57 protein-coding genes and 1 tRNA gene (2 of these 58 running past the window's edge) are annotated in these 54,018 nt (G+C 62.3%); 27 read left to right on the top strand and 31 right to left on the bottom strand.

Going from position 1 to position 54,018, the window contains the following annotated elements:
• A protein-coding gene (selD, locus tag FZX09_RS10015; RefSeq protein WP_226402425.1) for a selenide, water dikinase SelD crosses the window boundary here: on the bottom strand, positions 1 to 980 show its start. Its footprint begins 1,048 nt before the window's first position; only the first 980 of its 2,028 coding nucleotides appear in the window; the start codon lies at positions 978 to 980; its stop codon lies beyond the left edge, outside the window.
• Complete coding sequence (gene galE / locus FZX09_RS10010; RefSeq protein ID WP_226402423.1) at positions 977 to 2,038, bottom strand: UDP-glucose 4-epimerase GalE; 1,062 nt, start codon at positions 2,036 to 2,038, stop codon at positions 977 to 979. Before galE ends, selD begins: the two co-directional genes overlap by 4 nt.
• Before the next feature lie 84 nt (positions 2,039 to 2,122).
• Between galE and hisS the strand changes: the two genes are divergently transcribed.
• The 4 genes from hisS to FZX09_RS09990 are packed head-to-tail and all read left to right on the top strand — an operon-like array spanning position 2,123 to position 6,790.
• The gene (gene hisS, locus FZX09_RS10005) at positions 2,123 to 3,415 is read left to right on the top strand and encodes a histidine--tRNA ligase (RefSeq protein ID WP_226402421.1); all 1,293 of its coding nucleotides are present in this window, start codon (positions 2,123 to 2,125) and stop codon (positions 3,413 to 3,415) included.
• A 2-nt stretch (positions 3,416 to 3,417) separates the two neighbouring features.
• Positions 3,418 to 4,368 (top strand): UDP-glucuronic acid decarboxylase family protein, encoded by a 951-nt coding sequence (locus FZX09_RS10000; RefSeq protein ID WP_226402419.1) that lies wholly within the window; start codon positions 3,418 to 3,420, stop codon positions 4,366 to 4,368.
• Positions 4,365 to 5,768, top strand: coding sequence for a nucleotide sugar dehydrogenase (locus tag FZX09_RS09995; RefSeq protein ID WP_226402417.1), 1,404 nt, complete (start codon positions 4,365 to 4,367; stop codon positions 5,766 to 5,768). Before FZX09_RS10000 ends, FZX09_RS09995 begins: the two co-directional genes overlap by 4 nt.
• Positions 5,768 to 6,790, top strand: a complete 1,023-nt coding sequence (locus FZX09_RS09990) for an NAD-dependent epimerase (protein ID WP_226402415.1) — start codon at positions 5,768 to 5,770, stop codon at positions 6,788 to 6,790. The genes FZX09_RS09995 and FZX09_RS09990 overlap by 1 nt, the downstream gene beginning before the upstream one ends.
• Positions 6,791 to 6,881: 91 nt before the next feature.
• Here the strand turns inward: FZX09_RS09990 and FZX09_RS09985 are convergent, their stop codons facing one another.
• The 6 genes from FZX09_RS09985 to FZX09_RS09960 all read right to left on the bottom strand — a co-directional run bounded on the left by FZX09_RS09985 (position 6,882) and on the right by FZX09_RS09960 (position 9,094).
• The gene (locus FZX09_RS09985) at positions 6,882 to 7,082 is read right to left on the bottom strand and encodes a photosystem II reaction center protein J (protein WP_011363231.1); all 201 of its coding nucleotides are present in this window, start codon (positions 7,080 to 7,082) and stop codon (positions 6,882 to 6,884) included.
• A gap of 10 nt (positions 7,083 to 7,092) precedes the next feature.
• A complete protein-coding gene (locus tag FZX09_RS09980) occupies positions 7,093 to 7,212 on the bottom strand; it encodes a photosystem II reaction center protein L (RefSeq protein WP_006852026.1) in 120 nt (39 codons plus the stop codon).
• A gap of 8 nt (positions 7,213 to 7,220) precedes the next feature.
• Positions 7,221 to 7,361, bottom strand: coding sequence for a cytochrome b559 subunit beta (gene psbF / locus FZX09_RS09975; protein WP_166015669.1), 141 nt, complete (start codon positions 7,359 to 7,361; stop codon positions 7,221 to 7,223).
• Between the two features lie 3 nt (positions 7,362 to 7,364).
• Entirely contained in the window at positions 7,365 to 7,613 is a 249-nt protein-coding gene (psbE, locus tag FZX09_RS09970) for a cytochrome b559 subunit alpha (RefSeq protein WP_006850675.1), read from the bottom strand.
• Between the two features lie 71 nt (positions 7,614 to 7,684).
• Positions 7,685 to 8,686: a photosynthesis system II assembly factor Ycf48 gene (locus FZX09_RS09965; protein ID WP_226402413.1), complete on the bottom strand. Its 1,002-nt coding sequence runs from the start codon at positions 8,684 to 8,686 to the stop codon at positions 7,685 to 7,687.
• A gap of 9 nt (positions 8,687 to 8,695) precedes the next feature.
• Positions 8,696 to 9,094: a rubredoxin gene (locus FZX09_RS09960; protein WP_226402411.1), complete on the bottom strand. Its 399-nt coding sequence runs from the start codon at positions 9,092 to 9,094 to the stop codon at positions 8,696 to 8,698.
• 83 nt (positions 9,095 to 9,177) lie between these two features.
• On the opposite strand from FZX09_RS09960, the gene FZX09_RS09955 reads away from it, so the two are divergent.
• The 3 genes from FZX09_RS09955 to FZX09_RS09945 are packed head-to-tail and all read left to right on the top strand — an operon-like array spanning position 9,178 to position 10,846.
• On the top strand, positions 9,178 to 9,540 hold the full coding sequence (locus FZX09_RS09955) for an NAD(P)H-quinone oxidoreductase subunit 3 (protein ID WP_011363234.1): 363 nt from the start codon (positions 9,178 to 9,180) through the stop codon (positions 9,538 to 9,540).
• 2 nt (positions 9,541 to 9,542) lie between these two features.
• Entirely contained in the window at positions 9,543 to 10,283 is a 741-nt protein-coding gene (locus FZX09_RS09950) for an NADH dehydrogenase subunit K (protein ID WP_226402409.1), read from the top strand.
• Entirely contained in the window at positions 10,280 to 10,846 is a 567-nt protein-coding gene (locus tag FZX09_RS09945; protein ID WP_226402407.1) for an NAD(P)H-quinone oxidoreductase subunit J, read from the top strand. Before FZX09_RS09950 ends, FZX09_RS09945 begins: the two co-directional genes overlap by 4 nt.
• Before the next feature lie 5 nt (positions 10,847 to 10,851).
• On the opposite strand, the gene yvcK is transcribed toward FZX09_RS09945, so the two are convergent.
• On the bottom strand, positions 10,852 to 12,204 hold the full coding sequence (yvcK, locus tag FZX09_RS09940; protein ID WP_226402405.1) for a gluconeogenesis factor YvcK family protein: 1,353 nt from the start codon (positions 12,202 to 12,204) through the stop codon (positions 10,852 to 10,854).
• Between the two features lie 152 nt (positions 12,205 to 12,356).
• Between yvcK and FZX09_RS09935 the strand changes: the two genes are divergently transcribed.
• Together FZX09_RS09935 and FZX09_RS09930 are read left to right on the top strand one after the other, a co-directional pair.
• Complete coding sequence (locus FZX09_RS09935) at positions 12,357 to 13,115, top strand: ABC transporter ATP-binding protein (protein ID WP_226402403.1); 759 nt, start codon at positions 12,357 to 12,359, stop codon at positions 13,113 to 13,115.
• 5 nt (positions 13,116 to 13,120) lie between these two features.
• Positions 13,121 to 13,981, top strand: coding sequence for an MlaD family protein (locus FZX09_RS09930; protein ID WP_226402401.1), 861 nt, complete (start codon positions 13,121 to 13,123; stop codon positions 13,979 to 13,981).
• Between the two features lie 50 nt (positions 13,982 to 14,031).
• On the opposite strand, the gene FZX09_RS09925 is transcribed toward FZX09_RS09930, so the two are convergent.
• Positions 14,032 to 16,140 (bottom strand): putative cobaltochelatase, encoded by a 2,109-nt coding sequence (locus FZX09_RS09925; protein WP_226402399.1) that lies wholly within the window; start codon positions 16,138 to 16,140, stop codon positions 14,032 to 14,034.
• A 38-nt stretch (positions 16,141 to 16,178) separates the two neighbouring features.
• Between FZX09_RS09925 and folK the strand changes: the two genes are divergently transcribed.
• Positions 16,179 to 16,661 carry a 2-amino-4-hydroxy-6-hydroxymethyldihydropteridine diphosphokinase gene (folK, locus tag FZX09_RS09920; protein ID WP_226402397.1) on the top strand — a complete coding sequence of 161 codons (483 nt, stop codon included), beginning with the start codon at positions 16,179 to 16,181 and terminating at the stop codon, positions 16,659 to 16,661.
• Here the strand turns inward: folK and FZX09_RS09915 are convergent.
• Positions 16,603 to 18,321, bottom strand: a complete 1,719-nt coding sequence (locus tag FZX09_RS09915) for an ATP-binding cassette domain-containing protein (RefSeq protein WP_226402395.1) — start codon at positions 18,319 to 18,321, stop codon at positions 16,603 to 16,605. The two genes, folK and FZX09_RS09915, sit on opposite strands and share 59 nt — an antisense overlap.
• A 62-nt stretch (positions 18,322 to 18,383) precedes the next feature.
• On the opposite strand from FZX09_RS09915, the gene FZX09_RS09910 reads away from it, so the two are divergent.
• Positions 18,384 to 18,944, top strand: coding sequence for an NUDIX hydrolase (locus FZX09_RS09910; protein ID WP_226402393.1), 561 nt, complete (start codon positions 18,384 to 18,386; stop codon positions 18,942 to 18,944).
• Positions 18,944 to 20,377, top strand: coding sequence for a deoxyribodipyrimidine photo-lyase (locus FZX09_RS09905; protein ID WP_226402391.1), 1,434 nt, complete (start codon positions 18,944 to 18,946; stop codon positions 20,375 to 20,377). The genes FZX09_RS09910 and FZX09_RS09905 overlap by 1 nt, the downstream gene beginning before the upstream one ends.
• On the opposite strand, the gene FZX09_RS09900 is transcribed toward FZX09_RS09905, so the two are convergent.
• Complete coding sequence (locus FZX09_RS09900) at positions 20,356 to 21,597, bottom strand: DegT/DnrJ/EryC1/StrS aminotransferase family protein (protein WP_226402389.1); 1,242 nt, start codon at positions 21,595 to 21,597, stop codon at positions 20,356 to 20,358. The two genes, FZX09_RS09905 and FZX09_RS09900, sit on opposite strands and share 22 nt — an antisense overlap.
• A 19-nt stretch (positions 21,598 to 21,616) precedes the next feature.
• Complete coding sequence (locus FZX09_RS09895; protein WP_226402451.1) at positions 21,617 to 22,201, bottom strand: thioredoxin family protein; 585 nt, start codon at positions 22,199 to 22,201, stop codon at positions 21,617 to 21,619.
• Between the two features lie 57 nt (positions 22,202 to 22,258).
• On the opposite strand from FZX09_RS09895, the gene FZX09_RS09890 reads away from it, so the two are divergent.
• The gene (locus FZX09_RS09890; RefSeq protein WP_226402387.1) at positions 22,259 to 22,777 is read left to right on the top strand and encodes a hypothetical protein; all 519 of its coding nucleotides are present in this window, start codon (positions 22,259 to 22,261) and stop codon (positions 22,775 to 22,777) included.
• Here the strand turns inward: FZX09_RS09890 and FZX09_RS09885 are convergent.
• Complete coding sequence (locus tag FZX09_RS09885; protein WP_226402385.1) at positions 22,759 to 23,199, bottom strand: hypothetical protein; 441 nt, start codon at positions 23,197 to 23,199, stop codon at positions 22,759 to 22,761. The two genes, FZX09_RS09890 and FZX09_RS09885, sit on opposite strands and share 19 nt — an antisense overlap.
• A gap of 14 nt (positions 23,200 to 23,213) precedes the next feature.
• Positions 23,214 to 24,125 carry an FAD-binding domain-containing protein gene (locus FZX09_RS09880; RefSeq protein ID WP_226402383.1) on the bottom strand — a complete coding sequence of 304 codons (912 nt, stop codon included), beginning with the start codon at positions 24,123 to 24,125 and terminating at the stop codon, positions 23,214 to 23,216.
• A gap of 82 nt (positions 24,126 to 24,207) precedes the next feature.
• Here FZX09_RS09880 and fabI point away from each other — a divergent pair, with 82 nt between their 5' ends.
• From fabI to FZX09_RS09860, 4 genes are read left to right on the top strand one after another with little or no spacing between them, the layout of a single operon-like run.
• Positions 24,208 to 24,990, top strand: coding sequence for an enoyl-ACP reductase FabI (fabI, locus tag FZX09_RS09875; protein WP_186541725.1), 783 nt, complete (start codon positions 24,208 to 24,210; stop codon positions 24,988 to 24,990).
• 29 nt (positions 24,991 to 25,019) lie between these two features.
• A complete protein-coding gene (gene hisB, locus FZX09_RS09870) occupies positions 25,020 to 25,628 on the top strand; it encodes an imidazoleglycerol-phosphate dehydratase HisB (protein ID WP_226402381.1) in 609 nt (202 codons plus the stop codon).
• Positions 25,629 to 25,688: 60 nt separating this feature from the next.
• Positions 25,689 to 27,167 (top strand): carotenoid oxygenase family protein, encoded by a 1,479-nt coding sequence (locus FZX09_RS09865; RefSeq protein WP_226402379.1) that lies wholly within the window; start codon positions 25,689 to 25,691, stop codon positions 27,165 to 27,167.
• Positions 27,168 to 27,170: 3 nt separating this feature from the next.
• Positions 27,171 to 27,944: an SIMPL domain-containing protein gene (locus tag FZX09_RS09860; RefSeq protein WP_370624232.1), complete on the top strand. Its 774-nt coding sequence runs from the start codon at positions 27,171 to 27,173 to the stop codon at positions 27,942 to 27,944.
• A gap of 12 nt (positions 27,945 to 27,956) precedes the next feature.
• On the opposite strand, the gene FZX09_RS09855 is transcribed toward FZX09_RS09860, so the two are convergent.
• The 6 genes from FZX09_RS09855 to FZX09_RS09830 form a co-directional block, all read right to left on the bottom strand.
• Entirely contained in the window at positions 27,957 to 29,510 is a 1,554-nt protein-coding gene (locus FZX09_RS09855) for a BCCT family transporter (protein ID WP_226402377.1), read from the bottom strand.
• A gap of 18 nt (positions 29,511 to 29,528) precedes the next feature.
• Positions 29,529 to 30,719 (bottom strand): FAD-dependent oxidoreductase, encoded by a 1,191-nt coding sequence (locus FZX09_RS09850; protein WP_226402375.1) that lies wholly within the window; start codon positions 30,717 to 30,719, stop codon positions 29,529 to 29,531.
• Positions 30,716 to 31,771 carry a Glu/Leu/Phe/Val dehydrogenase dimerization domain-containing protein gene (locus tag FZX09_RS09845; protein WP_226402373.1) on the bottom strand — a complete coding sequence of 352 codons (1,056 nt, stop codon included), beginning with the start codon at positions 31,769 to 31,771 and terminating at the stop codon, positions 30,716 to 30,718. The genes FZX09_RS09850 and FZX09_RS09845 overlap by 4 nt, the downstream gene beginning before the upstream one ends.
• A complete protein-coding gene (locus FZX09_RS09840) occupies positions 31,771 to 32,808 on the bottom strand; it encodes a class I SAM-dependent methyltransferase (protein WP_226402371.1) in 1,038 nt (345 codons plus the stop codon). The genes FZX09_RS09845 and FZX09_RS09840 overlap by 1 nt, the downstream gene beginning before the upstream one ends.
• 69 nt (positions 32,809 to 32,877) lie before the next feature.
• Positions 32,878 to 33,459, bottom strand: coding sequence for an RdgB/HAM1 family non-canonical purine NTP pyrophosphatase (gene rdgB / locus FZX09_RS09835; protein ID WP_226402369.1), 582 nt, complete (start codon positions 33,457 to 33,459; stop codon positions 32,878 to 32,880).
• A complete protein-coding gene (locus FZX09_RS09830) occupies positions 33,456 to 34,919 on the bottom strand; it encodes a phosphoglucomutase/phosphomannomutase family protein (RefSeq protein ID WP_226402367.1) in 1,464 nt (487 codons plus the stop codon). The genes rdgB and FZX09_RS09830 overlap by 4 nt, the downstream gene beginning before the upstream one ends.
• 53 nt (positions 34,920 to 34,972) lie before the next feature.
• Here FZX09_RS09830 and FZX09_RS09825 point away from each other — a divergent pair, with 53 nt between their 5' ends.
• The gene (locus FZX09_RS09825; RefSeq protein WP_226402365.1) at positions 34,973 to 36,448 is read left to right on the top strand and encodes a TM0106 family RecB-like putative nuclease; all 1,476 of its coding nucleotides are present in this window, start codon (positions 34,973 to 34,975) and stop codon (positions 36,446 to 36,448) included.
• Here FZX09_RS09825 and FZX09_RS09820 read toward each other — a convergent pair.
• Together FZX09_RS09820 and pyrE are read right to left on the bottom strand one after the other, a co-directional pair.
• Entirely contained in the window at positions 36,430 to 37,224 is a 795-nt protein-coding gene (locus FZX09_RS09820; RefSeq protein WP_226402363.1) for a glycine cleavage T-protein, read from the bottom strand. The two genes, FZX09_RS09825 and FZX09_RS09820, sit on opposite strands and share 19 nt — an antisense overlap.
• The gene (gene pyrE / locus FZX09_RS09815; RefSeq protein WP_226402361.1) at positions 37,221 to 37,793 is read right to left on the bottom strand and encodes an orotate phosphoribosyltransferase; all 573 of its coding nucleotides are present in this window, start codon (positions 37,791 to 37,793) and stop codon (positions 37,221 to 37,223) included. The genes FZX09_RS09820 and pyrE overlap by 4 nt, the downstream gene beginning before the upstream one ends.
• A 110-nt stretch (positions 37,794 to 37,903) precedes the next feature.
• Here pyrE and FZX09_RS09810 point away from each other — a divergent pair, with 110 nt between their 5' ends.
• The 4 genes from FZX09_RS09810 to FZX09_RS09795 all read left to right on the top strand — a co-directional run bounded on the left by FZX09_RS09810 (position 37,904) and on the right by FZX09_RS09795 (position 40,773).
• Positions 37,904 to 38,347 carry a hypothetical protein gene (locus tag FZX09_RS09810; RefSeq protein WP_226402360.1) on the top strand — a complete coding sequence of 148 codons (444 nt, stop codon included), beginning with the start codon at positions 37,904 to 37,906 and terminating at the stop codon, positions 38,345 to 38,347.
• A gap of 11 nt (positions 38,348 to 38,358) precedes the next feature.
• Positions 38,359 to 38,431: transfer RNA gene (locus FZX09_RS09805), tRNA-Ile, on the top strand.
• Positions 38,432 to 38,444: 13 nt separating this feature from the next.
• Positions 38,445 to 39,728: a hemolysin family protein gene (locus FZX09_RS09800; protein ID WP_226402358.1), complete on the top strand. Its 1,284-nt coding sequence runs from the start codon at positions 38,445 to 38,447 to the stop codon at positions 39,726 to 39,728.
• Positions 39,729 to 39,765: 37 nt separating this feature from the next.
• Positions 39,766 to 40,773: a Gfo/Idh/MocA family protein gene (locus FZX09_RS09795; protein ID WP_226402356.1), complete on the top strand. Its 1,008-nt coding sequence runs from the start codon at positions 39,766 to 39,768 to the stop codon at positions 40,771 to 40,773.
• A 15-nt stretch (positions 40,774 to 40,788) separates the two neighbouring features.
• On the opposite strand, the gene FZX09_RS09790 is transcribed toward FZX09_RS09795, so the two are convergent.
• Positions 40,789 to 43,959: a glycoside hydrolase family 15 protein gene (locus FZX09_RS09790; protein ID WP_226402354.1), complete on the bottom strand. Its 3,171-nt coding sequence runs from the start codon at positions 43,957 to 43,959 to the stop codon at positions 40,789 to 40,791.
• 53 nt (positions 43,960 to 44,012) lie between these two features.
• Here FZX09_RS09790 and FZX09_RS09785 point away from each other — a divergent pair, with 53 nt between their 5' ends.
• Positions 44,013 to 44,747, top strand: a complete 735-nt coding sequence (locus FZX09_RS09785) for a WecB/TagA/CpsF family glycosyltransferase (RefSeq protein ID WP_226402352.1) — start codon at positions 44,013 to 44,015, stop codon at positions 44,745 to 44,747.
• A gap of 4 nt (positions 44,748 to 44,751) precedes the next feature.
• Here FZX09_RS09785 and FZX09_RS09780 read toward each other — a convergent pair whose 3' ends face one another.
• Both FZX09_RS09780 and tgt read right to left on the bottom strand, forming a co-directional pair.
• Entirely contained in the window at positions 44,752 to 44,895 is a 144-nt protein-coding gene (locus FZX09_RS09780) for a photosystem II reaction center protein K (RefSeq protein WP_025362038.1), read from the bottom strand.
• A gap of 31 nt (positions 44,896 to 44,926) precedes the next feature.
• Positions 44,927 to 46,045 (bottom strand): tRNA guanosine(34) transglycosylase Tgt, encoded by a 1,119-nt coding sequence (gene tgt / locus FZX09_RS09775; RefSeq protein ID WP_226402350.1) that lies wholly within the window; start codon positions 46,043 to 46,045, stop codon positions 44,927 to 44,929.
• A 29-nt stretch (positions 46,046 to 46,074) separates the two neighbouring features.
• Here tgt and cobS point away from each other — a divergent pair, with 29 nt between their 5' ends.
• Positions 46,075 to 46,845: an adenosylcobinamide-GDP ribazoletransferase gene (cobS, locus tag FZX09_RS09770; protein WP_226402348.1), complete on the top strand. Its 771-nt coding sequence runs from the start codon at positions 46,075 to 46,077 to the stop codon at positions 46,843 to 46,845.
• Here cobS and FZX09_RS09765 read toward each other — a convergent pair.
• Entirely contained in the window at positions 46,805 to 47,926 is a 1,122-nt protein-coding gene (locus FZX09_RS09765; protein ID WP_226402346.1) for a sensor histidine kinase KdpD, read from the bottom strand. The two genes, cobS and FZX09_RS09765, sit on opposite strands and share 41 nt — an antisense overlap.
• 342 nt (positions 47,927 to 48,268) lie before the next feature.
• On the opposite strand from FZX09_RS09765, the gene FZX09_RS09760 reads away from it, so the two are divergent.
• Positions 48,269 to 48,637, top strand: coding sequence for a DUF3155 domain-containing protein (locus tag FZX09_RS09760; protein WP_186494443.1), 369 nt, complete (start codon positions 48,269 to 48,271; stop codon positions 48,635 to 48,637).
• Here FZX09_RS09760 and FZX09_RS09755 read toward each other — a convergent pair whose 3' ends face one another.
• Complete coding sequence (locus FZX09_RS09755) at positions 48,638 to 49,210, bottom strand: alpha/beta hydrolase (RefSeq protein WP_226402344.1); 573 nt, start codon at positions 49,208 to 49,210, stop codon at positions 48,638 to 48,640.
• 56 nt (positions 49,211 to 49,266) lie between these two features.
• On the opposite strand from FZX09_RS09755, the gene purH reads away from it, so the two are divergent.
• Together purH and FZX09_RS09745 are read left to right on the top strand one after the other, a co-directional pair.
• The gene (purH, locus tag FZX09_RS09750) at positions 49,267 to 50,829 is read left to right on the top strand and encodes a bifunctional phosphoribosylaminoimidazolecarboxamide formyltransferase/IMP cyclohydrolase (RefSeq protein ID WP_226402342.1); all 1,563 of its coding nucleotides are present in this window, start codon (positions 49,267 to 49,269) and stop codon (positions 50,827 to 50,829) included.
• A gap of 54 nt (positions 50,830 to 50,883) precedes the next feature.
• Positions 50,884 to 51,342 carry a DUF4079 domain-containing protein gene (locus FZX09_RS09745; RefSeq protein ID WP_226402340.1) on the top strand — a complete coding sequence of 153 codons (459 nt, stop codon included), beginning with the start codon at positions 50,884 to 50,886 and terminating at the stop codon, positions 51,340 to 51,342.
• 7 nt (positions 51,343 to 51,349) lie between these two features.
• Here FZX09_RS09745 and FZX09_RS09740 read toward each other — a convergent pair whose 3' ends face one another.
• From FZX09_RS09740 to FZX09_RS09730, 3 genes are all read right to left on the bottom strand, one after another.
• Entirely contained in the window at positions 51,350 to 51,958 is a 609-nt protein-coding gene (locus tag FZX09_RS09740) for a DUF1997 domain-containing protein (protein ID WP_226402338.1), read from the bottom strand.
• 61 nt (positions 51,959 to 52,019) lie between these two features.
• Positions 52,020 to 53,219 (bottom strand): 4-hydroxy-3-methylbut-2-enyl diphosphate reductase, encoded by a 1,200-nt coding sequence (locus FZX09_RS09735; protein WP_226402336.1) that lies wholly within the window; start codon positions 53,217 to 53,219, stop codon positions 52,020 to 52,022.
• 110 nt (positions 53,220 to 53,329) lie between these two features.
• Positions 53,330 to 54,018, bottom strand: the final stretch of a protein-coding gene (locus FZX09_RS09730; protein WP_226402334.1) for an ammonium transporter. 784 nt of this gene lie beyond the right edge of the window; only the last 689 of its 1,473 coding nucleotides appear in the window; the start codon falls outside the window, past its right edge — the gene reads right to left on this strand; it ends in the stop codon at positions 53,330 to 53,332.

Here is a 54,018-nt window from a genome sequence, read left to right as displayed (position 1 = left end):
TCGATCCGTTGCTTCAGGTGCCAAAGCAGGCGGGATGGCCCCATTCGCCAGCCGCCCCAACGCGCCCAGGCGGCATCTTCATGACTGCCGATAAGTTGGAGGGCTTTGCGCTGAGGATGCCAGGGCCGTAGGGGTTTCCCCTGGCAGGCTGCTTCCAGATTGATGGCCAGGGGGCGTCCGGCGCGCACCGCCCACACCCCAGACGCTGGCCGGGGTGATGTGCTGATCACGGCACAGTCGCCGCTGGCGAAAAGGCATGGATGACCTTCGACCCTCAGGTGGCGATCGGTGCGGACCCGACCATCGGGAGCTAAAGGCAGACCAGCCGTCGCCAGCCAGGCGACCCCCTGGCTTCCCGTGCAGAGCAGGCTGGGTCCGTTGTGGTGGCTGTCGTCGTCGGTGACGGCGATATTGGCCTTTCGCAGCACGTTTTGGACGGCTGGATCCAGCTGTCCCCTGCGCTGTTGCAGCTGGAGCTCGCGTTGTGGCCAGCGACGGCGTAATGCCAGGACCACCTCCAGGCCGGCAGCTCCCGCTCCGATCACCCGCAGTGGATTGGGATCGCTTGGGTCTTCGCTTTCGAGAAAGGAAAGCGAGGCTTCCAACGGTTTGATGGGGACCCCTGCGGCGCTCGGTCGGCTCACCGCTCCCACATCCAGGCTGAGCCAATTGAAGTGGAGTGCAGGGCGGTCGCGGAGGTGCAGAAGGTTTTGCTTAGGATTCAATCCGGTGATTTCTGCTTCTACGAAAGCCACCCCGACTCGGTCACAAAGCTGACGCAGGTCGATAGCGAGCTCGTCGCGTTGATACAGCCCGGCGATCAACCCCGGCACCATGCCTGAATACAGGGCTGTGCTGCAGCGGTTGACCAGGGTGATGCTCTGTTGCGGGCGTCGCTCCGGCTGCATGGCCCAGCGTTTGAGCAGAAGTGCATGGCTGTGGCCGCCACCGGCTAGAAGCAGTCCACCAGGTCCAGTCATGGGTTCTGCCGATACCCCGCTGGATTGGCCTGCTGCCAGGACCAGCCATCGCGGCACATGTCGGTGAGCGTGCGTTTCGTACGCCAAAGGAGGGTGCTGGCGGCGCATGTGGGATCGGCCACGGTGATGGCGGCATCGCCAGGTCGCCGGTCGACGAGGGCGTAGGGGATGTCTTGTCCGCTGGCGGCGGAGAAGGCGTTGACCACGTCGAGAACACTGGCCCCATCGCCGCTGCCGAGGTTGCAGGTGAGGTGCTGTGGCCCTTGGCTCAGCAGCGTTTCGAGGGCGGCTTTGTGGCCTTCAGCAAGATCCATCACGTGGATGAAGTCGCGCACGCCGGTGCCATCATGGGTGGGCCAATCGCTGCCAAAAATTTTGAGTTCCTCGCGACGGCCGACAGCGACCTGGGAGAGGAAAGGAAAGAGGTTGTTGGGGATGCCCATGGGGTCTTCTCCGATGCGACCGCTGGGATGGGCACCCACGGGATTGAAGTAGCGGAGGGATGCGATGCGCCAAGTGTTGGGAGCGCTGTTGTTGAGATCCGCGAGCATCTGCTCAACAGCGGCTTTGGAAAAGCCGTAAGGGTTGATGGGTTGGATGGGTGCTGATTCAGGGATCGGAACGGTTTCGGGGTAGCCGTAGACGGTGGCGCTGCTGCTGAAGACAAGGGTGCGGCAGGCATGGGAATCCATGGCCGCGAGCAGAGTTCGTGAGCCCGCGACGTTGACATCCCAGTATAGAAGTGGCTTTTCAACGGATTCGCCGACCGCTTTGAGCCCGGCGAAATGGATGACGGCATCAAAGGGACGACCAGTGGCGGCAGCCGCCGAAAAGAGCTCATTGAGGGTGATGGGATCGCGGATGTCCCCTCGCTGGATCTGCAGCCGTTGGCTGTCGAGAGCAACGTTGGCGACAGCGGCCACCCTGGCAAGGGCTTCTGGAGAGCTGTTGGAAAAGTTGTCCAGGATCAGCAGGTCGTAACCGGACTCGAGCAGAACGAGGCAGGTGTGGCTGCCGATGAAACCGGCGCCGCCTGTGACCAAAACGCGGCTGCCCATCGTTCGCAGAGTTCACAACACGATCTGATTTTGAAGCAGCTGAGGCCACCCGGCAGACTGAGTTGCTGTACCTGAATCCCGTACGTGAGTCAGCTCCAGAGCCTCAGGGGCATGGTGGATCTGCTGCCGGAGGCGCTTCAGCGCTGGCAAGCGGTGGAGGCCATGGCGCGGGAGCATTTCCAGCGTTCTGGGTTTGGTGAGATTCGGACGCCACTTTTAGAGACGACGGACCTGTTCTGCCGTGGCATCGGTGAAGCCACCGATGTGGTGGGCAAGGAGATGTACAGCTTTCAGGATCGCGGCGATCGCTCCTGCACCTTGCGGCCGGAGGGCACCGCATCAGTGGTGCGTGCTGCCCTTCAGCACGGTTTGCTGAGTCAGGGCGCCCAGAAGCTTTGGTATGCGGGTCCGATGTTTCGCTATGAGCGCCCTCAGGCGGGCCGGCAGCGGCAGTTCCATCAGATCGGGGTGGAGTGGCTCGGGGCAGAGCGGGCTCGGAGCGATGTTGAGGTGATTGCTCTGGCCTGGGATCTGCTCGACAGCCTGGGTGTCGGTGGTTTGCAGTTGGAGCTGAACAGCCTTGGCACCGCTGAAGACCGTCAGGCCTACCGCAATGCCCTGGTGGCTTGGCTTGAGCAGCGGTCTGAGGCGCTCGATCCTGATTCTCAGGCGCGGTTGAGCACCAATCCCTTGCGCATCCTTGATTCCAAAAACGAAGCCACCCAGGCGCTGTTGGAGGAGGCTCCAACGCTGGCGGATGCGCTTTGTGAGGCCAGTTGTGAGCGTTTTGTAGACGTGCAGCGCGGGCTGACCTCCCTGGGCGTTTCTTTCCGGCTCAATCCGCGGCTGGTGCGGGGTTTGGACTACTACAGCCACACGGCCTTTGAGATCACAAGTGATCAACTCGGGGCTCAGGCCACCGTCTGCGGTGGTGGTCGTTATGACGGCTTGATCGGCCAGCTGGGAGGCGCCCCAACCCCCGCCATAGGTTGGGCTCTTGGCATGGAACGGTTGTTGCTGGTGCTGGAAGCAGCAGCCCAGGCGGATGCTCAGGGTATAGCTGCGAGGTTGACGGCGGCCGCAGCCCCTGATGTGTATGTGGTGAACCGTGGTGATGCGGCAGAGCGGGCTGCTCTTGTTTTGGCTCGGGACCTACGGGCTTCAGGGCTTCGGGTGGAGTTGGATGCGTCGGGCTCCGCTTTCGGCAAGCAGTTCAAGCGGGCCGATCGCAGCGGTGCGCGTTGGGCCTTGGTGATCGGTGATGACGAGGCTGAGCGCGGTGAGGTGCGCCTGAAGGCGTTGAACCAGCAGACTGAGGAATCCACCGTTGCACTCGCTCCTGTGTCCGCGATCGTGGAGAGACTGCTGACCCCCTGAGGATGCAGATCAACCTCGTCACTGGCGGTGCCGGCTTCCTTGGCTCCCACCTGATTGATCGCCTCATGGAGGCTGGCGATGAAGTGATCTGCCTGGACAATTACTTCACAGGACGCAAGGCCAACATTGCGCGTTGGATCGGCCATCCCCGTTTCGAACTCGTCCGCCACGACGTCACGGAACCGATCAAGATTGAGGTTGACCGAATCTGGCATCTTGCTTGCCCTGCCTCACCGATTCACTATCAGTTCAATCCGGTCAAGACGGCCAAAACCAGCTTCCTAGGCACTTACAACATGCTGGGACTGGCCCGGAGGGTGGGGGCACGGTTGCTGCTCGCCAGCACCAGCGAGGTTTACGGGGATCCTGAGGTGCACCCTCAGCCTGAGAGTTACTGGGGCTCCGTTAATCCGATTGGTGTGCGCAGTTGCTACGACGAGGGGAAGCGCATCGCAGAGACGCTCTGTTTCGACTACCAGCGCATGAATGGCGTTGAGGTGCGGGTGGCGCGCATCTTCAACACCTATGGACCACGCATGCTGCCGGACGACGGCCGGGTTGTGAGCAACTTCATTGTGCAAGCGCTGCGCGGCGAACCACTGACGCTCTATGGCAATGGCAGCCAGACCCGTTCTTTCTGCTACGTCAGTGATCTTGTTGAAGGCTTGATTCGCTTGATGAACGGCTCTCACATGGGCCCGATCAACCTCGGTAACCCCGATGAATTCACGATTCGACAGTTGGCCGATTTGGTGCGGAAGCAGGTCAACCCGGCTTTGCCATTGGTGGAAAAACTTCTCCCAAAGGATGACCCTCAGCAGCGGCAGCCGGCGATCGATCTCGCCCGCCAGCAGCTGAATTGGCTACCAACTGTGTCACTGGAGCAGGGTCTGTCGCCCACCATCGACTCGTTCCGTAATGTCCTGGAACTTGGCGAAGGCCGCGGAACGTGACCATTCAACGGATCTGCTGCATCGGTGCTGGGTATGTGGGCGGCCCGACCATGGCGGTGATTGCCGATCGCTGTCCGCAGGTTCAAGTGCAGGTGGTGGATATCAACCAGGCCCGTATTGATGCTTGGAATGATGCCGACCTCGGCAAGTTGCCGGTTTATGAACCAGGTCTCGACTCCGTTGTGGAGCGCGCACGGGGACGCAACCTTCATTTCTCCACCGATGTGGAGGCCTCGATCGCCGCTGCCGAGATGGTGTTCATCTCAGTGAACACCCCCACCAAGACCAAAGGCTTGGGGGCTGGTCAGGCCAGCGATCTCCGTTGGGTGGAAGCTTGTGCCCGCACCGTGGCGAAGGCCGCCTCGGGCCACACGATTGTTGTAGAGAAGAGCACCTTGCCCGTGCGTACGGCTGCTGCGATTCAAACCATCCTGGAAGCCGCCAGTGAGGGAGACGATCAGCGCACGTTCTCGGTGCTCTCCAATCCTGAGTTTCTGGCGGAAGGAACGGCCATCCGTGATCTGGAGACTCCCGATCGGGTGTTGATCGGTGGTGATGATCCGGCAGCTGTTGATGCCCTGGCAGAGATCTATGCCAATTGGGTGCCCCAGCAACAGATCCTGCGCACCAATCTTTGGAGCAGTGAGCTTTCCAAGCTCACGGCCAATGCCTTTTTGGCGCAACGGATCAGCTCGATCAACTCCATCGCGGCGTTTTGTGAAGCCAGTGGGGCGGATGTTCGCGAGGTGGCTCGGGCCATTGGCACAGACAGTCGGATTGGTCCGAAGTTCCTCAACGCAGGGCCCGGCTTCGGTGGCAGCTGTTTCCAGAAGGACATCCTCAACCTGGTGTATCTCTGCCGGCATTTCGGACTGCCGGAGGTGGCGGATTATTGGGAAAGTGTTGTGGCTTTGAACACCTGGCAACAGCACCGAATTGCCCGGTTGGTGGTGCAGAAGCTGTTCGGCACCGTCACGGGAAAGCGGCTCGCCATCCTTGGCTTTGCCTTTAAAGCCGACACCAACGACACCCGCGAATCTCCGGCAATTCGCATCTGCCGTGATCTACTCGAGGAAGGTGCTCAGCTGGCCATTCACGATCCCAAGGTGACGGCTCAACAAATCGCCCGCGACCTCCAACAGGAGGCAGCACCCCAGCCGGATGCTCTCAGTGGAACCGGCAGTTGGTCTGAGGCCGGTAGCGTTGAGGACGCTGTAACCGGGGCCGACGCCGTGCTGGTGCTCACCGAATGGCAGCACTACAGGGTTCTTAATTGGATGGCTCTGGCCGCACTGATGCGCAAGCCAGCATGGCTCTTTGATTCGAGGGCTGTGACCGATCCCGAACAGGTCAGAGCGGCGGGTCTGACTCTGTGGCGTGTCGGAGACGGAGAGGGTTGATGTCGCGAACTGTTCTGATTACCGGTGCGGCGGGCTTCATCGGTGCAGCCCTCTCAACACGACTGCTGCAGCGCGGAGAACGTGTTATAGGCCTCGATAGCCTGAATGATTACTACGACCCCAGCCTGAAGCAGGCAAGGTTGCGGCAGATCGAAGCGATCGCCTCTGAAGATGCCTGGCGCTTCGCAGACATGGCTCTGGAGGACGGTGATGCCCTGATGGCGTTGTTCGCTGCTGAGAAGCCGGAGGTGGTGGTGAACCTCGCCGCTCAGGCCGGTGTTCGTTACTCCCTGGAGAATCCGGCGGCCTACATCCAAAGCAACCTGGTGGGCTTTGGCCATTTGCTGGAAGGGTGCCGTCACTACGGCACCGAAAACCTGGTCTATGCCTCGAGCAGTTCGGTGTATGGCGGGAATCGAAATTTGCCCTTCCATGAGCAGCAGCCGGTCAACCACCCGGTGAGCCTTTATGCCGCCAGCAAGAAAGCCAATGAGCTAATGGCACACACCTACAGCCATCTCTATGGTTTGCCGGCGACTGGTCTGCGGTTTTTTACGGTGTATGGCCCCTGGGGTCGACCCGACATGGCCCCGATGCTCTTCGCACGAGCCATCCTTGCGGGTGAACCGATCAAGGTGTTTAACCACGGCAAAATGCAGCGGGATTTCACCTACATCGATGACATCGTTGAAGGGGTGCTGCGTTGCTGTAATAAGCCAGCAACTGCTAATCCGGCGTTTGATCCACTTCAGCCTGACCCGGCCACGGCAGCAGCACCGCATCGAGTATTCAACATTGGCAACAGCCAACCAACTGAGCTTTTGCGCTTCATCGAAGTGATGGAAAAGGCCCTTGGCCGAGAGGCAATCAAGGATTTTCAGCCGATGCAGCCTGGTGATGTGGTGGCGACTGCTGCGGACACCACTGCTTTGGAGCAATGGGTGGGCTTCAAGCCATCCACCTCCATTGAGACAGGAGTGGATGCGTTCGCCCTCTGGTACCGCGACTATTTCGAGGTATGAACCACAACGTTTGTGCTCAGGTCTGGGCAGATTGAATCAGGCACAAAAAAACCGACCACAAGGGCCGGTTCATCTCTTTGGGAAGAATCAATCAGGCTGAACCGACACCGGTGTAAGAACCATAGAAGAACAGGCCTACAACGAATAGAACGGCCATTCCTCCTGCAGTAGCAACAAGCCAGAGGGGAAGAACCCCTTCAGTCCAGCGACTTCTCCAGGGAACAGCCGGTGTGCCATCAGGATTGCGATCGGGAATTCGACCGTCGGGGTATGGGGATTTTTTTCCGCTCATCGAATAATCCTCAGTTGAAGAAGTAGCTGGACATGAGCACTCCGGTCACGAAGACAAACAGAAGGCCTAGGTACAGGCTCGTGCGGTTGAGCTCAACCGGAAGGTTGTTGGGGTTGGGATTGCGTTCCATGGGTCAGATCAGCGGCGGATGAACTGCATCGCGCCGAGGGCGCCAAGGAAGAACACTGTCGGGATACCGAGGGTGTGCAACGCCAGCCAACGCACCGTGAAGATTGGGTAGTTGCGTGGCGTGGTGGCGACGGGTGGTGCTTGTGTCATGACTTATTTCAGGCGGATGTCGAGTTCAGATTTGCCCTCGTAGCGCTGGCTCACCACAGGAGCCTTGCTCTCAGATGCTTGGAAATAAGCATCGGGGCGAGGGGTGCCGAAAGCGTCGTAGGCGAGGCCAGTGGACACGAACAGGAAGCCTGCCAAAAAGATGGAAGGCAGTGTCACGGCGTGGATCACCCAGTAACGGATGCTCGTGATGATTTCGAAGAACGGTCGTTCCCCTGTTGAGCCGGCGGCCATAGCGTTGGGCGTGTCAGAACTGCGATCTTAGGAGGTGGGTTTGGTGAGCTGAGGGCGAAGGGGTACCTCAGTTACACAGCGTTGCCAGCCCAACGGAGCAGGTTGCCCCGCTCACCCAGCACAAAGGCATGCTCTCCGTCGAAGACCATACGGGTGAAGTTGCTGGGTTGACGGTCCCCGACAGGGTCGTTTTCCCAGCTTTCGCCGCCGTCTTTGCTCACCAGAAGAGTGCCATTGCCGCCGCCGGCCCAAATGGCTCCGTCGTCGTCCCAGGCCAGATCCATGTAGCCATAGCCGTTAGTGATGGGAATGATGGCTTTGCTCCAGCTGTCGAAATTTCCAGGTTCATCGTTGAGGCGTATCTGAGCACCGCGAGCAACCATCCAGAGATTGCCGTCGGGCTGGAAGCCGATGCTTTGCAGCCGCTGGCTGCTCACGCGCTGGTGCACCTGCCAGACGGAATCGCCCGGTTCCCATGTGGCATAGAAGTTGCCGAGGCCACTCACGCTCACGTAGCTGCCATCGTTGCTACGTCGCAAGTCGCGTACGGCACCTGCGGCATCGGTCACCTTGGCTTCCCAGCTGCTGCCGTCGTTATGGGTCTCGTAGACCGCCCCCACGTTGGTGGCAAGTTCTGCTGAATGGCTGCTAAGGGCAGTGATCAGGTAAGGCTCACCGGGCAATTTGGTGTCGAGGAATAGGCGAGTCCAGTTCTGGCCGCCGTCGTCGCTGTGCATCAGTAGCCCTGGCTGCCCTGCGATCCAGCCTTCATCGCCATTGAAGTCGATGCTGATCAGACGAAAGTTCTCTTCGTCGGGCAGGTCAAGACTGCGCTCGCTCCAGTGGGCGCCACCGTCATTGGTTTCCCGGATCATCCGATTGCTGCCCACCAGATAGCCGTGGCGGCTGTCGGTGAAGGCCACATCCAGTGGGTTGGCCTGGGTGTCGAGATCTATGGCCTGCCAGGGGCTGGTGGTGGCCGTGGGAACGTGGGTCGTAACGCAGCCGCTGAGGCTGACCCCCAACGCAAAAACCAGTATCAGCTGGGTCGCAGAGTTCAACAGACGTTTCATGGGTTGGCCTCAGCGCAGGGAATAAAGGGATAAGAAGAAGGCGAAGCCGAGGGCAAGGCCGCCAAAGATCAGAACATTCTTCTGTCCTGGGGTCATTCGGTTGACACCGAGGCCGAAATTCAGATTTTCGTCGAAGCCGCTGGCTTTGGCGCGTGGGCCGATGTCGCGGAAAGCGGCCACTCTGCTCCTGCAGACCGGACAACGAAAAGACATCGGGTCGAGATCTTCGAAAGCCGTGTTGGCTTCGATACCAACCTTTTTGACGCCTTCCTCAGGGTCGTAGACGTAGCCACAGCTGCGGCATTCGAAACGGTGGGTCCGTGTGTCGCTCTCCGGGGCGGTTTCAACCTCTGGCTCCACCGCTTCGGTCGCTTCGACCGGCTGGGAGGACTGTTGTTCGTCGCTCACCGCTGTGTTGCTGGGCCAGATGACTCTATCGGCGACAACTCCCGGCAGTGAATGCCAGACTGGCCTGGTCTACGGGGACCTTCATGTTTGCCCTGCCCGGCTACGACGCCTTCCTGGGGTTTCTGCTGATAGCAGCAGCAGTGCCTGTGTTGGCTCTGGTTACCAACAAGTTGGTAGCACCGAAAAGCCGTGCCGGTGAGCGCCAGCTCACCTACGAATCCGGCATGGAACCCATTGGCGGCGCCTGGATTCAATTCAATATTCGCTATTACATGTTCGCTCTGGTCTTCGTCATTTTCGACGTCGAGACCGTGTTTCTTTATCCCTGGGCTGTGGCGTTCAATCGTCTTGGATTGTTGGCCTTCATCGAAGCCTTGATTTTCATCGCCATCCTCCTGGTGGCCTTGGCCTACGCCTGGCGCAAAGGCGCCCTTGAGTGGAGCTAGTCATGTCTGAAAACACATCCCCCTCCATTTCTGCTGTTCGCGATCTGCGCGAAGCCAGCTGTGGTCCGATTGGTGCCCCGAAGGTCACCAACGACCTCAGCGAGAACGTCATCCTCACCAGCTTGGATGACCTGCACAACTGGGCCCGTCTGAGCAGTCTTTGGCCCCTCCTTTATGGAACAGCCTGCTGCTTCATTGAATTTGCAGCGCTTTTGGGTTCTCGCTTCGATTTCGACCGTTTTGGTCTCGTTCCTCGAAGTTCACCGCGCCAGGCCGACCTTCTGATCGTGGCCGGAACGGTGACCATGAAAATGGCCCCAGCCCTGGTGCGGCTTTATGAGCAGATGCCCGAGCCGAAGTACGTGATCGCCATGGGCGCCTGCACTATCACCGGGGGCATGTTCAGTGCTGACTCCACCACCGCTGTGCGCGGCGTCGACAAGCTAATTCCGGTAGATCTCTATCTTCCAGGCTGTCCGCCCCGCCCCGAAGCCATTTTTGACGCCGTGATCAAGCTGCGTAAGAAAGTTGGGGATGAGTCGCTGGTGGAGCGGCGCAAGCATCAGCAGACCCATCGCTACATGACGGTCTCCCATCAGATGAAGCGTGTGGAGCCCGTCGTGACTGGCGCCTACCTCCGGGCTGAATCCCAAAAAGCCGCCCTGGCTGCAGCTCCGTCTGGTCAGACCCTGGCCACCGATGCAGCTGTGCTCACCCCTGCTGCTGAATCTGTCGAGCTATGAGCGAAACCCCTTCCAAAAAATCTACCGCCTCTCATGAAGCGGGTGCAGTTATTGCTCCCAACCCTGGTCCGGTGAGCCAATGGCTGAACAAGCAAGGCTTTGATCACAACAATCTGGAGCCTGACCATCTCGGTGTTGAGCAGATCGGCGTTGAAGCTGCCGTGCTTCCGATGATTGCTGCGGCTCTTAAGAGCAACGGTTTCGACTATTTGCAGTGTCAGGGGGGCTACGACGAAGGTCCTGGTAAGCAACTGGTTTGCTTCTATCACCTGTTGGCGATGGCTGAACAGGTTCAGGCCATGGCGGCCGATCCTTCAGTCAAGTTGCGGGAAGTGAGGATCAAAGTCTTCCTCAGCCGTGAGGGAACCCCCTCACTGCCCTCGATCTATGGCCTGTTCCGTGGTGCCGATTGGCAGGAGCGTGAAACCTTTGACATGTACGGCATTCAATTCGAGGGGCACCCGCATCCCAAACGGTTGCTGATGCCTGAAGATTGGAAAGGCTGGCCCCTACGAAAGGACTACGTTCAGCCTGATTTCTACGAAATGCAGGACGCCTATTGATTCCTTCAAGAAGCGTTCTGTGCCCGGTGGCTGCGGTAAAACCGCATTACTGCAAGTGCAAGGCTGCGGGAGTCGTGGCGCAGTGTTGCTGTTGGCCTAACCCCCTGAAGAGGTGCTTGAGTGACGTCGTAGCCGTCTGAGCGGAGTCCATCTGCATCGCAACGCACGGGATCGGCACCGCGGCTTTGGTAGTACCGCACCAGATCAGACTCGGGCAGGTCGTCTTGGGCTAGGAGGGCATTGAACAGCCTGGGCTCAATGCCGAGGCTGGCGAGCTGAGCTTCGATGGCTCTGATATGGCCACGCACATCCAGTCCATCCGTTTCGCCGGGCTGCGTCATCAAGTTGCAGATGTAAAGCCTGGGTGCCTTGCTGCGTTTGATGGCGCTCACCAATTCCGGAACCAGCAGATTGGGGAGCAGGGATGTGTAAAGGCTGCCCGGCCCGAGAACGATCAGGTCTGCATTGGCGATCGCTTCAAGGGCTCGGGGCAATGCAGGTGGACGTTCGGGAATGCAGCCCAGACGAACAATGGGGCTTGGGGCGTGGCCGATGTTGCTCTCGCCTTCGATGCGTTGGCCGTTCTCCAGCTCCGCCCAGAGCCGTACATCCACATTGGTGGCTGGTACGACCTGGCCCTGCACCGCCAGCACACGACTTGACGCGGTGATGGCTGTTTCCAGATTGCCTGTGATCGCTGAGAGGGCTGAAAGAAACAAATTGCCGAAGCTGTGACCCTCCAGGCCGCTACCAGCCGAAAAGCGGTATTGGAATAGGCGGGTGAGCAGTGGCTCTTCGGTGGACAGGGCGGCCAGGCAGTTGCGGATGTCACCTGGGGGCAGCACTCCCAGTTCACGCCGGAGCACTCCGCTGCTGCCGCCGTCATCAGCGACGGTCACAATGGCGGTGATGTGACTGCTGTATCTCTTGAGGCCGCTCAGCAGGGTCGATAAGCCTGTTCCGCCGCCGATGGCCACGATGTTGGGCCCCCGGTTCAAGCGGCTTTTGGCTCTCAGAGCATCCACCAGAACGGTGTCCTTGTCGGGGGCGAGAGCCTGTTGAATAGAGCCGAAGCTGCGGCTTTGCCCCCATAGCAAAAGGCCACTGCCGATGAGCACCACCAGGGGGCCGGTGATCTCGCGGGGCAGCACGGTGGTGAGGGTGCTCAGCAGCCAGCTGAGGGTTTCCAGAATCCAGTAAATCGGTTTCAGGTCGGCCCAGACGGCTGCCCCCAGCAGCGCCATCAGCAGGCCCAAGCCGGAAGTCAGCAGCCAGCGTTTGACAACCAGGCCAGGTTGTAACCAGCGCACGGCCCTTTGGGATCGGGTCATCAGATCCCGTCGCCGTTTATCGCGCATGATCCGGGCTTGGCGTCTGCTTGTCGGGGGCTTTCGCGCCAAAGAACGGCTTGGTGAGCAAGTTCACCGAACTGTACGGAGCTTGCGGAAAGGCGGCAGGATGTTTGTGTTTTTCGGCCCAGACCGTGCCGCAGCTTGAACCCGTCGTGGAGATGCGGGACCTCATAATGCAGTGGGGTCCTCGGCCTGTCTTGGATCGGGTCAACCTGACCCTGCGTGCCGGGGAGCGCTTGGCCGTGGTGGGTCCATCAGGGGCTGGCAAGTCAACGGTGTTGCGTCTGCTGGCTGGTTTGCAGTTGCCCACAAGCGGTGAGCTGCGCTTGTTCAACAAACCCCAGACATACCTTCGGCTAGACCAGACCGATCCACCGGACGTGCGGATGGTCTTTCAGAACCCTGCTCTGTTGGCATCGCTTACCGTTGAGGAGAATGTCGGCTTCCTGTTGCGGGAACGGGCGCAGTTGTCGCGGCAAGAGATTCGCAATCGTGTTCACAGCTGCCTGGCGGCGGTGGGGCTCTACGACGTGGCTCACCTCTATGCCGGTGAATTGAGTGGTGGCATGCAGAAGCGGGTGAGCTTCGCCCGTGCGCTGATTGATGATCCTCAGCGGGGGGATCAGTCGATGCCCTTGCTGTTGTATGACGAGCCCACAGCTGGGCTCGACCCCGTGGCTTGCACGCGGATCGAGGACTTGATTGTGAAGACCACCACTGTGGCGCAGGGATGTTCGGTGGTGGTGAGTCACGTGCGCAGCACGATTGAACGCTCCGCGGAACGGGTGGTGATGCTCTACGACGGCCAGTTCCAGTGGGAAGGCTCGGTGGATGCGTTCCGCACTACAGACAACCCCTATGTCGTCCAGTTCAGGACGGGTAGCCTGCGCGGACCGATGCAACCGGCGGAGCACTAACCACCATGCGACGCAGCGTTCGTGATGCCATCGTCGGATTCACGGTGATTGGCGGCGTCATCGGATTTGCTTCAACGGCCCTTTGGCTTCTGGGGGTTCGTTTGGGGTCCAGCCGCTGGTCCCTGACCGCCCGTTTCAACGATGCGGCGGGCCTGGCAGAGCGTTCTCCTGTCACCTATCGGGGCATCCTGGTTGGTTCGGTGCGCTCGATTGAGGTCACGCCTGTGGCTGTGGTGGCAGAGCTTGAGATCGACAAAGGTGATCTGCGCCTGCCTCTCCCCGTGACGGCCACGGTGGGGGCGGGCTCGCTGCTGGGTGGTGACGCCCAGGTGGCACTGGTGAGTGGTGCTACTCCCCTTCCCAATAACGCACCTCTCCCCCGCGGGACCGATTGTCAGCCAACGCGTCAGCTCTGCAATGGTGGAACTGTTGTGGGAGGAGAGGCCCCGAGCCTCTTTACCGTGACAGCAACAATGCACGAGCTGCTGGCAAAGGTTCAGGACGAACGGGTGATCCCCAATGTGGCTGCCTCACTCGAGCAGATTGAGGCCACCACGAAGGAATTCAAGGCGCTGACGCTTCAGTTGCAGGACGAACTGTCCAAGGCAGCTCCCGTGATTCGCAATCTGGAGGCGGCCACGGCTCACGTGAACAACATCGTCTCCTCTCTCGATAATCCCCAGACGGTGAGTGAGATCAAGCAGACGGCCGCCAATGCTGCCCGGCTCACCGCCAAGATCGATGCTGTGGGTGGCGATGTGGCGCAACTTACAAGTGATCCTGAGTTTATGAAGGGCGTGCGCAATCTCACCATCGGCTTGGGTGAATTGTTTAGCGAAATCTATCCGGCGCAAATCGCTCAATAGGCACGATGCCGGATCAATATTGATGTGATTTCGACCCGATATCGTGCTGATTAGATGTTGCTGATGGCGTCCATCGCAACCGCTGCAATCGCCTGATCGCTTGCCTTGGGCAGCTGAACGTATTTGCCGCCTGCAGCTTCGGCGAGGTCTTTGCCCATGCCGCTACCGATGAACTTGCGCTCGGTGTCGATCACCAGCAGCTTGATGCCGAGCATCCGGTAGCGGGCGGCAACGTCCAGCACCTCTTGCTTGAGGTCGGGTTTCTCCTCTCCCTCCAGCTCGGGTTGGCCCAGGGAGGTGCTGAGCGGCACGTTCCCGCGTCCGTCGGTGATGGCCACCACCACCACCTGGCCAAGATCTCCAGTGGCCAGAGCATTGGCGCCAACGCGAGCTGCCTGGGTGAGGCCATGGGCCAGAGGTGAACCGCCGCCGCAGGGCATTGATTCCAGGCGTCGACGTGCTGCCGTGATCGAGCGGGTGGGGGGGAGCAGCACTTCGGCTTGATCGCCCCGGAAAGGGATCAGGGCCACCTCGTCGCGGTTTTCATAGGCCTCGGTGAGCAGCCGGATCACGGCACCTTTGGCACTTTGCATTCGGTTCAGGGCCATCGATCCACTGGCATCCACCAGGAACACCACCAAGGCACCGGCCTTGCGTTGCAGCAACTTGGCCCGCAAATCGCCTTCTTCCACGATCACAGAACGGCCTGGTTTTCGTTCGCGGCGGATCTTTTGGTAAGGCGCCGCTGCCCGCAGGGTGGCGTCCACGGCGATCCGGCGGACCGGCCCGCGGGGCATCATCGGTTTCACGTAGCGACCACGGCTGTCGCTGAGCACCACCGAACGGCTGCCGCTATTGCCACTTTTGGCTTTGGCAGCATTGAACAGCAGCAGATCGGGGTCAACCTCGATCGCTTCGGGATCGAGCATGAACTCCTCGGGCACCGCCGGTGGGGACTGGTCTTCTTCGCTGTCACCCTCGTCATCATCGGTGTTGTCGTCCTCGCCGTTGTCTTCCGGAGGGTCGTTCTCCTCCTCGTCGGATCCCTCCGGTGGTGGGGGTTGGTTGTCCTGTTGCTGGTCGCCTTGGTCCTGGGGCGGCGGTGGCGGCTCCTGGTCCTGCGGTGGCGGTGGTTCCATCTGTTGGTCTGGTGGCGGCATCTGGGAGGCCCGGGGTGCAATCACCAAAGCCACGGCCACTTGCAAGTCTTCGGCTTCCACTTGATCCCTGCCGCTGAGGGCGGCATGGGCCTTGGCCACCCTCACCGCGTAGAGCTCGGAACGATGGCCCTCTACACCACCGCGGATGGCTTCGGTGACGAGGTATCCGATCTGTTCGCCGCTGATCTGCACATCTGGCAGCCACTGGCGAGCCAGCAGAAGTTGGGTGGCCAGGGCATCGGTTTCCTCGCCCCACTTCTCCGCAAAGCTGCGGCTGCATTGGCCATGGCTGATTACCGCATTGGTGATTTCCACCCGCTGCTCAGTGCTCACCAGCTGATTGGCCGAGAGTGCGATGGCAAAGCGATCCAGCAGGTGATCGCGGATGTTTCCCTCCTCTGGGTTGTAGGTGGCGATCAGCAGCGGCCGGCAGGGGTGGCTCAGGCTGAGACCTTCTCGCTCCACGTGGTTTTCGCCGCTGCCCACGGCCGCCAGCATCAAGTTGACGATGCCGTCATCCAGAAGGTTGAGTTCGTCGACGTAGAGAACACCGCGGTGGGCATCCGCCAGCAGGCCGGGCTGAAACACAGCACTGCCACTGGACAGGGAGGCGGCGACATCTACGGCGCCCACCAGGCGGTCTTCAGTGATGCCGAGGGGGATCTGAACGAAGGGGGCGGGGATCACCGTTGATGGAGCTTTGCCGCTGATCCGTTCCCGGGTGGCGTCGTCCCATTCCTCTGGAATTTGTGGATCAAGATTTCGTCCCACACCCCCTTCAGCGTCAACAATGTCGATCGGAGGGAGCAGGGCATGTAAGCCCCGTGCCAAGACTGATTTGCCGGTGCCGCGCCCACCCGCGATCACCACTCCCCCCAGGCCAGGGTCGACTGCCGCCAGTAAGAGGGCGAGCTTGAGGGTCCCATGGCCGGTAATGGCAGCCAGGGGAAAGGCGCGGGTTGCCTGGTCGTCCTTGATCGCTACACCGCTTGCCACCATGGACGCGTTCAGCCCGTTCGTGCGCGCCAGTCTCGCTGATGCCCCCCATCGATGACCCTTTTGTTGCGGTGGCGCTGGGGGCGAACCAGCCCAGTGCGGCGGGATCGCCGCGGGAGACGTTGCTAGCGGTGCGGCCTTTGTTGGAGGGGCTGTTCACGCGTTGGTCTGCTCAACAGCTCCGCTTCTGCTGGTCGCAGCTCGTGGAGACCACGCCCGTCGGTCCGGTGGATCAGCCTGATTACCTCAATGCCGTGGTGCTGGTGGAGGGGCTGAAGGCCCCGCCGAGCGAGGCCGCCGCCTTGCAGCTGCTGGATGTGCTTCAGGGGTTGGAACAGCAATTCGGCCGCGACCGATCGCGGGAACAGCGCTGGGGGCCCCGCAGCCTCGATCTGGATCTGCTGTTCTGGGGGGAGCTAAGGCTGGATCACCCGAGGCTGGTGCTGCCCCACCCCCGCTTGCATCTCAGGACGTTTGTGCTCGCGCCGTTGTTGGAAGCGATGCAGGGTTCGGCTCCACCGTGATCACCTGATCGGCCTGGGCCAGGAGCTCCGGGTCGTGACTGCTAATCAGCATCAGCCGTTGCTGGGCGCGTTCGCGAATCACCGAACGAACCTGCTCAGCGGCCTTGGCGTCCAGGAAAGCCGTCGGTTCATCGAGCACCTCGAGTGGCTTGTTGCGCAACCAGGCCCGCAGCAGCCCCAGCCGATGAATCTCTCCGCCGGAGAAGGGATCCTGCGCCAGGGCGAGCGGTGCATCCAGCCCGCCCTGGCGCAGAAGCAGGTGGGCCAGTCCCAGCCGTTGCAGCCAGGTTTCGATGTCGTCTCGATGGAGATTCGCCCCCAGCAGCAGGTTGTCGCGCAGGCTCGCTTCAAACAGCACCGCGTTCTGGGGGGCATAGGCGATCAGCTGATGCATCTGCCGCGCCCCGGCCAGTCCGCTCAGTCGCCAGGTGTCGTCAGCGCAGTTCAGCTGCCAGTGACTGTCTTCCTCGTTGAGCAGTCCACAGATGCGATCGATCAGGGTGGTTTTGCCGCTGCCGGAGGGGCCGGTGATCGCCACCAACCCATTGGCGCTCAGGTCAAGCGACCTCAGGCCGGTGGAGGCGTTAGCGCTGCTGCTCCAGTGCAGCTGGCTCCAGCGCGCCGTTGAGAGGCTGATCAAGCTGGCTTTAGCAATCGTGCGGTCGCTGGCTTCGCCCTGGCGCGGGACCAGCTGGTCGCGCCGCCGGCACAGCGCCTCATAGCCTGGCAGGCTGCCCAGACAGAGGCGGCGGGCCTGTACCACCGTGCTCAGGGAAGCACTGGCGCGGTAAGCCAACACCAGGGTGGTGGTGAGCGTTTCGGCGGTCAGGGCCTCCTCTTGAAGCAGCATCCACAGACCGGCGACGGCCACCACCAGGGTGTCGCGCCAGGCGTTGTAGCTGGCCCGGCGGCGCACCCGTTCCCGCAGCAACCAGCGCCCTTCCGCCGTTTCCCTGGCGAATCGCTGTAGCAGCCAGCCCTTCGCTGTTGCGGCGCGCAAGGCCTTGAGACCATGCAGCCCATCCCCGACGGTGCGCTGCAGGGCTGCATTCAGTCGACTCTGGATGCGGCCCAGGCTCCAGCTGCCGGAGCGCTGCAGCAGGGCAGCTGCCGTGGTAGCCAGCAAGGCGAGCAACAGCGGCCAGGCCGTGGCCCGGCCGACTAGCACCACGCTGGCGAGGTAGATGCCCATGGCCAGCAGCGACTGCCCCATCCGCACCGCCTGGTCCAAGCTCAGTGCCGTGCGGTTGATGTCGGCCATCAGCAGGGCGAGCAGTTCGCCGCGCCCCAGCCGGTCCAGCTGAGCCGAGGAGGCCTCGAACACCTGGTGCAGCAGCTGCTGCCGGAGCCGATCGGTGAAGCCCGAGCGCAACCGCTCCCGCTGAATGGCCACCTGGGCCTGGATCAGACCGCGCAGCAGGATCAGGCCCACAAGGATCCCCAGACTCCCGGCCACGGGCAGGCCCTGAATCAGCCCTCGTGAGCCGCTGCCCAGCAGCAGCGTCACCGCCAGACCCAGACCGGCGATGTCGAGCAGGCTGCTGAGGCTGCTCAGCCCGCTTAGCCAGGCGAGGTGTCGCCATCCCGCTTCTCGGGCTAAGGCTTTGAGCAGCTGGATCTGCCGCAAGCGGGCCAGCGGTGGTGGACCTGATCGTTTCAAGGCAGGCGGCACGGGGGGCTGGGCTCACCCGCCATGCTGGGCCACAGCAATGCCCGTGACCCATGGCACCCCTGCCGTCACCGGAACCGTTCGAGCTGCTTGACACCGTTGAGGTGGTGGATGCTCGCAAGCTCCGTTTCGAGCGCAACCGGATCAAATTGCCGATGGGGGTGGAGGCCACCTTCGGGATGATCCGCCACCCCGGCGCCTCCCTGGCGGTGCCGATCACCGACGATGGCCAGGTGGTGCTGCTGCGGCAGTATCGCTTCGCGGTGCAGGCCCGTCTGCTGGAGTTTCCCGCGGGCACCCTGGAGGAGGGGGAAGATCCTCTGGAATCGATGCAGCGCGAGCTGGGGGAAGAGGCCGGTTACAGCGCAGCGAAGTGGGATGTGTTGGGGCCGATGCTTCCATGCCCGGGCTATTCCGATGAGGTGATCCACTGCTTCCTGGCTCGGCAGCTCACCCCACTGGAGAACCCGCCAGCCGGCGATGACGATGAAGACCTTGAGGTGGTGCTGATGAGCCCAGCGCAGCTGGATTCAGCCCTGGCATCGGGCGATGAATGGCTGGATGGCAAAAGCGTCACCGCCTGGTTCCGTGCCAAACAGCTTCTCGACCTCTGATGACCAGCTCTCGCGTTCTGTTCTGGCACCGCCGCGATCTGCGCTTGGCGGACAACCTCGGATTGGTGGCTGCTGCGCAGATCAGTCCTGCGGTGACGGGCGTTTATGTGCTCGACCCCCAGCTGATCAACCCGCCGGAGCATTTGCCGCCGATGGCGCCGTCCCGCCTGTGGTTTCTGATTAAGAGCCTGGTGGAATTGCAGCAGCGCTGGCGTGAGGCCGGCAGTCGCCTGGTGGTGCTGGAGGGCGACCCAGTGGCGGTGTTGCCGCAGCTGGCGCAGCAGATCGGTGCTGAGGCTGTGGTGTGGAACCGCGATGTGGAGCCCTATGCCCGTGAGCGGGACCGCCAGGTGGCCAAAACCCTGCAGGCTGAGAGCCGCAAGGTGGTGGTGGATTGGGATCAGCTGCTCATCGCTCCGGAACTGATCAAGACCGGCGCTGGCGATCCCTACCGCGTGTATGGCCCGTTCCTGCGCAACTGGCGCGGCCAGGTGCTGGCTCAGAAGCCAGCCGCCGTTGCCGCGCCCTCAGGCTTGCTGGATCTGCCGCCGGATCTGGTGCCGTCTGGTGATCCCCTGCCCGCCCTGCGGGACAGCCATGGGTTCCAAGGCACCGAGATCTGCCCCTGTCGCCCCGGAGAAGCGGCGGCCCTGGCGCAACTCACCAGCTTCTGTGATGGTCCGCTGCTTGGCTACGAACCCGACCGCAATTTCCCTGGCACCGCCGGCACCTCGTATCTGAGTGCTGCCTTGAGCGTCGGTACGCTCAGCCCTCGCCAGGCCTGGTGTGCCGCCCAGGACTCTCGCGACCAGGCCCGCAGTGAGGAGCAGCTCCATGCCATCGCTGTGTGGGAGCAGGAGCTTGGCTGGCGTGAGTTCTACCAGCAGGCGCTGTTTCATTTCCCTGAGTTGGCCGACGGCCCCTATCGCGAGCAGTGGCGGCGATTTCCCTGGGAGAACAACGAGGACTGGTTCGACTTCTGGAAGGACGGTCAGACCGGTATTCCGATCATCGATGCAGCGATGCGGCAGCTCAATCAGACCGGCTGGATGCACAACCGCTGCCGCATGATCGTGGCCTCCTATCTGGTCAAAGACCTGATCTGCGACTGGCGCTGGGGCGAGCGCGCCTTCATGGAACTGGAGGTGGATGGCGACCTGGCTGCTAACAACGGGGGTTGGCAGTGGAGTGCCAGCAGCGGCATGGACCCCAAGCCTCTGCGCATCTTCAACCCCGCCACCCAAGCCTCCAAATTCGATTCAGCTGGCGACTACATCCGCCGGTGGGTGCCGGAGTTGCGTCATGTGAACACCAAGGATCTGCTCAGCGGTGAGATCGGTGCGCTGGAACGGCGCGACTATCCCGAACCGCTGGTTGATCACAAGAAGCAGCAGGCACGTTTTAAGGCGCTTTACGCCACCATCCGGTCTTGATCGCCTTCGTCGCCACGACGAAATTGGGCGGGCACATTGGATGTCAGCAAATGGCGCACCGTGTCGATCACAGACTGTTGCTGCTCTTCACTTAACTCAGGGAAGATCGGCAGGCTCAGCACCTGGCCGCAGAGCTGTTCCGTCACAGGTAATGAACCCTGTTTCAAGCCCAGATGGGCATAGGCCGGCTGGCGGTGAATCGGAATCGGGTAGTAAATGATCGTGTTCACCCCACGCTCCTGCAGGGTCTGCTTGAACCAGTCGCGGCAGCAGCTTTCAGGGATCCCGTGGCGTGCACTGGTGCTGGAGGGAATGCAGCTTGCGTGGCAGAGCAGCTGGTCATTGGGGCAACTGCCGATGCGAACCACAAATTGGTTCCAGCTGTGGCCGTCCTCGGCCGTCGGCAAGGTGATGCCATCGAGATCCCCGAGGGCATCCAGATAACGCTCAGCGATGGCGCCTCGTTTGCTGATCCATGCCTCCAGCTTTGGCAGCTTCACGTTCAGCACTGCGGCCTGGATCGCATCCAGGCGGCTGTTGTAGCCAAGGCTGGTGTGGAGGTAGCGCTCGGGCATGCCGTGAACGGCCAGCTCACGCATGATCTGGGCCAGTTGGGCATCGCTGGTGGTGATGGCACCACCGTCTCCTGCGGCGCCGAGGTTCTTGGTGGGGAAGAAGCTGAAGCAGCCCGCATTACCGAAGCTTCCCACCGCCTGCCCTTGCCAACGGGCTCCCGTCGCTTGGGCGCAGTCTTCGATCACCTTGAGCTGATTATGCTCGGCAATGGCCATCACTCGGGTCATGTTGACTGCACGCCCGAACAGGTGCACCGGCATCAGAGCCTTGGTGGCGGGGGTGATCGCGGCTTCGATCTGATCGAAATCGATCAGGTAAGTGCTTGGGTCGACATCCACGAACACAGGCGTGGCGCCGACGGCGCTGATGGCCTCAGCGGTGGCGAAAAAACTGAAGGAGGCAGTGATCACCTCATCCCCTGCCCCGATTCCCAGGCCACGCAGGGCAAGGATCAACGCATCGGTGCCGCTGTTGCAGCCCACAGCGTGCTCGCAGCCAACGCTCGTGGCGAAGGCCCTCTCGAAGCGTTGGATTTGCGGTCCACCGATGTACTGGCCACTGCGCACCACCTCGAGCACCGCCTCTTCGAGGTCTACACCGAGATCATCGATCTGCTGGCTGAGGCTGAAGGGAGGTACCTGCATAAAGCAAAGCTTAAGTGGCTCAGCCGAACCACTCCGGTTCGTATTCAGGGTTCCACTTCACATTGCAGCCCACCGAGGCGGTCTGCACTGGGTTCACCTGTGATCCCGTCAGCACGGCATCGAGGGCGGCCCGCAGGTCGCGGCCGTTGAGGGGCTGATTGTTGCCGGGCCGGCTGCCGTCCAACTGGCCGCGGTAGCGCAGGCTCTGCAGACCTTCACCATCGGCTGAGAACAGGTAGAACTCCGGCGTGCAAGCGGCCCTGAGGGCTCGGGCCAAGGTTTGTTGCTCATCCAGCAGGTAGGGGAAGCCCCAGCCCTGCCGCCTGGCCTGCTCCGCTAGTTGCTTCGGTCCGTCCTGGGGGTGGGTGATCAGGCTGTTGCTGCTCACGCCCACCAGCTGAACCGCATCGTTGAAATCGTTGTCCAGTCGCTTGAGTTCGGGTTCCACGTGCTTCACAAACGGGCAATGGGCGCAAAGCACCATCAGCAGCACGGGTCGGTGGTCCAGAGAATTGCTGTTCAGCTGCCCGCCCGTGACCTGGGGCAAATCAAAACTGGGCAGGCCCGTGCCGAGCGCCAGCATCGTTGATGGTGTCAGGGCCATAAGGCTCAGGCAGATGCGGCGAATCTGCTTCAGGATGGCCACCTCCGCTGGTGATGGATGCGGCGCCTGCGTCTGCTTTGGGGAGTTGGCTTGCTGCTCGGGGCTTGCGCTGCGCCGAAGGAGCCGCCCAGCTGGCGGTTGTTCCCCCTGCAGCGCTACTCGCCCCATGACGGGGTGGCCGTGGTCAACCAGCCCGATGGCTACGGGTTGCACATCTACCTGGAGACAGACACCAGCTTCCAGGGGGTGTGTCGTCCCCGCTGGTTGCCGGATCCAGCACGCCTGTTCAACGGCAATGGATCCACACCGTTCAGTTCCGGTCTGGCGGCCCGTCAGGAATTTTTCGATGCCGTGGCCCGGCGTGATGTGCGTGGCCTGTTGAAAAAGGAGCTCAAAGCTCTGTGCCAGGACCGCGCTCCTGACGACCGCTGGCAATGGACTGAGCCGCCCCGGAACGACAATCAGGTGGTGCCTGTGCAGCTTCCCTCTCTCGAAGAGGAAGACCTGCTCACCAATCCCGTGGAGGAATTGAAGCGGGCCCGGCAGCTGCTGAGGGATCAACGGGCTGGTGAGTAGCCCTCCCACGCCACAGCTTCGGCTTCGCGCCAATAGCGGCTGAATCGCCCCAGCCGGGGTGGCCGCGGAAGCTCCACGAACGGTTCGGGATCCAGCAGTTCAAGCGGCAGCTCTGCATCGATGGCTTCGCCGATCCGCTCCAGGCGTGGATCCACCATGCTGCTGCTGATCACACCATCGGCCTGATGGCGACGGGCAAAGGCCAGCACCTCAGCAGCCACATCCCCCTTGCGCAAGGTGAGGGGAAGGTCGAGGGCGTTTTCGTAGAGGAAACCAAGCCGTTTGCGGCTGATTCGTGCGTTTTGGATCCAGCGGGTGTCGAACACGAACACCGCTGGGGCATCAGGCCAGGCCTGCAGTGCTGGGTTGTTAGCACCAAGAGCCTCCTCGTGAATCCAGAGGATGGGGCGTTGAAACGTCATGGAGGATCTCCTGCTTATCGCTTGGGACGGGCCAGGGCGGCACTGGCACCCCCGCTGTTCCGGCGTTGACGGTTGCGTTGCTGGTTTCGGTCGTTGCCGTTGTCTCGGATGGCTGGCATCGGAGCGAACAGCTGGTTCTCCAGTTGGTCGTAGCTGCCCTCGAAGGGGCAGGAGTTGGCATTGGGGCAGCCGTCGCAGTACCTCCCATCGCTGTAGCGCTCGAGGTTGCCGCGGTTGAAGAAATAGGGCTTGTGGCTGAAGGTGCTGGCCACCCACTGCCAGCTCAGGTGGTTGCTGGCCGGATCGCCATCCAGCAGGTGCTCCAGAAACCAGTCGGCACCGACCTTCCAATGCACTCGGCGCCAGTGCACGAGCCAGGCGGCCATCCACATCCGGGCATGGTTGTGCAGCCAGCCGGTGGTCACCAGTTGATCGCGGAAGCCATCCATGCAGGCCAGCCCCGTGGTCCCTGCGCGCACATCGGCCGGTAGCTCCTGGGCATAGGCCCGGGCGTCATGGCCTGTCTTGAACGGTTCCTGATCGTCGTTGATGCCGTCGCCCAAATCGAGCCACATCCGTTGCCAGAAGTCGCGCCAGCCGAGTTCATTGATCAGCTTTCCGCCCTCATCGCGGTTGCGGATCCGTGCAAACACTGAATCACGTACCTCAGCAAGCGTTAGAACGCCGTGGCGGATGTAGGGCGACAGTCCGGTGACCGCGCCCTTGAGGTGGTTGCGGCTCTTGGCGTAACGCCTGGCGTCGATGCGCCGCAGCTTGTTTTCGGCTGGCTCACGCCCACCGCGGATCGGGCTGAGCTCCCCTTCCGCTTCCGGGAACTCTTGCGCCAACAGGGTGTTTAAGGCATCGCGGGACGCGAATTGCCTCGGCAGATCGCCGTTGATCGGGGGTGACGCAGCGCTGGGCACCGGTCGTTGTCAGCAAACGAGCGGTGATCTTGGCGGGGGATGGGGGAGAATCGCGCGAATTCATCCGTCCCGGTCTGTCCCGATGCTGCTTGATCTCACCGGCAAGAAGATTCTCGTCACCGGCATCGCCAACAACCGTTCGATCGCTTGGGGCATTGCTCAGCAGCTGAAGGCGGCCGGTGCTGAACTTGGCATCACTTACCTGCCTGATGACAAAGGCCGCTTTGAGGCCAAGGTGCGCGAACTCACCGCTCCCCTGGAGCCCAGCCTCTTCCTGCCTTTGAATGTGCAGGATGCCGACCAGATGGCTGAGGTCTTTGGGGAGATCAAGGAGAAGTGGGGCGTTCTCGATGGTCTGGTGCACTGCCTGGCCTTTGCCGGCAAGGAAGAGCTGATTGGTGATTACAGCGCCACCACCGCTGAAGGTTTTGCGCGATCCCTAGATATCAGTGCTTATTCGCTGGCCCCTCTCTGTGCCCATGCCAAGCCGCTGTTCAGCGAAAAGGCTGGTGTGATCACGCTTTCGTACCTCGGCGCTGAGCGGGCCATCCCCAATTACAACGTGATGGGTGTTGCCAAAGCGGCTCTGGAGGCCTCCGTTCGCTATCTCGCGGCAGAGCTTGGTCCCGAGAAGCAGGTGCGCGTCAATGCCATCAGCGCCGGCCCGATCCGCACCCTGGCCAGCTCCGCCATTGGCGGCATCCTCGAGATGATCCACAACGTGGAGGAGAAAGCCCCCCTGCGTCGCACCGTCACCCAGATGGAAGTGGGCGGCACCGCTGCCTTCCTGCTCAGCGATCTGGCCAGTGGCATCTCCGGTCAGACCATTTACGTGGATGCTGGCTATTGCGTCACCGGAATGTGAGGCACGATGAGGGCACTGAAGGTCGGGTGATGGCACGTCAGGGAACGATCCATCGGGTCACTGGTGAAACCGATGTGAAGGTGCGTCTGGATCTGGACGGTTCCGGCCAGTGTCAGGCCAGTACCGGTGTGCCGTTTCTCGACCACATGCTTCATCAGATCAGCAGCCATGGCCTGATCGATCTGGAGATCAATGCGGTGGGAGACACCCACATCGACGATCACCACACCAATGAGGACGTGGGCATTGCTGTGGGGCAGGCCCTGGCCCAGGCCCTGGGGGATCGGCGCGGCATCCACCGCTTCGGTCACTTCGTGGCACCGCTGGATGAGGCCTTGGTTCAGGTGGCCCTGGATTGTTCCGGTCGCCCCCACCTCAGCTACAGCCTTGCGATCCACAGCCAGAAGATCGGCACCTACGACACCGAGCTCGTGAAGGAGTTCTTCGTGGCGGTGGTCAACAACAGCGGGCTGACCCTCCACATCCGTCAGCTGGATGGGGCCAACTCCCACCACATCGTTGAAGCCTGCTTCAAAGCTTTTGCCCGGGCCCTGCGCATGGCCACGGAGGTGGATCCACGCCGGGCCGGCGCCATACCCAGCAGCAAAGGGGTGCTGGAACAGGCTGGTGCCAGCTGAGCTCGGCTCCGCGCTTCACAGTCCTTTACGAGAGGATGGGCGAACGTTGATCGTTCGCCCGTGACCGTCGCCCCCGCCCGCAGCTACGACCGCAGCGACTGGGCCAGCGCCTTTGTGAACGTTGAGCAGGAACTCACCGACGTGGCGCTGACGCCGGTGCGTGGTGTGGTTCCTGCCGAACTTCAGGGCACGTTCTATCGCAATGGCCCCGGCCGTCTTGAGCGGGATGGGCATCGCGTGCATCACCCCTTCGATGGCGACGGCATGATCGCGGCGATGCGGTTTGAGAACGGCAGCGTCTCCCTCAGCAACCGTTTTGTGCGCACTGAGGGTTGGCTGGCGGAGGAGAAGGCCGGCAAGGTTCTCTACCGAGGCGTGTTCGGCAGTCAGAAGCCGGGTGGTCGGCTGGCCAACGCCTTTGACCTGCGCTTGAAGAACATCGCCAACACCAACGTGGTGCGTCTGGGTGATCAGCTGTTGGCCCTCTGGGAGGCGGCGGAACCCCATGCGCTCGATCCCCGCAGCCTGGAGACCCGTGGCCTGTCACGCCTCGATGGTGTGTTGAAAAAGGGCGAGGCCTTCAGTGCTCACCCCCGCTTCGATCCCGGCCACAACGGACGGCCCTGCATGGTCACCTTCGGGGTCAAGACCGGGCCCCGCAGCACCATCCGTCTGATGGAGTTCGCCACCGATGGCCCGGAGGCCGGCACCTTGCTGCACGACCGTTCCGACAGCTTCCCCGGCTTCGCCTTCCTTCACGATTTCGCCATCACCCCCAACTGGGCGGTGTTCCTCCAGAACGCCATCGCCTTCAATCCCTTGCCGTTTGTGACCGGCGAAAAGGGTGCGGCCCAGTGCCTGGCATCTCAACCCGGCGGCAAGGGGCGTTTCTGGCTGATTCCCCGTGATTCCGGTCGCTTCGCTGGTCAGAAGCCCCGCATCCTCGAAGCTCCCGACGGTTTCGTCTTCCATCACCTCAATGCCTTTGAGGATGGCGATCACGTTGTGGTGGAGAGCATCGTCTACGACGATTTCCCGTCCATCGGACCTGATGAGGATTTCGCTGAGGTGAATTTCGACACAGTGCCGGAGGGGATCCTGCACCGTTGTTGCCTCGATCTCAGTCGGGAATCGGTGCAGACCGAGCGGATCAGCGAGCGCACCTGTGAGTTCGCCATGGTTAACCCCGAGCGTCAAGGCCTTAGTGCCCGTTTCGCCTGGATGGCGGTGGCGGAGCGGGAGAGGGGCAACGATCCGTTGCAGGCCATCCAGAAACTTGATCTGCACTCCGGGGAGACCCACACCTGGAGTGCGGCGCCCAGGGGCTTTGTGAGTGAGCCGTTGATGGTGCGTCGTCTCGGTGCTGAGGCAGAGGACGACGGCTGGGTGCTCGATCTGGTCTGGAACGGGGCCAGGGCCGCATCCGATCTTGTGATCCTCAACGCCCGTGATCTGTCGGAGGTGGCGGTGCTTGAGCTGCCGTTGGCTGTTCCCCATGGCCTGCATGGGAGCTGGGCGGCGGGTTCAGTCACGGCTTGACACATGCCGGTCACGGTTGAGCAGGGTTTGCCGCTCCAAGCTCGCCAGCATGGAGATCCCAACAGAAGGCTCGGCATGACTTCTCGTTTCTGGAGCGCTGCGAAGGTCGTCGCGCCCGTTCTGCTCGGGCTCAATGTCTTGGCGCCATCCCCGCTGCTGGCTGCAGAGCGTGTTTGCAATGGCACCCTGCTTCAGATCCAGGTGAATGAGCGTGGCACCAGCCGCAGTGATCGTTTTCGCTTTTCGCTCGGGCTCGACGCTGAACATGCCAGTAAGGACGCTGCGACGAGCGCCCTTAACGCCCGGTTGGCAGAGGCGCGTCAGGTCATTCAGCCCCTGGCGATAGGCCGGCTCACGATCCCTGCACCCCGCAGCTACTCCGTTGGGCGAGGCACGTCGGGACCACGGCTGGAGCGGGCGAGCACCACCATCACGGGCGAGGTGAGCCGTGACCATTACGACGCGCTGATCCAGGCCGCAGGTCGTTTGCCGGGGGTTCGACTGCAGGGAATGACATCCTTGGCGTCGAGCGATAGCCGCGCCTCATTGGCGGATCAGTTGCTGAAACAAGCTCTCGAGACGGGGCAACGTCGCGCCCAGGCCACAGCTCGGGCTCTCGGCCTGCGCAAGGTGGAGTTGTTGCTAATTGACCAGCGTGGATCGACCTATCGGCCCATGGCGATGGCTGCACGCATGGGGGAGGAAAGCTTCAAGCCTGCGGAGGCTCCCAAGCCAAGTCAGAGCCTCACCCTCAAATTGGATTACTGCCTGCGTTGATTGGCATCGGGATCACTGCGTAGTGACCGTGCCCCGCCGCCATTCTTTCCAGGCCAGCCTTGGCGCTGACCAAAGGGTTGCCAGCACCAGCGGGGTGACCGGTACCGCGGTGATCACGATGAAGGCTTGAAGTGCGTCGATGGAGGTGCTGTCCCCCAGGCCCGTGCCGATGCGCAGCAGCACCAAGGTGAGACTGCCGATCATCAAGGCCCAGAACAGGCGAAGTAGAGCAGGGGGCTCGTTGCGGCCGCTCACCACCATGGCCGCGGCGTAACTCATCGAGTCGGCGCTGGTGCACATAAACAGCACCACCAGCAGCAGGCCGATTGGAATCAGCAGGCCGGCCAGGGGCAGCTGGCTGAGGATGGTCAGCAGTGCAGCGGCGGCTCCGTTTTGGGCGAGGGCTTCGCTGATGCCGCCACCGGCCAACTCCAGATGCAATCCGGTGCCCCCCAGCAGGGTGAACCAAAGGTTGGTCACGATCGGACAAAGGATGGCTACTGCCAGCACCAGTTCACGGATGCTGCGACCTCGGCTGACGCCGGCTGTGAACAGCCCCATCAAGGGCGCGTAGCCCAGGAACCAGCCCCAGTAGAACACCGTCCAGCCATTCACCCAGTTCGCCGGCACTGCATTGGGTGTAAGGGCCATCTGCGGCAGATGGATCAGGTAGGTGATGAAGCCGCTGAAGAAGTGCTGAATCAGCCAGAGGCCTGGGCCCAACAGCAGCAGGCCCGCCGCCATGGCCAGGGTGAGCCACACATTGAGCTCCGAAAGCCACTTGATGCCTTTTTGAATGCCGCTGACGGTGGATGTTGCAAAGACGGCCGTAAGCAGCACTACCACCAGGGATTGCAGGCCGGCACTGTCGGTGAGCCAGGGCAGTTGCCCTGCGGCATTGCTGAGCTGCAGCGAGAGGAAGCCCAAGGGGCCAACGGTCCCCGCGATCGCGGCCACCACGGAAAAACCATCCGCCAGGTGACCGATCGGGCCATCCACCCAGGAGCGCGGCACGATGTTCACCAGGAGGGTGCGGGGACGAAGGGGTTCACCGCGTCGTTCGAGGATCGAAAAGGTGATCGTGGTGGTGGTGGCTACAAGAGCCCAGGCCAGGAAACCCCAGTGCAGAAAACTCACCGCCAGGGCGGGATCCACCGCTGCGGCTGTGCTGGGCTCGATCCCTTCAAACACCGGTGATGTTGTTTGGAAGTGATACAGCGGTTCGGCAGCGGACCAGAACACACCACCTCCCGCCAGCAGGGTGCAGATCAGCACCGCGCACCAATCGAAGAATTTGAAGCTCGGCTTGGCGTCCGCTCCGCCAAGCCGGAGTTTGCCGATGGGGCTGATGGCAAGGATCAGCGCGATCAGAAACAGCAGCACCACCATCCATTGCCAAACTCCCCCCAGGGCATCACTGATCACGGCTTTGCCGGTTTCAGTGAAATGCTTGGCCAGAGCCAGGTCGATGGCCGAGACCAACAGAAAAATCAGCAGGGGGATGGCGCCGACCCAAAGAGGGGGCTGTTGCCACCAGGAACGCTGGTTTGCGGGGTTGTCAGACATCGGATGAGGGGTGAAAGGTCAGGCTCGGACGGCGTCGCGTTGGTGGCTCCAGCAGGAGAGATCCACTGCAGGTTGTTCACCACTGGCGAGGCGTGCCAGAGAATCACCAATCAGGGGAGCGAACTTGAAGGCCTGGCCGGATCCCCCTGCAAACAGACTCAGCTTTGGGGTGAGCCGATCCAGCACGAAGTTCACATCGCTGGCCATGGAGTACGGGCTGATCACGGTCTCGACTCGCTCCTGAACTCCCTCCAATTCGTTGAACAGGAAGGTGTCGAGCAGCTCCACCAGTCGAGCTGGTGGCTCGGTGGCCATGGCGTTGGGTGCGGCGACCCGCAGTTCTCTTGGGGCCCAGTCGATACCGGCCTTGATCCGGGGTCGGCCATCCGCCGTTTGGCTCAACACGGGGAAGCCGTAGTACAGGCCACCATCGTCGCCTCGTTCTTGCTGGAAGCAGAACCACTGGGGGTAGCGATCAGCGAGTGCTGGGTTGACGGTGTAGTGGGCCCAAAGCATCGGCCACACCTCCAGTTTCGGTGCCAAGCCGAGGGGGGCCAGCAACAGTTGGCTCCAGATCCCGCAGGCCACCACCAGTTGGCTTGCGGCGATGTGCTCGCCACTCTGCAGGGTGACGCCTCCACCATCGGGATCAAGTCCGGCCACTGGGCAGTGCTCGATCAGCTGATGGCCGGCGTTACGGGCGGTATTGATCCAGTGGGTGACAACTTTGTCGCTGCGCACGGCACCGGCGGTGGGTTCGAACAGGCCAGTGAAACCCGTCTTTGGCTTCAGCGGGAAACGGGCAGCGATCTGTTCGGCATTGAGGGCCTCATAGGGGATTCCCTGATCGTCCATGACCCGGCGGGCCCCGGGGATCGATCCCTCGATCGTTTCCTCATCCCAGCTTTCGCCGTAGAAGAGCAGGCCGTGGGTCTCTCTCAGCTGCTCGCCGGCGTGAGTTTCCTCTTCCCGCCAAAGGCGATTGGCCTCCTGGGCCAGACGGCAGAGCACCGGGTCGGAATACATCTCCCGGAACATCCGGGTTTCGCCGTAGCTGCTGGCCTTGGCGTGGGCCAGAGTCTTGGCTTCAAGCAGCACCACATCGCGCACGCCGCGGCGGGCAAGGGATGCAGCGCAGCTCAGGCCCGCCATGCCGCCGCCGACGATCACGACCGCTGCGCGGCTGGGCAGTGAGGAGGGCGTGCTCATTCGCTATCTCCAAAGCTGAGGCCGATGGGATCGGTGGAGGGTGTCGCCGCCACTTCCTCGAGGGCGGCCCCAACCGACAAACCCTGTTCGCGCTGATTGAGATAGTCACTGGCCCGCCGGCGCACCTCATCGCGTACGAAGGCATAGACGTCCGTGGCGCCTGCATCCTTCCAGGCATCGGGGGAGAACCGCTCGATCGAATCGGCGATCACGGCGCCAGCATTCACAAGGGGGTCCGGCAGTACCCGCACACCGCGGCGACGCAGGTCGTCTGCTAATTGCGGTTGCTGGAAGGGGGCATTGGCTGCAGGAACCACGGCGGGGGTCTTCAAGGCCGTCGCCATTTCGGCGTTGATCAACCCGGAGATGGAACAGGGCAGCACCAGGTCGAGGTCCAGTTCCCACCAGGCACAGCTCTCCGGCAGAGGCGTCGCTCCGGGAAAACTGGCTCTCTCGCGATCCAGATCCACGGTGAACACCGTCCAGCCGTGATCGACGAGATGACGGGCCACCGTTCCGCCGACGGCACCGCAGCCGTGCACTAGGGCCCGGCCGGGATGGGCGTCGTTGAGGTCCTTCTCCAGCACTGCCTCCACGGCGCCGAGGGTGCCATGGGCGGTGGCGGCACTTGCGTCTACTGGGCTGCCGACCGCCGCCAGCACATGCGGTGTGAGCGCCGTCAGACGCTCCATGTCCTCCAGGCTGGTGTTGAGATCGCAGCCAGTGATCATGGCGCCATCGAGCGACTCCAGCAGCTCGGCGGTGACGCTGATCAGTTCATCCTTGACCGCAGCGGGCTCCGCTGCCCGGGCGACGATCTTGCCTCCAGCAAAACCGGTGCCGTAGAGATCGTGCTTGTGGGTCATCAACCCCGCCAGCCGCTGTCCATCAGCGATGCAGGCCTCATCGCTTGGGTAATTCAGCAGGCGCAGGCCCCCGTTGGCGGGGCGCTTGGCATCAGTGTTTTCCGCCACCACGAACACCGAGAGGTGGTCGGAGACGTGTTCCGCCAGCACCGACACGGTCGGCGATGCTTTCTTGCTGCTGCTCATCAGGCCACCTTTTCCATCATCTGGTGGTGTTCGACGTAGTCGAGACTCCATTCGCTGGGGGTTTCGGCGATGCGCTGTTGCAGCCGCTCGTACACCGTGTCTGCAGCGGTGTCCCCGGCAGCACTGGCGAAGCTGTGGCGACTCCAGCTGCGGATTGTGGCCATTAAGCCGGCGGCGAAAGCGGTCGTGTCACCGTTGTTGTCCCAGCGGCGTCTGTAGGGGCACTTCACATAGACCGTCCTCTCGTCCACGAGGCGCAGTCCGTTGCGGTAAGCGGCGCTGCTCTCGTCCTTCAGCGGAGCCATGAACTCCTCGGGGGACTTGTAGAAATTCAAAACGGTGCCTTTTTTGTATTGCTCTGCGCTGATCAGACCTTCCTCGGCCATGCCGCGCCAGATCTGGTGCAATTGGTCGTGCACATTGCGGGTTTCGCCGCCGTTGTGACCGAGATAGCGTCCTTCGTTATCGCGTGAGAGGTTCACGGTCAGCAGTCGCCCGCCCACCTTCAGCTCGCGACTACGCAGTTCGAGGATGTAGTTCCAGTCCTTCATCGCCTGGGCGGTGAAACGCTGAAGGGCATCCGCATCACCGGAGGCCAGCACATGGGTGTGGCTATCGAGTGGTCCGGGCGAAGCGCTCAGCCAGTGCATGGCGGTTGCGGAGAAGCCGAAGCTCACGCTGTCCGGGGCCACGGAGGGCTCGTAGAAGCTGCGGGCACTCACCAGAACTGTTGGCTTCGGATCCCGGGGAATCTGCAGGGCCAGGTTTTCTGCCAGAGCGAGGTTGTCGTTGCTCGGTAAGTCGTTCCCGATCAGCGTCAGATGAGCACTCGGCTGGTTGGCATGCAGGCGATCCAGCACTTGATTCCAGAGCCCTACAGCAGTTCCGCCGTCGGCAGCTCCGTAATCGATCAGGACATGGCTGTCTGCGACAGCCAGTTGATTCACACAAGTCAAGGCCCAGTCCGAGGCGGCTTCGATGCAGAGAAGAGCGCCCTCGGTCTGCGCGCTGTAACCCGTGGTCATGGCGATGGCCATGGACCTCGTCAGCGGCAGGTCTCACCGTACAGACCATGCTCCAGGAGCCTTTGTATCCGTGGTTCTTCTTCAGGATGCACCGAGCAACTGGCGCAGCTTGGGTTCCAGGAGGCTGAAGGCCTTTCCGCGGTGGCCGTGCTGCTTTTTCTCTGCCAAAGGCATCTCGGCGAAGGTGCGGCCGGTTCCAGCGACTTCGAAGATCGGGTCGTAGCCGAAACCCTGATCTCCCCGGGGTGCGGCTGTGATCAAGCCGTCGCAACGGCCTTCCACCTCCAGCAGGATGGCGCCGTCCGGAGCGGCGACACAGAGCGCGGCGCAGAAATAGGCCTGGCGTTGGTCTGAGCCGTCAAGGGCTTGCAGCAGCCGGGCAATCCGTTCTGGATCCGTGGGGGCGTAGCGGGCGGAATGAACCCCCGGAGCGCCATTGAGAGCATCCACACTGAGGCCTGAATCATCGGCCAGAGACCATTCCCCTGTTGCGGCTGCAATCGCTTGAGCCTTGAGCCGGGCATTGGCGGCAAAGGTGGTGCCTGTCTCATCGACCTCCAAACCTTCGGGCTGGGGTCGCACGGTGACGGGCAGGGCCTGCAGCAAGCCCTCGAATTCACGAATCTTTCCTGCGTTGCCGCTGGCGATCACCAGTGTCTTCATGCGGCCTCCGCGAACTGTCTGGCCCAGGCGAGCACCTTCTTCACCCGATCGGCATCAGGCCCTTCGCAGTAGAGCCGCAGCAGCGGTTCTGTGCCGGAAAAGCGCAGCATTAACCAGTGGTTCGGTCCCATCCTCAGTTTGATCCCGTCGGTGCTGATCACCTCCAGCACCTCCGCTCCGGCGACGGTCGAGGGCGTGCTCTGGTCCAGCAGCGTCTCGAGCCGTCGGCGCGCCTCCATGTCGGCCAAGCGCAGGTCGAGTCGGTCGTAGTGACTGCTGCCTCCGTGCTGTTGCTGGAGTGCATCCAGCCGCGCGCCCAGGGGTTGCTCTCCTTCCACCAAGGCTTCCAGCACAAGCATCGCTGCGAACAGGGCGTCCCGCTCTGGCAGGTGCATGCCGAAGCCGACACCACCGGATTCCTCGCCGCCGATCAGCACATCCCCGGCCAGCATCTCTGTCGCGATGTACTTGAAGCCCACCGCGAGCTCCAGAACCTTGCGCCCCTGGGCCTCTGCCACCAGACGCATCAGATCGGAGCCGCTCACGGTTTTGACCACGGCGCCTGGCAGCTGGCGGGCCCGGGCCAGGTGATCGATCAACAGGGGCATCAGCAGCTGGGTGCTGCAGAACCGGCCGGTTTCATCCACTGCGGCGATGCGGTCACCATCGCCGTCGAACACCAGTCCCACAGCAGGAGTTCCGGCGGCGGTTGAGGCTTTCACCGCTGTGATCAATTCCCCGAGGTAGGGCGCCAGGGGTTCTGGCGGATGACCGCCAAACAAGGGATCACGTTCGCTGCGGATTTCCTCCACAACGCCGGCAGCTTCAGGGCCGAGCAGCTCTGTCACACACCCGGCTGCTGATCCGTGCATCGGATCGACGATCACCTTCAGGTTGATGGCCTTGAGGCCATGCACCAGGGCGCTCAGATCCAGCTTGCGGCGCAGCCCTTCGAGATGCTCGCCGCGCCCATCAAACCGGGGGACTTCCGCTTTGATCGGTGCCGTGATGCCGCCGGCGGCCAGGCGTCGTTCGACAGCGGCCGTGAAGTCTCCTTCGACCGATCCACCAAAGGGCCCTTTGATTTTCAGCCCCAGCCATTCCGGCGGGTTGTGACTGGCGGTGATCACCAATGCTCCCAGGGCTTTGCGCTCCACCACGGCCCAGCTGCAGGCCGGCGTGGGTACAGCGGTGTCGGTGAGCAGGGGTTCGAGTTCACAGCCTCGCACCGCGGCCGCGATGGCTTCCGCCAATTCGGGAGCCAGAAAGCGCCGGTCGTAACCGATCACCACCGTTCGACTGTTGAGATCCTCGGGGGCGCGATGGGCAAGCTCCCGAGCCGCGGCAGCGGCAACGGGCAACAACCGCTCAACTGTGATGTCGACGCCGGTGATCCCGCGCCAGCCATCGGTGCCGAACTTGATCGGAGCTGGACTCAGAGGGAGGGGAGCCGATGCCATGGCACAGCCTGCACTTCAGAGGATCTAGCAGCTGGCAGCCGTAGGGTCGGCGGATGGGTGACACCCCGCCTGCCGACAACGCCCTCACCGACCGGTTGCTGCGCAGTTGGCTGCGTTGCCGTCGCAAGGCCTGGCTCGATCGCCACGGGAATCCAGCCGAGCGGCGCTGGACGGCCCATCGCAATCTGCTGCTGGACGACCAGCAGCGCAGTTTTGTGGCTTTGATGCCCCGTAAGCCAGGCCATGGCCTCGCCGCCTGTGCTGCAGGTGCCGAGGCCGTGGTGGGTCTGCGCCTGAAGGGGTTTGGCTCATCCGGTGAGCGTTTGGAGGCGCATCCTCCACTGCTGCGGCGGGTCAAAGGCCAGAGCCGCTGGGGCGACTTCGCCTATCAACCCGTGCTCGCCCGTCAGGGCCGCCGCACCACCCGGGAACATCAATTGCCTCTGGCGCTGATGGCTCTGCTGCTTGAGCAGGAGCAGCAGGGTGAAGTCCCGTCCATGCTGGTCCTCGGCGGTGGCGGCCGGCGCTTGGAACAGGAGCGGCTGAATCTCTCCAGTGGCCTGCGCCGACAGTTGTCCGAAGCGCTGCGGAAACTGAGTGTTGATCTCGAGCGGCCCGACCCGCCTCCTCTGGCCGCCGACCGGCGCAAGTGCTCACTTTGCAGCTGGCGGCTGGCCTGCAATGCCGTGGCGGATGAGGAAGGGCATTTGAGTGAGGTCAGCGGCATCGGGGCCAAGCGGCGCGAGATGTTGCTGGAGCTTGGGATTCGCGGCCTCTCCGATCTGGCCGCGGCTGATCCGTTGCAGCTCGCCGAGCGGCTGCAACGCTTTGGGGATCAGCACGGTGAGGTGGCCGCATCCCTGGTGGCCCAGGCCCGGGCGCAGCGCGATGGACGGGTGGACCGTTTGGACGCCGCACCGGTGCTTCCGGAACTGCAGGACTGCCAGGGTGTGCTGCTTTACGACATCGAATCAGATCCCGACGCCCGTCACGATTTCCTTCACGGTTTCCTGGTATTGCCCAGAAGCGAAAGCGGGGACTGGGATCTGGAGACAGTGGCGTACCACCCGATCCTGGCCTTGGCGGAGCACGGTGAAGCCAGATGCTGGCTCCGTTTGCAACGGTTGCTAAATCGCTATCGGGGTTGGCCGATCCTTCATTACGGGGAGACAGAAAGCCTGGCCTTGAGGCGTATGGCCGAGCGGCAGGGTGCCGCTGAGGCCGAGGTGCTGCAGCTTCGTCAGCGGTTGGTGGATGTGCATGCCCGGGTGCGGCATCACTGGCGCCTGCCCCTGGCCAGTTATGGCCTCAAGGCCGTGGCCGGTTGGCGGGGGTTTCACTGGAGTCAGGCAGGTGTGGACGGCGCCCGCGCCCTGCTTTGGTGGCGGCAGTGGCAGGGCGAGGGACCTGGTCGACGCGGCAACAGTCACGGCCTGCGTTGGATCTTTGATTACAACCGTGACGACTGTCTGGCCACCTGGGCCGTTGCCGCTTGGTTGCTTGCACAAGATCAGGCGTCGGGATCCTGAAAAGCCCAAGGTTTGCGGATCTGGAGTTGTTCTCTGTTGGGTCCCTCCAGCGTTGGACTGGCCAGGCATTGGCGTCGCACCAGGGCCAGCCCAAGCCAAGTGCCGTCGCATTCGAGAGCACTGGTAATCACCCCGGCTCGCTCGCCATCCAGCGTGAGTTTGGTGGCGGCTGCCAGCGGACTGGGGCAGCTCCAACAGCGCAATTGTTGCTTCACCCCCGCCTGGCCAATGAGTTTGGCCAGGGTCTCCTGGCCCAGGTAGCAGCCTTTCTCCGTGCTGATCTGCGCGACGAGTCCCAGTTCCAGGGGGTTGGTCTCGCCATTGAGTTCACCGGGCCCCGGGGGAAATCCGCTTTGGAGCCGCCAGTGCTCCAAAGCCTTCGCGGTGGCTGGTTCTCCTGATGCCCAGGGTTCTGGCAGTGCCGCCTCCGGATCGCACCACACGGCTGCAGCGTTGGGCTCCAGCGACTGCAGTCGGCGCAACTGGGCCAGGGGTTGGAGGCGAACCCGATCGGCTGGAAAGATCACCTGATCGAATCCAGCGTGAACGGCAGAGGCCTCTCCCGCCAGAACGACCACATCGGCCCCCTCTGCATCGAAACGAAGTTCCAGCACGGCCCGCAAGCGTCCCGTTGCCGTCAGCCAGCAGGTCTGAAGCAGTTCGCCGGATTGGAGTGCGTTGAGGTCAGCACTGGTCTGCCCCTGAAGAAACTGGCGTGCTCCGCTTCCGTTCATCCGCAGCCAGGGGATCTGGGCGTCCCAAAACAACTTGCTCATGCCGGCGTGAAGGCGGCGATCTCAGACAGCTTGTAAAGGCTGATCAACTCAAGATTGTCAGCCGTCATGGCGGCGTCTCCCCCTTCCTCCCTGTCGACGATGGTGACGACTCGGTTCACCTTGTAACCGGCGTCGCGCAGCTGCCGGACCGCCTTGAGAGAGGAACCTCCTGTGGTGACAACGTCTTCCAGCACGGTGATCAGGGTCCCGGGGGCTGGTAGCGGACCCTCCAGCCAGGCTCCAGTGCCGTGGCCTTTGGCTTCCTTGCGCACGATCAGCGCATCAAGCTCCCGACCTCGATCGGCGGCGGCCATGGCTACACCGCTGACCAGTGGGTCTGCTCCGAGGGTGAGACCAGCCACGGCCACCGCATCGGTTTCCACGTGAGCGAGCATCGCCCGGCTGATCAGGGCCAGGCCGGAACCGCTCAGGCTTACGGGTTTGCAGTTCACGTAGTGCTCGCTCTTCCGGCCTGAGGCAAGGGTGAAGTCTCCACGTCGGTAGGCCAGGGTGGCCAGACGGTTCAGCAGTTGCTCGCGCTCAGTCGGGACACTCGACGATTCAGACATGGGACTGGCCACGCTTCGCAGATGTCCTTAGTTTGCGCTTAGAGCTGTTTCGTCCGGTGCTGCTGTGGCCGTTCTTTCGCTCGAGCCTCCTCCTCGCTGGTCCATCGGTGATGGCAAGCCCGTTGGTGTGCACCACCAGAGTTGAGGCGCCTCCGCTCGGTAGTGGTTCCGCTCCCGTCGAAGTCACGGTTTGTCATCCCACGGAGACCACCAGTGAGCTCATCAACCGCCGCTTTTACACCTGGACCTCGCCCATGGCCCGGGGCGTGAACCCTCTGCATCAATTGTCCAATGTTCTGGGGATTGCGGTTGGCGGTATCGAGGGGAACCGGTTCATGGGATTCGGCTTCCCTGACCAGTCGCTGATTTGGGATGGGTCCGCACTGCAGAACACGACGGGAGCTCTGCTGGAGGAGCAGAGTCCGCCGCTGCCGATGCGAACCCAGGACATTTCGAGCGGGTTCAACGGCATCCTGGCGGCCACCGAAGCCATCGAAGCCTGGCCGGACGCGCCCACGGCGGATCACTTCCCCGACGCGACTCCCCCGTGGTAACACTCTGTTTAGGGGGTCTAGCAATCTGGTGAATGCAGCGAACTCATAATTCGCCTAAGGCGAGTTCGATCCTCGCGACCCCCATTCCTCCCTGTTGATGCGGCTTTTTCTGCTGGCTGTTCTGTTGGTTTTGCCGGCCTTCTTCGCGGCTGCAGAGGTGGCCCTGCTTCGGCTACGCCCCAGCCGCGTTGAAGTGCTGGTGGAGGAAGAGCAAGCCGGGGCCCGTTCCATTCAGCGTCTCCAGCGACGCCTGCGGCGCGCTTTGCTGGTGTCTCAACTGGGTTCGACCCTCGCTCTGGTGGCTCTTGGCTGGGCTGGCCGCGGGTTAGGGGCGCGGCTCTGGTCGGATGGGTCTCTGGGTGTGGCTTGGCGCGACACAGCCTTGTTCCTAGGCATCGTGCTGCTGGCCACGCTGGTGGCTGGTTTGTTGCCCAAGGCCTGGGTGCTGAACCGTCCCGAATCCTCGGCGCTGCGACTGGTGCCGCTGCTGGAGGTGGTGATGCGCTGTCTGGCTCCGCTGCTCAACCTGCTCGAGGCGCTGGCCGGGCTGCTGATGCGCCTGCTCGGCCTGGCCCCCCAATGGGATGTGCTGGTGCCAGCCCTTTCAGCTGGAGAGCTGGAAACCTTGGTGGAATCCGGTCGGGTGACGGGATTGTTCCCTGACGAGAAAAACATCCTTGAAGGTGTCTTTGCCCTGCGGGACACCCAGGTGCGGGAGGTGATGGTGCCGCGCTCTGGGATGGTCACCCTGCCGGCCACGGTCCGTTTCGCGGAAATGATGGAGGCCGTCCATCACACCCGTCACGCCCGCTTCCCGGTGATCGGCCAGTCGCTGGATGACGTGCGCGGCGTGCTGGATCTCCGTCAGATGGCTGAACCGATCGCACGGGGGGAGCTCCAGGCCGATTCGCTGCTCGAGCCCTACCTCCTGCCTGCGGTGCCCGTTCTGGAGACCTGCACGTTGGCGGAGCTGCTGCCGATGATCCGCAGCGGTCAACCGCTTCTGCTGGTGGTGGATGAGCACGGCGGCACCGAGGGTCTGGTGACCGCAGCGGATCTCACTGGAGAAATCGTTGGTGATGAGGATCCCGGTGAGACCGACGAACCGGATCTGCTCGAAGAGAAGGACTGCCCCGGTGCCTGGCTGGTGGCCGGAGATCTGGAGATCTTCGAGCTCAACCGACAGCTCGATCTCGATCTGCCCGAGGCTGATGAGCATCACACCCTGGCGGGCTTCCTGCTGGAGCGGCTCCAGCACATTCCATCCGCAGGGGAAGGGCTGCATTTCAACGGCCTTCAGTTCGAGATCACAGCCATGGCAGGGCCGCGGATCGAGCGAGTCCGGCTTGTTCTCCCCAGCTCAGAGGATGAATCCGACTGAAGGCCGATAGTCTTGCCCTAATCGACCGCCTGTGCTGATGCCTTCCGACCCTATGGCCCCAGTCAAGGTCGGGGTGATCGGCATCGGCAATATGGGATGGCACCACGCTCGGGTGCTCAGTCTTCTGCGGGATGCCGATCTGGTGGGAGTCGCGGATCCGGATGCTGAGCGCGGAAAGCTCGCTACCGAGCAATTCGGCTGCCGCTGGTTCGCCGACTACAACGCCATGCTCTCCGAGGTGGAAGCCGTCTGCATCGCGGTTCCCACGCTGTTGCACCATCCCGTCGGTCTGGCCTGTCTGCGTGCGGGTGTGCACGTTTTGATTGAAAAGCCGATTGCGGCCAGTCAGGACGAAGCCACCGCGCTGATCGAGGCCGCTTCAGCGGCCGGATGTCTGCTGCAGGTGGGCCACATCGAGCGGTTCAATCCTGCCTTCCGTGAGCTCACCAAGGTGGTAGCCAACGAAGAGGTGGTGGTTCTCGAGGCGCGTCGCCACAGCCCCCATTCCGATCGGGCCAATGACGTCTCCGTTGTGCTGGATCTGATGATCCACGACATCGACCTCGTGCTGGAGCTGGCCAAAGCACCCGTGGTGCGGCTTGCCGCTGCCGGTGGTCGCAGTGCCGAAGGCCCGATCGATTACGTCAACGCCACGTTGGGCTTCGAGAATGGTGTAGTGGCCAGCCTCACGGCCAGCAAGATGAGCCACCGCAAAATCCGCAGCCTCAGTGCTCACTGCCGTTCGAGCCTGGTGGAGACGGACTTCCTTAACCACACCCTGCATATCCATCGCCGGGCCCATGAGTGGTACTCCGCCGATCACGGTGAGCTGCTGTATCGAAATGACGGCTTCATCGAGGAGGTGAGCACCACCTCGATCGAACCGCTCTATGCCGAGCTCGAGCACTTCCTTCAGTGCGTGCATGGCCGGGGAACCCCTGAGGTGGATGGCCTTCAGGCCTCGCGTGCCCTCAAGCTGGCAGACCTGATAGAGCAGGCCGTTGAACATCCGGATACGGGAGCACCCCTGTGCGCACCGATCTGAGTGCTAGTGCTCGGATCAGACCAGCCCTTGCTGTTCGGCCAGTTCTCGTAACGCCGTGACCTGCCAGCGGCGGCAGTCACCGGGTGAGGATCGATAGAACTGCCCCCAGGCTTGGGCCTTGTGTTGCGGGTAGTTCTCCGGTCGGAGGGAAGGATGGCTCTGTTGCCAGCCCACCCGGACGGCATGACCGATCACCACGTCGAGGGCCAGGTCATCCTCGAAGCGCACCTCCGGATTGGCTTCGACGAAGGCCATCAGCGAGAGCAGGCATTCGCTGCAGAGTTGGCGGTATTCCGGCGCCTTGATCCGACTGAGCAAATGGTCGACCTGGGCGGCGAAATTGCGCTCCCCCGGTGTTTTCTCGAGAATGAGGCGGCTGTTGAGGCGATTGCGCCGTTCCAGCTTGTCGCCGATCACCAGGCCGCGGCAGTGCTGCAGCAGCGACCAGATCCCGGCATAGAAATCGCGGGGGACTTTCTGGAAGGACCCCAGGCGGATGCGGTGCTGAAGCCAGTCCCCACCCCCTGGTGTTTCCTCCAAGGGGTCAGGCACTGACCACTGCACCCGGCCGCTCACGTGCAGCTGTTCGCCGCGTTGCAAGGCTGCTCTGGCATGGTCCACATCGGAGAGTACGGCGCGCAAGCGCTTGCGAATCGCGTGGGGTGCTTCGCTGCAGAGGGCCTCAAAGGCTTCGTCCTGACTGAGCATTTTCTCCACGGCCAGCTCTGATGTCAGCAGCAGCAACAGCTGCCCCAGCTGCAGGGTGAGGCTGCCCTTCAGCAGAGCTGGCTCCCGCCGAGCCACGCTGTCGAGGGCGAGCAGGAGTTCCTGTTCGAGCATGCGTTCACGGCCGTCGATCCCGCTGGTGGTTTCAATCCGTTCGGCGATGGCGGCACTGTCCATCGGTTGACGAAGCCGGGAGTCGCCGGTGTAGTTGCGCCCCACGACCACCTGTTTCTGACGGACGAGAAGGTCGGTGAGGGCATCTTCCAACTGGGGATGCACCATCCCCATGGTGCCAGCACAGCGCCGCACCACATTCCAGTCTTCACAACGCAAGCCCCGTTGATAGACCTCCTCAAGCAGGGTGCGTAGGGCCACCTGATTGCCCTCGGGGCTGCGTTGAATCCCCTGGGGGCCGAGGCGCCGATGCAGCAACTCGAGCACTTCGGCCTGTTCATGCAGCAGCCCACTGCTCCAGAGGCGCTGGCTCAGTTGTTCGATTGGAGTGTCATCCAGCTCCTGCTCCTCTGCGGCGGTCAGATCCCTTAGATCGGTGGCGTCGCGCAGAAGCGGCTGGGGTGGCTCGGACCGTTGCATCGGTTTCTGTTGGAGCGGCGGTAGCTGCACCTCCTGCGCCTGATCCACCAGCTCACTGAGGCAGCCCAAGCGGACGGGGATGCTTTCAATGACGCCCCTGCCGAGTTGCCGGGCCAGTTTGAGGATGACGTCGCGATGCTGCTGCAGGGCCGCGTCGCGAATGGGGATCACCAGCAGGGGACGTCCCATGCCGCGCCAGTGCCGTTGCAGCAGATGCAGCTCGTCCACAACGGTCTCCAGCAGCTCCTCCGGGTCATCGGCCAGATAGCTGCTGACGTCTTCCAGCACCGACGGTGTGAACACACTGATGGCGCCGTCCTGGCGATAGACCCGAGCAGTGTCCTCGGTTTCCACCCGGTGCCCGGGGCGCCCAGTGAGCTCAAGCCGTGGATTGGTGCCAGCGGCTTTCAACCTTTGCTTCAGCTCATCGGACGACTGCACGGAAATCACTGAGGTTGGATCGATCGGCACCTCTGCAGCCAGCAGCTCCTGGCGCACGGCATCCGTCTGAGCAGCCATCGCCACGAGAACGGTTTCGGCTCCAAGCGGCTGCGGCTCCCTGCGGTCACAGGGATCAATGTCTTCGGGACGGATCAGATCGTCGATCAGCATTTCCCCGAGCCACACCAGGCTCTGGGTCCAGATCAGCGGCAGGTTGGTGTTGGCCACCCGCTCTTGGCTGCCTGGATTCATCCGTTCCTGATCGACCGCACTGGCCGGGACCTGATAAAGCTCGGGATAGAGACGTTCGCCGTCCTGTTGAACGGCAAGTGTTTTGAGCTGGCTGTGCAGCTGCCGGGCTTCGCCCCAGCGCCTTTCACAGCATGCTGTGACCAGTTCGAAGGCCAGAAACAACGGCCACTCCGACTCGATCCCTTCAAAGGCAGCGAGCTCCTCCGGTTCGTAGTGCAGGCGGTTGACGTCTTCCACCGCCGTCTGGTGACCATCCCGGAGGAAGCGTTTGTAGCCGTAGGCCCCACCGAGTTCCCGTCGAATCCGCCGACCGGTGCGCTCCACCAGGGCGGCATCCTCCACGGCCCAGGCGGGATAACCAATCACTGAGAGGCACGCACTGTCGGCTTCCTTGCTGGCGGATTCCCGTGGCAGGAGCCCTTGCAGGGCGCGACGGAGGCGCACGATGGCTCCCTGGGGAATCAGCAGGATGCAGCTGCCGTCGCCATGGGGGCCGTAGAGGTCGAGCCCATCGAGTGCCTCCAGGGCGGCTTTGGCCATGCCGATTGAGCTGGCATTGCGCTCCGGCAGGCCATGGTTACCTTTGTCGCCCCGTTCCCAGATCCCGTAGTCGGGAGTGCGGTATGCCCTGGCGATGTAGTGCACCAGGTTTTGGAGGAAATCCACTTCGTCACGGCTTTGCACCACAGCGCAGCCGCCCTTGGTTAACTGCGCCAGCTGCAGCAGGAACAGTGAGGTGGCATCGAGTTGGAGATGCCCCCAGGCATCGTCAGCCACCACCGGTTCGCCTGTGCAGCTGTCGTACTTGGCGTGAAGGGCGTCGAGGGGGTTGAGGCTCTCCTTGAAACGCTCCACCTTCGCGGCCTGCCGCATCATCGAGCGCATCAGACCGCGCATGAGGGCCACCACCCGCTGCTGCAATTCCCAGGAGCGCAGGCTGTTCTGCCCCTGATGACGACGGTGGGCCAGGGCCAGTCCCCAAACGCATTGCACCGAATAGACGCAGTCCCGCACCCAGGCATCGCCATAGTTGCCATGGATGGTGTGGGCGGTGCTAGCGGGGAGCAGGCCGCTGATTGGGTCCTGCCGATCGAGAACCACCCGTTGGATGGATTGATCCAGACGCTGAAGGGTTGTGGCGTGGTTCTGCAGAAGGGTTTCCGTCGTCGTCACACCATGCCCTCATGCATCACTACCCCTAAATTCTCCACCGCAGCCCCACGGCCATGGACTCTGTCAGCACCGCTCCCGATGACCGTCGCCGCTGCCAGGTGCTAGGCGTGCCGGTCGATGCCTGCCGTGATGTTTGTGCTGCAGCTCTCGGTCTGCATGCGCGGGGTGGCGGACGCATCGTCACCCTGAACGCTGAGATGACGATGTCGGCTCGGGCCGATGCCGCTCTGGGGAAGGCGATCAGAACGGCTGATCTGGTGATCCCCGATGGAGCGGGAGTGGTTTGGGCCCTGGGCCGTCAGAAGATCCGGGTCGTTAAAACGGCGGGAATTGAGCTGGCCTGGACCTTGCTTGAGTACGCCGCAGTCCATCGATGGCATGTGGCGTTAGTGGGCGCATCACCTGAGGTGATGGCAACGCTGCGTGCGGCGTTGCCGCAACGCATCCATGGCCTCACCCTGGCGCTCGCGGTGGATGGTTATCAAGCTCCTGAGGCTTGGCCGGGCATTGAGGATCAGCTCAAGGCTTTGAAGCCGGATCTCGTTTTGGTGGCCCTGGGGGTTCCGCGCCAGGAAACCTGGTTGGAACGCGTGGCATCCGGGCAGCCAGGACTCTGGATGGGTGTCGGCGGCAGTTTTGACGTTTGGGCCGGCGTCAAAAAACGTGCCCCCGGATGGATGTGCCGGATGCAAGTTGAGTGGCTGTATCGGCTAATTCAGGAGCCGTCACGCTGGCGACGCATGCTGTCTTTGCCAGCGTTTGCTCTGAAGGTGATCCGGTTGGGCTGAAGGTTCAGCGGAAGCCCACCGAGGCCTGCCAAACGAAGGCCAGCAGCAGGAAGAAGACCGGGATCAACGGAAGAATGTCGATCAGCGGAGAGAAGGCCTGATAGGCCTCGGGCAGCTGTGCCAGCAGGTCGAGGGTGAAGGCGGCCATCCCTTGCATCAAAAAGGCGTTGGGCTGGACGCTACCACGTGTGATGGGCTTGTGAGTCTGGTTCCCAGGGAGCGAAATCCTCTGAAAAACAGCCGTCGCGAATGGCCTTTGCCATGGCCGAGGTGAAACGCACCAGATGGGTGATGTTGTGAATGCTCAACAAGGTGAGGCCCAGAAGCTCTTCGCTGCGAATCAGGTGATGCAGGTAGGCCCGGGTGTGACCGGTGCAGGCCACACAGGAGCAGCTCGGATCCAGGGGGGTGTGGTCGTGGCGGAAGCGGGCATTGCGCAGGTTCCAGCGTTCGCCGCCCACCAGGGCGGTGCCGTGACGGCCGAGTCGGGTGGGCAAGACGCAGTCGAACAGATCAATGCCGTTGGCTACGGCGATCGCCATCTCGCGCAAGGTGCCGATGCCCATCAGGTACCGCGGTTTTTGTGTGGGGAGCAGGGGTGTGACATCCCGCACGATGCGATGCATCTCTTCCACGGGCTCACCGACGCTGACTCCACCGACGGCGATGCCCGGCAGATCAAAGGAGGAGACGGCCATGGCACTCTCCCGTCGCAGATGCGGGAAACAACCGCCCTGAACGATGCCGAACAGCGCCTGATCCTCACTGGTGTGGGCGGTGACGCAGCGCTCGAGCCAGGCATGGGTGCGGCGACAGGCATCGTTGACGTCGTTCTCCGTCGCCGGATAGGGCGGGCATTGGTCGAAGGCCATGGCCACATCCGCCCCAAGGGCCATCTGGATTTGGGTGGCATGTTCCGGGGTCATGTCGATGGTGCGTCCATCGCGGGGGTTTCGGAACACCACGCCACGGTCATCGATCTTGTTAAGGTCACCCAGGCTGAACACCTGAAAGCCTCCGGAGTCGGTGAGCATCGGGCCGTCCCAGCCCATGAACCGGTGAAGGCCTCCGGCTGCTGCCACGATCTCCTCGCCCGGCTGCAAGTGCAGGTGGTAGGTGTTCGAGAGCACCATCTGGGCTCCCGTGCGTCCCAGTTGCTCGGTGCTGATGCCCTTGATGGTGGCCAGGGTTCCTACCGGCATGAAGCGTGGTGTGTGCACCGGCCCATGCGGTGTCTCAAAGGTGCCGCACCGTGCTGATGTGTTGGCGCAATGCGCGTTGATCTCGAAGCCGAACACGACTGATCTCCCCCTGCAATGACCCTACGGTGAGGGCCGATTGCATCCATCGCGCCATTCCCAGGATCGTTCCGCCCTGGCTTTCTGATCTGGCGGGAGCCTGGATCTTCTACACAGTGCTGCCCGCATGGCCCTGGCCGCAGCCCTCGTTTCGGCGCATTGCCCGCTTCGCCCCATGGATGGGGCTACTAATCGGTGCGCTGCAGGGGCTGCTCTGGATCGGTTTGTCCAGGCTTGGTTGGCCTCTGGCTGCCTGTGCCCCCTGCGTGGTGGCTCTTGGCATCCAACTCAGTGGTGGGTTGCACCACGACGGCTTAATCGACACGGCAGATGGCCTCGGGGCTCCAGCGGAGCGGCGGCTCGAGGCGATGGAGGACAGCCGGGTGGGCGCCAGTGGCGTGCTGGCTCTTGTGATGGTGCTGCTGTTGCAGGTTGGGGCCTTAATCCAGCTGGGGGGGCAGGCCCCCCTCGGGCTCTGCCTGGCTGCGTTCTGGGCCCGGGTGGCACCGCTCTGGGCCATGGCACGTTTCGACTACCTACGCGCTGATGGAACGGCTGCGTTTCATCGCGATCACGGCAGACCGCTCTGGGACGCCTTGCCCTCGTTGTTGGTGGTGGTTGTGTTGGCTGGTTGGGTGGGGCCCATACCCCTTGTCCTGGGTGGGGTTGTGGCGATCCTGGTCGCCCAGAGCCTCGGGCGACGCCTGGGGGGGCACACCGGTGACAGTTATGGAGCGGTGCTTGTGCTCACCGAGATGATCACGTTGTTGGGTTTGGCCTTGCTTCTGCCGGCCAGTTGAGGACGAACGCGTTGCCCTGAGTGGGCAGATCAGGATCGATCGTGGAAGGCTCCACGCAGAGCGTGAGGTTGCGGCCCTGCTGCTCTGCCAGGGAGCGTGCAAGGGCGAGCCCAAGGCCGGTGCCCGCTCGCTCCTGTCCGGTGGACCCCCGCGCTCCCCGCTCGAAAATCAGGTCGCGCTCCTCCAGGGGGATCGGCGGCCCGTCGTCCCAGACGCAGAGCCCATCGGGCAATAGGCACAGGCCCACGATGCATCCCGCTGGGCTGTAGCGGAAGGCATTTTCAAGGAGGTTGGCGACGATCTCTGCGATCGTTCCATCCTGGGATGGTTGATGAATCCACTGGGGCCACAGGTCCGGACCCTGCCAGGGGCGGCCCTGCAGGCTTGCTGTCGCTTCCGCCCGCTCCAGCAGAGGCATCAGCAGGGTTTGCATGGTTGCCTCACCTTCGGCAGGGCCGGGGGGCAACAAGGTGGGGCCAAGGGGCTCTTGTTGCGGGAGACGTTGCTGCCCGAGGCCATCGAGCACGTCGATGTACTGGCCGAGTTGGCGTTGCTCAGAGAGCATTCCCTCGACAAGTGCACGGTGGGAGCTGTCTGCTTCAAGCCGCCGCAGCAGCAGTTGGGCATAGGTGCGTAGGGCCGCCAGTGGATTGCGCAACTGATGCACGAGGGTGCGCAGTTGATCGTTTTGTTGGCTGAGTTCCTGGTGCAGTTGCAGGCATTCCAGGTCTCGCCCTAGGGCGTGGCTGATGGCGGCAGCACTGCGTCGCATCCGTTGGTCCAGGGTCATCGTCCAACTCCGTCGCGGATCCAGATCGGCGCGCAGCGCTCCCAGGATCAGGCCTGCATCCTGGAGGGGATACCAACGCCGACTCTCGTGCGGCAGGCGCAGGTTCGGGTCTGCGTCGGCAGGGGGAAGAGATCGTTTATTGGCAGACCATTGCCGGATCAGCAGCAAGGGCGGGCCTTGCTGATTGGGAGGCGCACTGACGTACAGCCCCAGATGCTGAATGCCTTCTTCGGCGGTCAGATCAGCCAGCTGTTGATCGGTGAAATCTAAGAATCGATCGGTGAGCTGCATCAGTTCCAGACGATCAATTCAGGTGCTTGGGCAAGCCTGCGCAAGGGGGACTTGAAAAATCTGGGAAAAGTCTTAAGATCCTCTTATCGACCGAGACGCTGTTCAACATGAACAGGCGTCCGCCAGCTCTCACAAAGGTTGCAATTGCTTGGCAACCAAAGCTACAGCAGAGGTTGCAGTGTCCTTCGCTGGTTCCCGCTTGGGTGTTGGTGTCCTGCCGGTGATTGTGGTGTGTCTGCAATTGCCTTGACGCTCCCCTTGCGTCTGGCGTTTTCGCGCCGACGGCACCTATTCGTTCTGACGATCTCCACCCCGTTCTTCCTTTCGTACCGGAGCCCTTCCATGTCCAAGAAGCGCAAGCGTATTAGCCGTCGTCGTCTGGCAGGTCAGCGGGTCCTGGCCCATGTGCCAACCCATCACCTTGAGACCGGTGAGTACAAGCCTGTTACGGCTGCTCGCCGCTACATCGCAGAAGCGGCCATGGTGCCTCCAGCTCTGCTGAACGTGCGCCGCAACGAGCACACCACCGACCGTTTCTTCTGGGGTGAGAAGGGTCTGTTCAGCGCCCAATACGCCGAAGAGAATCACTTTCTCTTCCCCTCATTGCGCACGATTGTTGATTCCATCGGTGAAGACAAGCTCTTTGAAGGCCTCGAGCTTGGAGCTGATGATTGGGAGGAAATGGAGGAGTACGAATACGCCTTCGTTTGATTATGCGTTCTCCAGAACACGTTCGATAAACAACAGGATCGGCTGCACCGTCTCATCCGGGATTGTGTGGCCGTTTTTGAATGGAAGTGTCTGACAGCGATCGGGCTGCAACTGCGAAGCGATCGCTGGCATTGCCTGGAACGGCACTATCGGATCGTCTGAACCATGCATCAGCAACACAGGCGGGTGTTGCTGGGGTGGAGCCCAGTTCGGGTGTGGATAGCCGCTGCAGCTGATCAGCCCTGCGATGGGTAGGACGCAGCCGCTTTCCAAAGCCATTGCACCTCCCTGCGAAAAGCCGAACACCACCGTCCGTTCGAGTCCAAGGCCTTCACTGTTCAGGCTCTGAAGTTGAGCCTTGAGGCGCTCAACGGCCGCGGGTACGGCGTCCCACTGGGCCGGGAACAGGCCATACCACTGGCGTCCTCCAGGTTGGTCGGGATGGAGTTCAGGGGCCTCAAGGCACACCACATCAAGGTTTTTTGAGCACTCGCGCGCTACGCGATCGCCCAGGGGCTTGAGATCCTCTCCATTGGCTCCCCAGCCGTGGAGCAGTACAAGCCGGCCATCCATACGGCATCAACATCACTGCTGCGTAGGTTGGCTCACGACCCAGTCACGACCCTTTGATGGCTCCTGTCGCTCTGCTGAGTGTTTCCGATAAGTCCGGGCTGGTGCCCCTGGCGGAGGCCCTACATCGGACCCATGGCTATCAGCTGCTCTCCAGTGGGGGCACGGCCAAGGTGCTCGAGCAGGCCGGTCTCCCAGTGACCCGTGTGTCGGAGCACACCGGGGCCCCAGAAATTCTTGGCGGTCGTGTGAAAACGCTCCATCCAAGGGTGCATGGCGGAATTTTGGCCAAGCGGGGTGAGGCATCCCACCAAGCCGATCTTAAGCAGCAGAACATTGCCCCCATCGATGTGGTGGTGGTCAACCTTTATCCCTTCCGCGAAACGATTGCTCGGCCTGACGTCACCTGGGATCAGGCGATCGAGAACATCGACATCGGTGGCCCCGCCATGGTGCGGGCGGCCGCCAAAAACCATGCCGATGTGGCTGTTCTTACCAGCCCTGACCAATACGAACGTCTGTTGACCGCTCTGGCGGAGACGGGCGGGAGCGTGCCTTCAGAACTGCGGCGTCAACTCGCCCTTGAAGCGTTCCAGCACACCGCGTCGTACGACACCGTGATCAGCCGCTGGATGATCGAGCAAAACGCCGCGGAAGACAGCCCTTGGTTGGAGGCGGTGCCATTGCGGCAGACCCTGCGGTATGGCGAAAATCCCCACCAAAAAGCGCGCTGGTTCAGCCATCCCAAACAGGGTTGGGGTGGCGCCATTCAGCTGCAGGGCAAGGAGCTGAGCACCAACAACCTTTTGGATCTCGAGGCTGCCCTCGCCACGGTGCGGGAGTTCGGCTATGGAGTCGACGGCTCCGCACCGGCGTTGCAACCTGCTGCTGTGGTCGTCAAGCACACCAATCCCTGCGGTGTGGCGATCGGAGCTTCGATTCCTGCAGCACTGACGCGGGCCCTGGATGCCGATCGGGTGAGTGCCTTCGGTGGAATCATTGCCATGAATGGTGTGGTGGAAGCCACGGCGGCCCGTGAGCTCACCAGCCTGTTCCTGGAATGTGTCGTCGCACCGGGCTTCACGCCCGAGGCGCGGGAGGTGCTGGTGGCCAAAGCCAATCTGCGCCTGTTGGAGCTGGCTCCCCAGGCCATTGATGCGGCAGGCCCCGATCACGTGCGGAGCATCCTTGGCGGTCTCCTGGTTCAAGATCTTGATGATCAGGTGATCACGCCGGCCGACTGGACCGTGGCCAGCCAGCGGCCGCCAACACCGCAGGAAAAGCTGGACCTCGAATTTGCCTGGTGTCTGGTGCGTCATGTTCGTTCCAACGCCATCGTTGTGGCCAGGGATGGGCAGAGCCTTGGCGTGGGTGCCGGGCAGATGAATCGCGTGGGCTCAGCCCGGATTGCACTGGAGGCGGCAGGTGAGAAAGCCCAGGGAGCCGTTCTGGCCAGTGATGGCTTCTTCCCGTTTGACGACACGGTGCGTCTGGCTGCCAGCCACGGCATCACCGCCGTGATTCATCCCGGAGGGAGCATGCGCGATGGCGATTCGATCAAGGCCTGCGATGAGCTTGGCCTGGCGATGCAGCTCACGGGGCGCCGCCATTTTCTTCACTGACGCTGGTGGGGGCCGCCGGCCCCCTAGCCTCGCGACACTGAAGAGTCGCCTTCAATGCTCGCCACCCTCCCCTTCAGCCTCAATTTCGCTCACCCCCTATCGGAGTGGGGCCTGCTCGCCGTTGGTGGTTGGGCTCTGTACCTGGGGATCAAGGTCAAGAAAACCCGCACCGGCACCGCAGAACAGCGCAAAGAGCTGGTGCCGAAGAAGTTCGCCCAGCGCCATTACCTCTGGGGCAGCATCCTGCTGGCTGTGATGACCCTCGGCACGCTGGGTGGCATGGCGGTCACCTATCTGAACAATGGCAAGTTGTTCGTCGGTCCGCACCTTTTGGTGGGTCTGGCGATGACCGGAATGATTGCTGTTGCCGCGTCGCTCTCACCCTTGATGCAGCGGGGCAATGTGATCGCGCGCAAGGCTCATGTGGGCCTGAACATGGGCATGCTCACGCTGTTCCTCTGGCAGGCCTTCAGCGGCATGGAGATCGTCAACAAGATCTGGACCAACCGCTGAAGATCCTTCAGAAGGCTGCTCGCTTACGGGGTGGGCAGCTCAAGCCATGGGCGGCATGGAAATCTTCCTGGACCTTCCAGGTCAGCCTTCGCGAAATCTGGCGGACAATCTGCTTGAGCAAATGATCACCACTGCTTTGGACCAATTGATCCGGGAGCATGGTGATCACCTTGGGCAGACGGATCCAGACCTTGAGATCCAGGTCCCATTGGACGGAGGTGTGCTCCTGTTCGGGGATTAGGCGCATCCCCGCGCGGAAGTCGACGTCGTAGTGATGGCGCTGGGCGAGCGACTGTGGCACGGTCCGCATGGTTTCGATCCGGTAAATCCCTTCCTGCTGCGGCAGCAGTCGTAGAGCGATCGTGGGCTCCACTTCGAAGCCAAAGTTGCCGAACCGCCCCAGGGTCAAGCTGTAGGACTGCCGATCGATGGCCTCGACCTGCATCGGGCTGGCGCAACGTTCAAACCAGCTCTGATGGTTATCTAGGTAGCGCGTTACCACCTCTTGGGGCGCCAGCATCTGCATTGAATCCTCGAAGTGGCTGCTGTAGCAGCGCACCTGCGGGTCTGCACCGTGAAGCTGATTGTCGGTTTCAGTGGGCGACAAGACCGTCACGGATGGGGAGCTGCCGGCGAAGGGCGGATTAAAGATGTACTAATGTAAAGCTCTCTGCGGTTCAGTTTTCGCTCAATTGCATCAGTTTTTCGATCACCTCTTCCACCGCCCGATCCGGCGTTGAGGCACCGGAGGTGATGCCCACCCGAACGGGCCCCTCAGGCAGGAAATCACCTTCACGACAGAGTTCTGCTGCCAGTGGTTTGTGCTCGATCGAATTGCTGCCCACGTCAATGCGCTCGGGCGTGTCGATGTGGAAGGAGCGAATGCCGCGGCTGACGGCAATTTCCTGCAGGTGGGTGGTGTTGGACGAGTTGAAACCACCGATCACCACCATGAGGTCCAGCGGTTCATCCACTAGGGAGAACATGGCGTCCTGACGCTCCTGAGTGGCGTCGCAAATGGTGTTGAAGGCCAGGAAGTGGTCGTTGAGCTGAGTTGGACCGTATTTGCTCAACATCGTGCGTTCGAACAAGCGTCCGATTTCTTCCGTTTCGCTCTTCAGCATTGTGGTCTGGTTGGCCACGCCCAGACGTTCGAGGTCCCGATCGGGATCGAACCCTGGAGAGCAAGCTTTGGCAAAGCGTTTGATGAACTCATCACGGTCACCTTTGCCGAGGATGTAATCGGCGACGTACTGGGCTTCCTCCAGATCGAGCACCACCAGATATGTGCCGGCAAATGAGCTGGTGGCCAGTGTTTCCTCGTGCTTCACCTTGCCGTGAATGATCGAGCTGAAGGTGTGCTTTTTGTGTTTCTCCACGGTGTTCCACACCTTGGAGACCCAGGGACAGGTCGTATCAACGATGTGGCAGCCCCGTTCATTCAGCAGCTGCATTTCCTGAACGGTGGCACCAAAGGCCGGCAGGATCACCACATCGCCGGAGGTGACACCTGAGAAGTCCTTCACCCCCTGTTCGACAGGGATGAACTGCACATCCATTCCCCTGAGGTGATCGTTCACTGAGGGGTTGTGGATGATCTCGTTCGTGATCCAGAGGCGCTCGCTTGGGTAGTGCTTGCGGGTTTCGTAGGCCATCGCCACGGCCCGTTCAACACCCCAGCAGAACCCGAAGGCTTCCGCCAGGCGCACGTCGAGCCTGCCGTGTTCCAGTCGGTAGCCGTTGTCCCTGATCGTGCCGATCAGGCCGCTTTGGTAAGCCTGCTCAAGGCTTTCCGCCACTTCCTCGGCACGCCCGAAGCCTCGCCGGTTGTAACGCTCGGAATGATGGAGGGAGCGCTTGAAGGCGTGGGTGTCCATGGAGGGCGCTGGAGTGGGGCAACTCTATGTGGCCTGAAGCGCTTCTTCAGGCAGCAAAAAAGCCCGGCCACCTGGCCGGGCTTGAGATCAGCAACTGAGCCGAAGAGGAATCAGTTGTTGGTGGTGGAGAAACCGGCGTAGGCCTCCATGCCGTGTTCGCCAATGTCCAGACCTTCGGACTCTTCCTGTTCGGTGACGCGGATGCCACCGAAGAGGGAGCCGATGATCTGCCAGGCGATGAAGCAGGTGACAACGGTCCAGATGGCGTAGGCAGCTGCACCCAGGGCTTGGATGCCGAGCTGCTCAACGCCACCGCCGACCAGAAGGCCGAGGCCGGAGCCATCGCCCTGGACGTCGTAGCCCCAGAGACCTATCACGATCGTGCCCCACACGCCGCACACACCGTGCACGGAGAAGGCGCCGACGGGGTCGTCAATGCCTGCGGCATCGAGAGCGGCAACGGAGAAGACGACGATGATGCCGCCCACCAGGCCAGCCACCCAGGAACCCGTCAGGGTGAGGTTGCCGCAACCGGCAGTCACGCTCACCAGGCCGGCCAGGATGCCGTTGATGATCATGGTGAGATCAGGCTTCTTGGATGTGATCGTGGAGATCACCGTGGCGCCGATGGCACCGCCGGCTGCGCCGAGGGTGGTGGTGACGGCCACGTAGGGAACCCACTGGTCCATGGCCAGCTGGGAGCCCGGGTTGAAGCCGTACCAGCCGATCCAGAGGATCAGAGCGCCAAGGGTGGCGATGGACATGTTGTGTCCAGGAATGGCCTGAACCTTGCCATCGA

This window comes from Synechococcus sp. MU1643 (assembly GCF_020514095.1).
In the GTDB taxonomy this organism is placed as follows: Bacteria; Cyanobacteriota; Cyanobacteriia; order PCC-6307; family Cyanobiaceae; genus Parasynechococcus.
The sequence above is the reverse complement of the archived record's forward strand: the minus strand, read 5'-3'. Positions and strand labels throughout refer to the sequence as shown.

What these genes read in the sequence shown, in the direction of transcription:
- galE (WP_226402423.1), bottom strand. Translation starts at nt 2,038, where the DNA reads ATGGGCAGCCGCGTTTTGGTCACAGGCGGCGCCGGTTTCATCGGCAGC.
- FZX09_RS10000 (WP_226402419.1), top strand. Translation starts at nt 3,418, where the DNA reads ATGCAGATCAACCTCGTCACTGGCGGTGCCGGCTTCCTTGGCTCCCAC.
- FZX09_RS09990 (WP_226402415.1), top strand. Translation starts at nt 5,768, where the DNA reads ATGTCGCGAACTGTTCTGATTACCGGTGCGGCGGGCTTCATCGGTGCA.
- FZX09_RS09985 (WP_011363231.1), bottom strand. Translation starts at nt 7,082, where the DNA reads ATGAGCGGAAAAAAATCCCCATACCCCGACGGTCGAATTCCCGATCGC.
- FZX09_RS09980 (WP_006852026.1), bottom strand. Translation starts at nt 7,212, where the DNA reads ATGGAACGCAATCCCAACCCCAACAACCTTCCGGTTGAGCTCAACCGC.
- psbF (WP_166015669.1), bottom strand. Translation starts at nt 7,361, where the DNA reads ATGACACAAGCACCACCCGTCGCCACCACGCCACGCAACTACCCAATC.
- psbE (WP_006850675.1), bottom strand. Translation starts at nt 7,613, where the DNA reads ATGGCCGCCGGCTCAACAGGGGAACGACCGTTCTTCGAAATCATCACG.
- FZX09_RS09965 (WP_226402413.1), bottom strand. Translation starts at nt 8,686, where the DNA reads ATGAAACGTCTGTTGAACTCTGCGACCCAGCTGATACTGGTTTTTGCG.
- FZX09_RS09955 (WP_011363234.1), top strand. Translation starts at nt 9,178, where the DNA reads ATGTTTGCCCTGCCCGGCTACGACGCCTTCCTGGGGTTTCTGCTGATA.
- FZX09_RS09950 (WP_226402409.1), top strand. Translation starts at nt 9,543, where the DNA reads ATGTCTGAAAACACATCCCCCTCCATTTCTGCTGTTCGCGATCTGCGC.
- FZX09_RS09945 (WP_226402407.1), top strand. Translation starts at nt 10,280, where the DNA reads ATGAGCGAAACCCCTTCCAAAAAATCTACCGCCTCTCATGAAGCGGGT.
- yvcK (WP_226402405.1), bottom strand. Translation starts at nt 12,204, where the DNA reads ATGCGCGATAAACGGCGACGGGATCTGATGACCCGATCCCAAAGGGCC.
- FZX09_RS09935 (WP_226402403.1), top strand. Translation starts at nt 12,357, where the DNA reads ATGCGGGACCTCATAATGCAGTGGGGTCCTCGGCCTGTCTTGGATCGG.
- FZX09_RS09930 (WP_226402401.1), top strand. Translation starts at nt 13,121, where the DNA reads ATGCGACGCAGCGTTCGTGATGCCATCGTCGGATTCACGGTGATTGGC.
- FZX09_RS09925 (WP_226402399.1), bottom strand. Translation starts at nt 16,140, where the DNA reads ATGGTGGCAAGCGGTGTAGCGATCAAGGACGACCAGGCAACCCGCGCC.
- folK (WP_226402397.1), top strand. Translation starts at nt 16,179, where the DNA reads ATGCCCCCCATCGATGACCCTTTTGTTGCGGTGGCGCTGGGGGCGAAC.
- FZX09_RS09910 (WP_226402393.1), top strand. Translation starts at nt 18,384, where the DNA reads ATGGCACCCCTGCCGTCACCGGAACCGTTCGAGCTGCTTGACACCGTT.
- FZX09_RS09905 (WP_226402391.1), top strand. Translation starts at nt 18,944, where the DNA reads ATGACCAGCTCTCGCGTTCTGTTCTGGCACCGCCGCGATCTGCGCTTG.
- FZX09_RS09900 (WP_226402389.1), bottom strand. Translation starts at nt 21,597, where the DNA reads ATGCAGGTACCTCCCTTCAGCCTCAGCCAGCAGATCGATGATCTCGGT.
- FZX09_RS09895 (WP_226402451.1), bottom strand. Translation starts at nt 22,201, where the DNA reads ATGGCCCTGACACCATCAACGATGCTGGCGCTCGGCACGGGCCTGCCC.
- FZX09_RS09890 (WP_226402387.1), top strand. Translation starts at nt 22,259, where the DNA reads ATGCGGCGCCTGCGTCTGCTTTGGGGAGTTGGCTTGCTGCTCGGGGCT.
- FZX09_RS09885 (WP_226402385.1), bottom strand. Translation starts at nt 23,199, where the DNA reads ATGACGTTTCAACGCCCCATCCTCTGGATTCACGAGGAGGCTCTTGGT.
- fabI (WP_186541725.1), top strand. Translation starts at nt 24,208, where the DNA reads ATGCTGCTTGATCTCACCGGCAAGAAGATTCTCGTCACCGGCATCGCC.
- hisB (WP_226402381.1), top strand. Translation starts at nt 25,020, where the DNA reads ATGGCACGTCAGGGAACGATCCATCGGGTCACTGGTGAAACCGATGTG.
- FZX09_RS09860 (WP_370624232.1), top strand. Translation starts at nt 27,171, where the DNA reads ATGCCGGTCACGGTTGAGCAGGGTTTGCCGCTCCAAGCTCGCCAGCAT.
- FZX09_RS09855 (WP_226402377.1), bottom strand. Translation starts at nt 29,510, where the DNA reads ATGTCTGACAACCCCGCAAACCAGCGTTCCTGGTGGCAACAGCCCCCT.
- FZX09_RS09850 (WP_226402375.1), bottom strand. Translation starts at nt 30,719, where the DNA reads ATGAGCACGCCCTCCTCACTGCCCAGCCGCGCAGCGGTCGTGATCGTC.
- FZX09_RS09845 (WP_226402373.1), bottom strand. Translation starts at nt 31,771, where the DNA reads ATGAGCAGCAGCAAGAAAGCATCGCCGACCGTGTCGGTGCTGGCGGAA.
- FZX09_RS09840 (WP_226402371.1), bottom strand. Translation starts at nt 32,808, where the DNA reads ATGGCCATCGCCATGACCACGGGTTACAGCGCGCAGACCGAGGGCGCT.
- rdgB (WP_226402369.1), bottom strand. Translation starts at nt 33,459, where the DNA reads ATGAAGACACTGGTGATCGCCAGCGGCAACGCAGGAAAGATTCGTGAA.
- FZX09_RS09830 (WP_226402367.1), bottom strand. Translation starts at nt 34,919, where the DNA reads ATGGCATCGGCTCCCCTCCCTCTGAGTCCAGCTCCGATCAAGTTCGGC.
- FZX09_RS09825 (WP_226402365.1), top strand. Translation starts at nt 34,973, where the DNA reads ATGGGTGACACCCCGCCTGCCGACAACGCCCTCACCGACCGGTTGCTG.
- FZX09_RS09820 (WP_226402363.1), bottom strand. Translation starts at nt 37,224, where the DNA reads ATGAGCAAGTTGTTTTGGGACGCCCAGATCCCCTGGCTGCGGATGAAC.
- pyrE (WP_226402361.1), bottom strand. Translation starts at nt 37,793, where the DNA reads ATGTCTGAATCGTCGAGTGTCCCGACTGAGCGCGAGCAACTGCTGAAC.
- FZX09_RS09810 (WP_226402360.1), top strand. Translation starts at nt 37,904, where the DNA reads ATGGCAAGCCCGTTGGTGTGCACCACCAGAGTTGAGGCGCCTCCGCTC.
- FZX09_RS09800 (WP_226402358.1), top strand. Translation starts at nt 38,445, where the DNA reads ATGCGGCTTTTTCTGCTGGCTGTTCTGTTGGTTTTGCCGGCCTTCTTC.
- FZX09_RS09795 (WP_226402356.1), top strand. Translation starts at nt 39,766, where the DNA reads ATGCCTTCCGACCCTATGGCCCCAGTCAAGGTCGGGGTGATCGGCATC.
- FZX09_RS09785 (WP_226402352.1), top strand. Translation starts at nt 44,013, where the DNA reads ATGGACTCTGTCAGCACCGCTCCCGATGACCGTCGCCGCTGCCAGGTG.
- FZX09_RS09780 (WP_025362038.1), bottom strand. Translation starts at nt 44,895, where the DNA reads ATGGCCGCCTTCACCCTCGACCTGCTGGCACAGCTGCCCGAGGCCTAT.
- FZX09_RS09765 (WP_226402346.1), bottom strand. Translation starts at nt 47,926, where the DNA reads ATGCAGCTCACCGATCGATTCTTAGATTTCACCGATCAACAGCTGGCT.
- FZX09_RS09760 (WP_186494443.1), top strand. Translation starts at nt 48,269, where the DNA reads ATGTCCAAGAAGCGCAAGCGTATTAGCCGTCGTCGTCTGGCAGGTCAG.
- FZX09_RS09755 (WP_226402344.1), bottom strand. Translation starts at nt 49,210, where the DNA reads ATGGATGGCCGGCTTGTACTGCTCCACGGCTGGGGAGCCAATGGAGAG.
- purH (WP_226402342.1), top strand. Translation starts at nt 49,267, where the DNA reads ATGGCTCCTGTCGCTCTGCTGAGTGTTTCCGATAAGTCCGGGCTGGTG.
- FZX09_RS09745 (WP_226402340.1), top strand. Translation starts at nt 50,884, where the DNA reads ATGCTCGCCACCCTCCCCTTCAGCCTCAATTTCGCTCACCCCCTATCG.
- FZX09_RS09735 (WP_226402336.1), bottom strand. Translation starts at nt 53,219, where the DNA reads ATGGACACCCACGCCTTCAAGCGCTCCCTCCATCATTCCGAGCGTTAC.